Origin of the sequence: Neorhizobium sp. T25_13 (assembly GCF_002968675.1) — a bacterium.
In the GTDB taxonomy this organism is placed as follows: Bacteria; Pseudomonadota; Alphaproteobacteria; order Rhizobiales; family Rhizobiaceae; genus Neorhizobium; species Neorhizobium tomejilense.
In genome coordinates this window covers 1-57,671 of record NZ_PVBI01000016.1, presented here as the reverse complement: position 1 = coordinate 57,671, position 57,671 = coordinate 1, and the positions used below count along the sequence as shown (strand labels likewise).

Sequence of the window (57,671 nt, the reverse complement as noted above, 5' to 3'; positions counted from 1 at the left end):
GTGTAGAGGACGTCCACCTCGAAGTCGCTCCCATACCGATCCATCAAACCGGAGCAGATCGTATCCACGACCCTCTCGATACCGGCGAAAGCGCTCGTCCCCGGTTGGACGTAGAGGATCTTCAAAGGTGTATGGGGACTAAGTCTTTCGAAGTATGGTATTGTTGCCATTTGCATATACCTTAACCTCTTTGAATTTTCCCGAAGACCTAGTATAGTAAGTGGAATCTTCCGTAGAAGATCTAAAGCATCATTGCAATAATTTTAAGTCAAAAATGGCGGAATACAAGAATTATTTGATATATATATCAATAACATTGCTACAATGTCGACGAAACTGCAACTGCAAAGGTTTTCTGGGCGCCCGTCATCGAGCTAACGGTGGCCTTTGGAGGAACTGTACTTCCGTTGCCATCCTGCGACATCTGCATTGTCGGGTCGGGACCAGCCGGCACCACGCTTGTGCGGGAATTGTCGAATACAAACTTGCGCGTCACTCTTCTGGAGAGCGGCGGCAGGCACTTTCGTCCACTCCCGTAAACCGAAACGGTGCTCGCATAACAGAAGGCGGCAATACTCTCACGCTCGCAGGCTGGCGCAAGTTATCGGGTGGCCTCGACATTGACCCGTCTGGTTCAAGATCTGTGCCATCGATCGGCCTTGAGCGTCTCATTCTCCGGAGTATTTCGAATTCGCGCCCAGCGAGGATTGTTCCCGCCCGTTTACCCGCCTCCGGACATAGAGCAGATAGAAGATTCCATTCATGGCGACACAACCCGCCTCAAGCGCCACCGCCACCAGGAACGCCCAGGTCAGCGCATCGGATATCGAATTATCGAGAACAATTGCGGTTGTCGCCCAAACGATGATGACTGCCAGAACGAAAAGCGTGAAGATCAAAATTGGCAACCGGGCTGCGCAAAGCAAGCCGATGATGAATGCAATGACCAAGACCCAAGTCATCAGCGTCCTTTGACCAGTTTCGTCTCCGGTATTTGAGAATTTTATTCTAACATGTGCTGAATGTTCCTAGCAAGCGGGAATCGGCGGGCTTCCGGCTCCCAGCCGGATGGCTATTTTGTGCTGTCGGATCCGGCTGCGGTTTAGAAATTCTTCGGCCGAATATCTCTTGCTCGTCTTTCCACCCGCACGACGTCGCCCGGACCCACCTCATCATTGTCACTGACGACCAGGGTCCGCATCGCTCCATTGATTGTCCGATTGACCTTGATGACAAACGCTGGCTCGCCGTCGGCTTCCAGAGCGGCAAGGGCGGCGGGAGCGCGCAGTTCGATGTTTGCCAGAAGCGCACGCGCCGTTTTCGCCTTTTCGGAATTGGCCGCCAGCCGATCCCGCAGGTCCACAGCCTCGGTAAGCGCGTCACCTCTGTATTTCTGGCGAAAATCGCCCATTTCCTGATCGAGTTTGGCGAGATCCTGCTGCGTCTTGAGAATTGCAAGCGAGACATCCAGGCTGCGGCTTTCGAGATCCGCGAGGCTTTGGTTTGCGCCCAGTTGCCGAGACGATACCGTCAGCCCCTGGGACACCATCTTGTTGACGGCGTTCAGATCCTTTGCCGCCATTTCGGTCTGCCTGGCGAGCGAGCTTTCCTTGAGCCGCAGGGTTTCGAGCTGGTTCGTGGCCAGAATCTTGGCCTGACCAAGCCTGTCGAGTTCCGTGTTCATCAGGTGCAGCCGGGTCTCGAACAATGCCTGCTCATCCTGCATCACGCGTGCCAGCGCCGGTCGGGAGGCTTGCGATGTCAGATCCTGCGGGAACGAGATCGAAGTCGCGCCGGCCAGAAGCGCCTCGACACGAGCTTGACGCGCCAGAAGGCCATAATGTTCGAACTCCAGTTGGCCGAGGTCCCCGTGACTAACCAGCGCATCGCGCTGGAGAGCGAGCATTTCAGGATCTCCCTGCCCGAGCCCGCCAGCCATGCTGATTGCCTGGATCACCGTCAGGCCAGGCACATAGCCATATTTCCCCGGCTTGGACACCAAGCCGGTGACGAAGAATGGCCGGTAGACCGAGACCTCCACGGAAGCATTGGGCCGCTTCTGCAGACCGACCTGTTTCTGAAGCTGCTCCCCGATCAAGCCTGATACGTCATCCAGCGTCTTGCCGGCGACCGAAACGGTGCCGATGATCGGAAGCGATAACGTACCTGCCGCGGAAACGGCGAATTCACCTGTCAACGGCACCCATTCGAACGCCACTCCGGCATTCGGCCGCCATTCGAAAACGCGAATTTTAAGGACGTCCTGCGGCCCGAGCGTATAGTCGGCCGCGCCTGCCGGATTTCCCGGAGAAAAAACCGCAAACCAGGCCATCAGCGCCAGGAGAAACTTGGCCAGGTAACGCAGCCGGGAGGCTGGCGCGGCCGATGCTCTGACATGCATCGCAAACGGGCGCTGCAAGAAACTCAGTCGCTGCATCCGGTCACTCCTGTTTCTCCAATTGGCTTAAGCTATTCGCACGTCATCCCAGATCGGCCCCTGCCCTGTGAGATGATTGGCGTAGGACCTGAATTTGTCGATGAAAACCGACGTCCTGAAATCCTGCGCCCGCGCCACGGCATCGGCGGGGTTGAGATCCATTTTATCGAGACGCTCCACGGCATCGATGACGGCCTCGATCGATTGGATGGGGAAAAATACACCGGTCTTGCCGGCGACGACGGTTTCCGTCGCTCCGCCCCGTCCGTAAGCGATGACAGGGCGACCGCTTGCCATCGCTTCAACGGGCACGATGCCGAAATCTTCCTCGCCCGGAAATACCAGTGCCCTGCAGCGTGCATAGTGGTGCTGAAGGACGTCGAATGGCTGGGCACCCATGATCGTCACGGTCGGCCCGGCGATCTTGCGCAGGCGCGCCAGCATTTCGCCGCCGCCGATGACCACCAGCTTCGCCTTCATCCGGTTGAAAGCTTCCACGGCGAGATCCGGGCGTTTGTAGCTCACCAGTTCCCCAGCCATCAGATAATAATCCTCGAGGTCGCCGGTGGCGACCGGTCGAAAAGCCTGGGTATCGACGGGCGGATGGATGATGTGCGCATCCCTGCGGTAATAGCTCTTCACCCGCTGTGCCACCGTCGTGGAATTGGCGATGAATTCATCGACACGGCTGGCCGCCGCGACATCCCAGGTCCGCAAATAATGCGCCAGCGGCGGCATCATCATCCGCGTCAACCTGCCGGAGGTCTCATAGTACTTATTGTACATGTTCCAAATGTATCGCATGGGCGAATGACAGTAACAAATATGGATGGCCGGCGAGGTAGGTATTACTCCTTTTGAAGGACCCGACTCGCTACTAATGACGAGGTCATACCCGCTGAGGTCCAGCTGCTCCAAAGCCATGGGCATCAGCGGCAGATATCTTTTGTACATCCGCTTCGCGTAGGGCAAGGAATCGATGAAGGTCGTTTGGATGCGATGCTTCCGGATTTCCGCTGAAATTACAGTGGGATCATACACATGGGTATAGATATCGGCGCCCGGATAAATCCGGCAGAGCGCCTCCAGGACCTTTTCCCCGCCCCGCATTCCGACCAGCCAGTAATGGACGATTGCCACCCGCATGAAGTCTCCCCATGACCGAGCAACAGCCAAATTCATCAGCCATTGCAGCAATTTGACCCACGTTCTAGATCGAAAGAAGTAGATATGACTATCTACCCCGGAATGTGCAGTTTAACTCGCACATATATCGGTAAATAGTACCGATACATTCCATGATGCCTAAATAGTGCGCCGCAATAAAAGTATTGTCAAATGAAATACCAGGCGCTAACGTGGGTATGGATGCCGCTATAGATTGTCTGCCCATACCCTTTCGTCTTTTATCTAGAGTACGGAGCCAGCAGATGAATGACATGAATGTCAGTGGTAATTTGAATGCGATGAACGGCACGCATCTTCAGGCACCCGAACAATTTTCTTTCCCGAGGATCGGAAACGAAGCCTCCCATCGCTTCTCGGTCTATCTGAAACGGGCTCTCGACACGGTCATTTCTCTCATTGCCCTTATCGTTCTCATGCCGATGATGGTGATGCTGATCGCCCTGCTCTATGCCGTTCAAGGCCGCCCGATCTTCGTTGGGCATCGCCGGATTGGCAAGAATGGGGTGATGTTCCCGTGTCTCAAGTTCAGGACAATGGTCCCCGATGCCGATGAAGCTCTGCTTCGGCATCTCTCCGCCAATCCGTCGGAGAGGGCGGAATGGGCGGCCACGCGCAAACTGAAGAACGACCCCAGGATTACGCCGCTCGGTGCCTTGCTGCGCAAGAGCAGCGCCGATGAGATACCCCAACTCCTGAACGTCATACTGGGACAAATGAGCATCGTCGGCCCGCGCCCGATCGTATCGAGCGAGGCGGAGTTCTATGGTCGCCACTTTGTGGATTACATCCGGGTTCGGCCTGGCCTGACTGGGCTCTGGCAGATCAGCGGCCGCAACGACATCAGCTACAACGCACGTGTCGAACTCGACATGCGCTATGTCCGGGAACAAAGCATCTGGGGGGATATCGTCATCATGGCCAAGACCGTTCCGGCGGTCCTGCGCGCGCACGGCAGCTATTGATTATTGAACCCGCCCCCGTGGGGGCGGTTAAGAAACGGCGGACGTTCCGCGGGAGCGGGCGCAATACGGCAGACGCAATGCAATAGCTTTAAGGATCAGTACATCTTGCAAGCCAGCTTTGAGATCGTCAGCAGAAACTTTCAGCAAAAAAAGACCGCCATCTGCTTGTCGCCGCGGTCTTGTTTTTCGCAAGCCGGAAAATTCGCAGATGAGCGGGGCTCCCCCGTCCACCGCCCTTGGTATCCGTACATTGCCTCCCCTTTCCGCGCGAACGATGATGGAGGGCAGTCGTGAGCTCAATGGAGCACTGCGCCATCAACGGGCGGTTCCTGACGCAAGGTGCGACCGGCGTCCAACGCTATGCGATGAATGTCGTCAGGGCTCTCGACCGCACCTTCGGTCATGAAGAGCGACTACCGATAATCGCGCCCGTCGGCACGCCGGACCCGGGTTTTGCCCGACTTCCGCTGGTCACCTCCGGTGATTTCGGCGGGCACGCGTGGGAGCAGACCGTGCTTGCCCGGACTTGCCAGGGGCCGCTGCTCAATCTTTGCAATTCGGCACCCGTTCTTAAGAAGGATCAGATCGTCTGCATCCATGACGCCAACATTTTTGCCGCCCCCGAAAGTTATAGCCGCGCCTTCCGTATGGCCTACTCCCGGCTGCATCCGCTCCTGGTTCGACGTTCCGCCCGCATCGCCACCGTCTCTCACGCATCGGCCCGGCAACTCGCACGCTACCTGCCTGTCCGGCAGGAGGACATTGCCGTCCTTCCCAATGGCCATGAACATGCTCTCGAGTGGGACGCCGGGCTGGCGGAGGTCGCGCCGCAAATGGTCACTGCCGTAGGCGCAAGAGGCCGCCAATTCGTTCTGGCGCTTGCCTCTCGTGCCCAGCACAAGAACGTTGGCTTGCTGGTGAAGGCTGCAGCGGCTCTTGACGACCTGGATATCGACATCGTCGTCGCCGGCGGAAGTGCCGGTATTTTTGCCTCCGACCTTCTCGAAAAACGGCCCAACCTCCTTCTCGCGGGGCGGGTGTCGGACGACGATCTTGCCTATTTTCTGAAACACGCACTTTGTCTGGCGTTCCCCTCCATCACCGAGGGCTTTGGGCTGCCCATTGTCGAAGCCATGGCCCTGGGTTGCCCCGTCGTGGCGTCCGATTGCGCCAGCATGCCTGAAGTATGCGGTGCGGCGGCGCTGATGGCCTCTCCCTTCCAGCCGGAGGAGTGGATCAGGCATATCGCAGCCCTGAAGGGGTCCGATCTGCTCAAAGGCGAGCTGCGCGGTCGGGGCTTGGAGCAGGTGCGCAACTTCTCCTGGACGAACACCGCAGCGGGTTATCGGGAACTGCTTCAGAACCCCGCGAAAGGCCTTGTTCCGCATAAATCGCCAAGGTCGACGGAACTTAGCCTGGCGGTGGTCATCGCCACCCGCGGTCGCCCGGCCGTCATCAGTGCGACGGTACGCCATCTTCTCGCAACCCAGACGGTTCGGCCGGATACGTTGGTGGTGTCCTGCGTGGATGCGTCCGACGTCGGCGATCTGGTTTCCGATCCCAAGGTGACGATCGTCACAGGAAAGGCCGGCCTTGCAGCCCAACGCAACAGAGCGCTCGCCAACCTGCCTGCCGGAACGGACGTGGTCGTCTTTTTCGACGATGATTTCGTCGCCCACGCAAATTGGCTGGCATCCGCCGTCTGCGCGTTTCGCGATGAAATCCGCCTCGTTGGGTTGACGGGGCACGTCATCGCCGACGGAATCAAAGGCCCCGGTATCCCCTTCGATGAGGCCCTTCGCCTTCTGGATCGTGCGCCATCCCCTCGCTCGAGGTGGCATGAACCCTACAGTCCCTATGGCTGCAACATGGCTTTCCGCATGTCCGCCATCGGCGACGCAAGGTTCGACGAACGGCTGGTCCTGTACGGCTGGCTGGAGGATCGTGATTTCGCGGCTGCGCTTGCCAAGCAGGGTGGACGCTTCGTCAAATCGGACGAGGCCTGCGGGATACATATGGGCGTCAAGAGCGGCCGCGTGAGCGGTGAACGGCTGGGATATTCTCAGATCGTCAACCCGCTCTACATGATGCGCAAAGGCACCATGACGCTTGCGCAGGTTGCCGACCAGGTTCTGCGCAACATCGCCAGCAATTTCGGCCGGCTGTTATGGGCGGAACCGTTTATCGATCGTCGCGGGAGGGTCAAAGGCAATCTCATAGGTTTTGCGGATGTTCTGCGGGGACGCCTGGAGCCTGAGCGTGCTGCTCGGTTGCCGGTCTTCAGCGCTCGTCCGCTGCGAGCAGGAGGGAAGGCCAAATGACTTTCAACAGGCCTGGTCCTCTGGAGGAAGCTTCCCGTATGTGGCGCACGGATCGCGCGCCGCCAGGCGATCCCGGGGAAGGTCCTCTCGCGCTGCTGCGCCTGATGGTCGCGCTTGCGTGGCGTAACAAGATACGGCTTGTCGCGTGCACGGCGGCTGGGTTTCTGCTCGCCTTTCTTTATGCGAACTCTCTTCCCAAGGTGTACAATGCCACGGCAACGCTTCTGCTGGAGCCGCGGCAATTTGCTTCCGCCGACCGCGACATCAGCGGGCAACAGAACCTGGACCTGAACAGCGCCGAAAGCGAGTTGCAGATCATCCGTTCGGAGCGGCTTCTATCCGCCGTCTTCGACAGCCTTGTCCTTCAAGGTGACGCCGAACTCGGTCCCCGGCCGCCGAAGGAATTCAGCGGGCTGGCGGTTCAGGTGCAGGACACGATGTCGACGCTCGTGGACAACGGGTTGACGACGCTTGGCAAGACATCAAGGCGGGCCGAGGATGCTCTGGATCCGACCGCAGATCCCCGCGAAAACGCCCGCCGCATTGCCTTCGCGAATTTCATCAAACGGCTGAGCGCACGGCGAGTGGGGCAATCCTACGTCGTCGAAATCGAATTCTGGTCATATAATCAGAACCTTCCTGCCCGTGTCGCAAACGCCATGGCGTCGGGATACATCCTCCAATCGATTGCCTCAAAAGAGCAGATGGCACGAGCTGGCACGGACACGCTGCAGGGACGACTGGACTCGCTGGCTACCCAGGTCAACGCTGCCCGGGAGGCAATGAGGAACGGCACGTTACCCGTGCTGGCCACACCGGATGCCGATGCTCGGATCATCGGCGCCGCACTTCCGCCACTCGATCCCTCCGGCCCGCGCAAGGCACTGATCGCCGCATTAGGTGGGCTGCTGGGGTTTCTGATTGGTATGTCGACCATAGCCATCAACGTGGCCTTTGATCGACGGGTGCGCGATACGAAGGAACTCTCGCAGGAAACCGGCATTCCGTGCCTGGCAACGGTTCCGGACACCGGCAAGACGGCAGGCATCGGGTGGCATTTCGACAGCCCGGCGCTCCAACGATACGCCAGCGTCATTCGCGACTTGAAAACCTCCGTCGATGTCGCCTGCGCATCGCAACGGCGAGAAAGAAACATCGTGATAGCATTCATCGGGGCAACGGCTGCGACCGGCGTTTCGACCCTGTCTCTCAGCATGGCACAGCTTCTGAGCCGAAGCGGCCACAATGTGACGTTCTTCTATTCGGGACTGCCGTCCATGGTCGAAGAAACATCCAGTTCCTCAGCCTCCCTGGCCGACGTGGCAATCTCAGGTCTGAAGGCGGATCAGCTGTCCTTTGGCAATCTCGATGGCATCGCCACGCTGCCGATCCACTCGACAGACCCGCATATCGATATTTTTGCGGATTTCCGCCATCCCAGCGTCTTGCGGATTCTGGAATCGGCTCGATTGAAGGGAGATGTCATCTTCGATCTTCCGGCCCTTGATACCTCCCTCGATGCGCTGGCGTTGGCATTTCATGCCGATGCCGTCTTGATCGTCGCAAAGAGCGGACGCACGACAATTGACGAGGTGAAGGACGTTCACAACCAGCTGCGGCGCGCCGGCGCGCCGGTGATCGGCACCGTAGTCAACAGGGTCAGGTCATGACCGCAGACCCCGTGCCTTCCCCTCAAACACCTCCACAGGTGCAGGATTCCTCCGGATCTGAACAATCCACGGATGATCCGGAGGGCAGTATCTGCAAGCTCGCCATCATCATCACCTGCTTCAACTATTCGCAATTCATCAGGCGCGCGGTTGAAAGCGTCCTTTCGCAAAAGTGCCGGCAGTGCCAGATCCTCGTGATCGACGACGGCTCAACCGATGGTTCATGGGAGGTGATCCGCGAGCTGGGAGTGCGTGCGTTTCGGCTTACAAATGGCGGTCAGCGCAGGGCCTGTCTTTTTGGCCTTGAGCAGACACAGGCACCCTTTGTCCTATTTCTGGATGCCGATGATGAGCTTCTTCCGCAGGCATTGGAGATGATCCTCACCAACCTGGACGACGGCGTTGCGAAACTTCAGTTTCCGTTGAAGCGGATCGATGGCGACGGCAATGTCATCAGCGGCCCGATACCCGAACTCCAGGCGTTCAGAGGCCGTGAACTGGCGGGCCGGGTCTTGCGTACCGGTGTCTACGCGACACCTCCGACGTCGGGCAACGTTTTCAGACGCGACGTGTGCGAGCTCCTGAAGGACGCAGACTATGACAGGGCTGTCGATGGCATTATTCTGTTCGCGGCTCCGTTCATCGGCGACGTGGTGAGCCTTGCGCAGCCGCTCGGTCTTTACCGGGTCCATGACCGCAACGATTCCGGCTTCGGTGACGAATTGAATACACAAGCTTTGCATCGGGATCTTCAGAGATTCGTCGCCAGGACGGAGCATCTACGCCGGATCCTGCCAGCCTATGGCCATCGGTTCGGTCTCGTGTCCACCGAGCATGCCTATTTCTACCGTGAGCGGCGCTTTTATCTTGCGGTGGCGGAGGACGAACGGATTTCCTTCGCCAGCCTGTCTGGGCTTGTGGGGCGGTTGTGGCGGGACAAAAACCCGCTGCGGATGAAGGTTTCCATGACACTGTTTTTCACGGCCATCAGTCTGCTTCCCAGAGATCGCGCCCGAAAGGCGCTTGCCTATCGTCTGGGCGCCGGGACCCGCTCGACGCGCGGGCTCATTCGGGCGCTGATCTGAGCGGATTATCGATCGACCAGATCAGGTCTTCCGGCTGTAAGGGCAATCCGCATGCCCAGCCCGAACAGTGTGGCGAGGTAGGTGGCGGTACCCGCGCTCGCTACCGCGATAAGCTGTATCGCGACGGGCAGACCGGACGCCGGCATTCCCGTTCGCAGCCAGATGACGACAACTGCCATGACAGCCGCGGAAATCAGAACTTTCCAGAGGTTCCGGAGCTGCTGCCAAGGCCCCAGCCCGAACAGCCGCCGTGCCTCGACAACGTAGAAAACAGCCATGACGGAAGCGACCAGGATTCGGCCAATGCTCGCTCCATGGGCTGCAAGAAGATAAAAGCCGACGGAGATCAGAACGACCCGGAAGCACAGGTCGATCGCGTTGAGCCTGAAAATGACGGAGGGACGATCGAGAGCGAGGCTCGCCGAATAGAGCGTCTGGAAATAGGGTATCGGAATGACCGAAAGGGCGAGCAGGCTGAGATAAGGAGCCGCGTCGCTCCATTGCGCTCCGAGCAGGATAGCGGTCACGAGATCTGCCGTCAGGGAGAGGCCGACGCAAACTGGAAGCGAAATCAGCATCGCGAAACGGCTTGCCTTGAGGAAAGCCGTCCTCATTCGGTCCGCATTCGAACTGATCTGCGAAAACGCTGCCATGACCGGCTGCAGCGCCGGGCCGATGATGCTCTGGGTCGGGATGACGGCGATGTCGCTTGCAACGGCGTAGCGGCCGAGCATGGCGCTGTTTCCGGCAGAGCCGATCAGGAAACGATCAAACTGCCAATTCAAGGCGGACACCAGTTGCGCCGAACTGAACCAGCCGATAAAGCCCGCAAAATCCGAGAGCCGGTTCAGCGAGAACGCAGGTCTGTAAGGGGCCACGGCATAAGAAGCGACGGTGGCGACAAATGCGGTGGTCACGAAATTGACGACGATCGCCCAATAGCCGCCTCCGGCAGCCACGGTGGCGACAGCGACCGCAAAAGCGCAGAGCTTGCTGATCGTTTCGATCGCGAATGTCGGGCGGAATTCGAGCGCGCGGGCAAAATGCACCATGGCAGGACTCATGAATCCCTTCGCGATAGGGCTGAGCGCCATGGCGGCGATCACCGGAACGAGCAAGGGATTTCCATTCAGCAGCGAATACGGCCAGGTCGCGACAAGGAAGATCACGGCGATCGCCGAACTTCTCAACACACCAAGTGTGAAGCCGGTATCAAGGTGGCTTTTATCGAGCTTCGGCAGTCGCACCAGCGCCTGGGTGACCGGGACTTCCAGAACGGTATCTATGATCACGACCAGCGCCATTGCGAGCGCCGCCAACCCGAACTCCGCCGGGGACAACAGGCGAGCTAGGATGAGTACGTTGAAAAAGTCGATAAACCGCCCGACGAAGCGAGAAAAGACGAGCCAACTGGCTCCTTTGAGAGCTGCGAACGCCAGCATTCTTCACCATGCCTCTGTCTCACTGCCGGCTCCATGAACAAGGAAGCCTGCGTCGTTCGTCGTTGGTATTTTCCTCGAATGCTCTTCAACGGTTCAGTTTGGCCGAGAAGCCTCGAAGCACATGCGCCATTCCAACGGCGCGGAGCAAGGCCGGCTTCAACCGCGGAAACTCCTGCGCAATCGCTCCCTCGCGCCACAGCTGAGATTTCACGGCCATCAACTTGCGTGCCATCCCGGCTCCTGTCGCCGGTGTAACCGTCGCGATGAACTCACCTCGCCCGAAATCAACCGATCGGGGAGCGACGCCCAAGGCGGCCATATCCGCCTTGGACGGGTTTATGATCGCTTGTTTAAGTCTCAGCCAGGCCCGATCCGCATCGCGCAGGACCTGCGCGCCGCTGGAGAGACCATCGATGTAGCGTAGCGCGCCGGTGAGAAGCGGATTGCCAGCGGCTGGATCGAGCCTGCCGAAGCGAATCTCTCCTGAATTGCCGATCACCATGCCGTCATGTCCCATGCTGAGGATTTTGACGGAAGGTATGGCCGGCTCAAAAAGACTCTCGATGATGTGCCAGTACCGCAGGACCACTGTCCTCGTCTTGAACGGATCGTAGAAGCGATCCTCCACCACGAGACCCGCCACATTGGTAAAATGGTCTTCGTTGAGCCCCTTATAATTGCATCGCGCAAACTGCACCGTCTCGAAACGATGCTCCGGTAGCCCGGCGGACAGAAGCCTCTGGGTGCTGCCGTAAAGTCCGGTGTCACAGAGGAGAATACGTTTGGCATCACCTGCGATTTGCCCGACATGGATCTTGAAGCAGTCATTCTGACTGTCGATGTCTTGCGCGACAGCGCTGCCGGCAGTCGTATCGAGCATGTCGAAAAAGCGGCTCGCATCGAAAACCTGCTGCCACTCGTCAGGTAGATCATAGGAACCGTTGCCGAGCGCATGTGCAACGGCGGCGAAACTTGCGCATTCGAATTCGCGCGCAAGCTCATCGAGGACAGCCGGGCTTCTGGCCGCCACCGCTGAGCGGGCAGCAATCAGGCGCGAAATCAGGATGTTCTCGCGTTTCAACGAAAGAGGCAGGTCGAGCACGGATTGGAGACGTTCGAAAGCCTCCCGTATGCCAAGTCCCCCGCGCGCGCAAAAAAGCATCGTCGCATCACGGTCCGAACTCACCTGCTGCCCATACAGCCACAAAAAGAGACAAAATTCAGCGACGATCGGGCCGAATATATGTTCGCCGAAGTGAACCTGATCGCCGATCGGCGGTATGGCCCGGCGGGAGGCCGATCCACTTCTGACTTGCCGCAGCCCTTCTGCCAAGGCGCCATTGCCTTTCGAAACGAGCCGCTTGAGGCGGTTCTTCGGCATATGGATGGTCTGTATCCCCATACCCTTTGGTACCAGGCAATCGGCAAGGAGGTCATCGCCGATGTGCAGGGTGCGCGAAGCATCCACCCTTTCAGCCTTTAGAACCAGGGAAAACAGATCGCCCTGTCGCTTGCTGGCCTTCAGGTCCGCGCTTGAATAGATCTCGTCCACAAGGCCCGGGCCGTGAAAATGGTCGATGAGTTCGCCGACTTTTTCACCGGACAGCCCCGTATCGGTGATCGCCACGACCCTCACACCGGCTTGACGATGGCGCCTCAATAGCATGGCAAATTCGCCATTCGCAAAAAGCGCCCGCTTTTCGATTTCGATCTCAATAGCGATCCGCTTCTCTATTACGGAGCGCGACAGGCCGAGAATGGCGAATTGGCGGCAGATGATATCGGAAAGGCACACCTCTCCCCGGCCGCCTCCCATGTTCAGGGCACGGTATGCCATCTTTTCGGCAAGCAGTCTGGCCCGGATTAGTTCGTCGGGGGCCATGGGCGAACCCTGGCGTTGCAGAAAGCGGGCAAACGTCTTTTCACCCGCAATGATGCGCGACCGCTGGGACAGGCCATTGCGCAACAAGAGGGTATCGAACACGTCTGTCGTAATCAGCTCTATGGAATGAAGGGGTCGATTGAGATCATCGAGGCTCCAGCGCGGCATCTAGCATTCCCCTCGCAAGTTACCGGAACCAGCGCGCCTTCACGGGTCAGCGCCAATCCAAAATCCCTGACAGAAGTTTCCCCCGAACGCATCCGCAGAAGAAGGAGGCATCCGTGCCGATGGCTGAGTATAACAGACGTAGACAAATGCCTTCAAGTTAAATTACTATATGCCAATTAATATATCTGCCAAAAAAATGGACACTCAGGTATTTGTTTGAGCAATAATGGGAGCTCGCACATATATATTGAATTTCTCATGCCTTAATAACTCCGAAGTACTAGATCAAACGATGGAGATATGCATGCAGGAGACGAATCTGACTACCCCGCAAGAAGCAGCGGACCTTGAGTATGATGCCATTGTTTTGGGCGCGGGGGTCAGCGGTCTCGTTTCAGCTGCCGTGCTGGCCAACCAGGGATGTCAGCAAATCCTGATTGTCGATGAATACGGCCACATCGGCGGGAACCACATGGACTGGTCGACGAATGGATATACGTTCGACATAGGAAGCCTGATTTTCCAGGACGATTCCCCGTTGCTGACGCATTTTCCCGAACTCCTCCCTCTCTATGTGCCGATTGAGCCTCGCTGGGGTCGGTTGAACCCCCAGAAAATGGTCACGGACTATCCGATTTCGCTACGGGACGATATTTTGCGCGCCGGCGCCAAAGGGATGATGCGCATCTTCGGGTCGGTATTCTACGCACGCCTGTTCCAACGCAAAATGCGCAACGCAAGAGACTTTTCACGCTACTGGATCGGCGCCGAGCTTCTCCGGCGGTCCGGCCTGGAATCCTACATGAGAAGGTTCTACGGGATCGCGCTCGATCAGATCGACATCGACCTGGCGAAAAAAAGGATGCTGTGGATCAGCGAACATGCCTCGCTGGGCAACCTTGCCCGTCGCCTTTTTCGTCGGGGGCGGCAGGGTCCAACCAACAAACAGCTCGCCCGCCCCAAATCCGGATTTGCGCCGCTTTACCTGCTCGCTCAACAAAACCTGGAGAAACGAGGCGTGCAATTCGCGTTGGGCGTCAAACCGGTCGCTATCGATCGGTTGGAGAACGGCTTTCAATTGAGGCTGGAGGACCGCGTGATTACCGCAGGTCGGCTGTTTTCGACGATCCCGATCGAGCGGGTGCAGGCCCTGTGCGCCATCGAGCGGCAGCACGTTCTCAATACCACTACCCTGATCAGCCTCTATTTCAGCTTCAGCGGAGAGCGTGGCTTTCAGCAGCCGATCGTCTACAATTTCTCGCATGATGGCGCATGGAAGCGCTTGACTGTCTATTCCGACTTCTACGGCTTGGCTCACGGGCGGGAATATTTCGCCGTCGAAGTCGTTGCCGATCGACCGGACAGCCCGGTCGAGATGGCCGAATTGGACTTTCGCGCGCACGTTTCGGCGAACGGACTGTTTCGGGGGGATCTGAAACTCGAAGGCGCCCAGGTCCTGACCAATGCCTATCCCGTCTACAGCCGGGACGCCGCCCGCCAGGCGGAAGAGGCCATCGCTGCGCTGCGCGCCTTCGGAATACAGTCCTACGGACGCCACGGCGGGTTCAACTACCAGCCGACAGCACGTGTCTCCACCCTCGATGCGGAAGCCGCTCTCGGTTTCGAACGGAAGGTCTCTCAGCCGCCGGGAGCGATCGAGGCTTCTCCTCAGATGGAGGTGGCACCGTTGCCTCTCCTGATATCCTCTCCCACAACTCCGTGAGCCCACTATGCGGATCATGCATGTTCTGAACCACACCAGGCGATTGAACGGCAATGTGCATGCGGCTGTCGACCTCGCCTGCGCTCAGGCAAAGCTCGGCAACACTGTCTGCATGGTAAGTGGCGGAGGCGATTTCGACGGATTGCTTGCCCGCAACAGGGTAGAAACGGTCTTCGTCGATCAGCAGAGAAAGCCTCTCACCGTACTCAAGTCACTTTGGGCGCTGCGACGCGTCATCCGCGACTGGAAGCCGGATATCGTCCATGCCCATATGATGACCAGCGCTGTTCTCTCGGTCCCCGCCTGTCGTTTATCATCGACGCCACTTATTACTACGGTTCACAATGCATTCGAAAAAAGCGCCGTGCTGATGGGGCTTGGCACATGCGTGATTGCCGTTAGCGAAGCCGTCGGGAAATCGATGCAGGAGCGCGGCATAGCGGCATCCAAACTGCACGTCGTCCTCAATGGTACAATCGGATCGGCTCGGTTCGAAGGGCGTGTCAGGACGCCTGCGGCCCTTCGCAGTCCCAGTATCCTTTTCGTTGGAGGGCTGCATCCCAGAAAAGGATTGCCTGATCTGCTGGAAGCCTTCCGCCTGGCGCACAAGGAATATCCCGAAAGCCACCTTTATATCGTCGGCGGCGGCCCCTTCGAAGCCGCCTACCGGCAATTGGCTGGCGAAACGGGTTGCGCAAGCGCCATCACGTTTGTCGGCGCCATCGACGAACCCTTTCCCTACATGTTGGGCGCCGACATCTTTGTGCTTCCTTCCCATGCCGATCCTGCTCCGCTCGTCCTTTCGGAAGCGCGTGAGGCGGCCTGTGCGGTGATCGGCACGGACGTGGATGGTATCCCGCAGCTGCTCGGTTTCGGCGAGGCCGGGATCCTTGTCCCACCGCACGATCCGCAGGCCCTGGCAGCCGTTCTCTGCGACCTGCTGGCGGATCCCGAGCGGCTGGACATGTGGAAGGCGAAGAGCCAGCTGCATATCAACAATCTGACGATCGAGCGCGTCGCCCGCGAGACGCTCGGCGTCTACAAGTCCGCCCTGTCGCCTGGAGCCGAGGTCGTCCCGGCCTAGTCGGCGACGAGAGGTATCGGATTAACCGCGCCCGAGCTGCCGCTTCAGGTAACTGTCGGCGTGCGGATCGGCATAATGGAACAGCGCCGTCGCCCGCACGGCGCCTTCGTCGACAGGCTCGTTCGTGTGAATGCTGCGATAGCCCCAGAAGAGATAGAGATTGCCCGGAACCAACGACACATGCTTCATGCCCTTTCCACCTGATGCGCGACTGCGCAGGATGCGTTGAGTGAGCGCATTGTCGAGGATCGCTTTGTCGGCGAGATTAAAGAGGTAATTCGATCGGATTCCGCGGGTATTGGGGATGATCAGGAAGTCGCCGCGCCTACCGAATTTTGGGATTTCGATCGGTAGCAGCGCCGTAATGGCGTAGGAATCATAGTGAAATATCAAAGAGTGTTCCGTCACGCTTTTACCCGTAAGGCAGCGAAGAACCTGATGGAATTTAACATCAGGCGCAGGCCGGCCTAGACCGATGGAATAGAGGCGGGAAAAAAGAGCCTTGAATTCCGGGGAATTGCCGAGGTCGTCAAGGCCCGATCCCGCGAGCTCGTCGCTTTTCAGCGATATCGTCTGGCGGCCTTTGCCCGTGATCGCGGAGGCGACAAAATTTTGTATCTGGCTGAGATTTTCGGCTGCCAGGAAGTTGGGAGAGCAAAAAATTCCGTCTTTGTCGATCTGCTGAGCAATACCACGAACGTCCCCATTCGATAGCGCAGACAGCCAGTATTTGGCGTTGCTGAAATAAGACATGGCAGGCTCCGTGTCAGCGCGTGGTTCTGTTCCTGGAACGCATCAGGAAACGCTAAGGTCAGGCGGTCAACAGGATCATCCGGAAAACCGTGCCGACTTGGCGCGGCGGCTGAAACTGCCCTGCTCCCTGCTGTCGATGCCGTCCGGCAACAACGGGCCGGGCCGGTGGTCGAGGCTCAATCGACCCTTCCTACGCGCAGCCGTCGCCTGGGCAAAGCCGGCACGTGATCGTCCTGGTTTCCTTCCAACAGCAGCGGCGAGGTCATCCGCTCCGGATCAAGCAACCGCCATTCTCGTTCAAGCCGCAGCCTGATGGATATCCAGATGTCGTTTGTCATAACCCACCCTTCGATCAGGATAAAAATCCATCATCCCCAAGGAATCGAACTACGATGATTTCCGCTTAGACCCGGACCAGACCGTGTAAAAGATACCTGCGAAATAGCCGGCTTGCATCAAAAGAAAGCAAACAGATGTATAACCAAAAGAAACAACAAGTTTACCTTGGTAGTTATATGTAATTATACCGAAGACAATCGAAGCGATGGTCATCTGCGCCAACGCTGCTGGCGCCAGCAATTTCACCGACTTTCTCAAGAGCAAGCTCATGCGCGCCACTCGCTTCGCTGGTCTTCCTGATGCACCAACACACTATTCAGGCCATTGACGGTTCACGGCTTCACCGTTTCCGCCCTTCGACCAGAAAAGACGAGAATGCGGCTCCGCTTCGGAATTCGAAGCGAACAGCAAATCGCACCGGGAAGGAAGAAACTCTTTGTGATGATGCACTACGCCCAATGACGTAAATCCACGCCGAGGCCTGGACCGTGCCGGGGCAAGCGAGACGCTGACAGGAATTAGTCGGAATGGCCCAATTTAACGGGGCAAGGCCACAAGGGCGAAAAACACAAAAAACCTTGTGCGTGGAGGCACAAGGGCATCGGTGAGAATGGGTTTGGTGCGGGGGCCTTGAGCGCAAGGAGACTTGTAAATTCGTCGCTCTTGAAACGATACGAAACAACGACACCTCGGCCCTACGACGAAAGCCTCTAGAAAGCAGGGTGCCGTGAGACCGACTGAATAACACAATCGCGCCCGCTTCGATGGGACACGATTATCGAAGTGCGTTCACAAACAGCCGACGGAATTCCTCCGCAATAACGAACCTGACAACCGTGCAATTCGTTGTCCGTCCGGCTAGATGCCGCTCGCTGACTGCTGCAACCACCTGTCCGGCGGCCGGCCCGCTATCAATGCAGATGGTGACATGCGCCTGCACGGTCTCAAACATTTCCGGCTTCAGCATCCAGGCGATAGCTGCCGGATCATGCAGGCAGGGGTCCTTTGAGCCGTAGTTGATCAGCAGATGCGCCGCTTCCCTGGCGACGGTGGTATCGATCGCCTGAACCTGGCGTATCATATCATCCGTCACGGTCGCCTGGCGGGTAACATCGAGGCCGATCATGGTGATCGGGATACCGCTGTCGAAGACGATAGCGGCTGCGTGCGGGTCGACGGCAAAATTGAATTCGGCGAGCGGCGTCGTATTTCCGGGGCAGAAGGCGGCGCCCCCCATGATGGTGAGGGCGCTGATGGATTGAGGCAGATCTGGATCGAGCAGCAGCGCCAGCGCCAGATTGGTCAGCGGACCGGTGGCGCAGATATGCAATCCCCCCTCCTCCCGGGCGATGCGGGAAATCTCGTTTGCCGCATGCCCATCCGCCAGCGGCATTGTCGGGAAAGGCAGCGTGCTGCCGGCAAGCCCATCTGCGCCATGCATGATGGAGGCGCGGCCACGCGAGGCCATGATGGGTCGTGCCGCACCCGAATAAACCGGGATATCTCGCCGGCCGCACAGTTCGAGGATTCGCCTTGCATTGTTGACGACGGGCTCCAGGCCAACATTGCCGGCAACGCAGGTGAGCGCGATCATGTCCAGCGCGTCGGGTCGGCCGAGCACCAGAAGCATCGCCAGCGCATCGTCAGCGCCGGGGTCGCAGTCATAGAGGAAACGCAAGGCGCTCATGTCTCGGTTCCTTGACGCTCAGCCCTTGTCGGCGAGGAAGCGGGCGGTGTCCGGCGCCCAGCCGAAGCGCACCATTGAGCCGACCGCCACGTCGCCGGCCTGAGCGGGAGCCCGGGCGATGATTTCCTGTTTGCCGGCATCGATGATCACACGCAGTTCCGAACCGCCATAGACGGTTTCGCGCACCCGGCCCTCGCAGAAGCCTTCACCGAGCGTGATGACTTCCGGTCGAACGACGATCGCACCCTTCGTACCGTCGGCTTGATCCTCGCCGGCGATCGGCAGCGTCCCGACGGCAGTTTCGAGTGCGCCGGCCCTCACGGTGCCACGGATGATCGACGAGATGCCGATGAAATCCGCAACGAACAGGTTCTGCGGCTCGTCATACATCTGGCGCGGCGTGCCGAGCTGGGCGATCTTGCCGTCGTTCATCAGGCAGATGCGGTCTGACAGTGCCAGCGCTTCCTGCTGGTCGTGGGTGACGAAGATGATCGTCGCCCCAGTCTCGCGGTGGATGCGCTTGATCTCGATCTGCATGGCTTCGCGCAGCTTGGCATCGAGCGCGCCGAGCGGCTCGTCCATCAGGATGATCGCCGGATCGTAGACGAGGCAACGGGCCAAGGCGACGCGCTGCTGCTGGCCGCCGGAAAGCTGCGAGGGAGAGCGCGATGCTGCATGCGCGAGGCCGACCGTTTCCAGCGCGTTAGCCACCTTGGCGTCGATCTCGGCCTTCGGCAGACGGCGCATTTTCAGCGCGAAGCCGACATTTTCGGCCACTGTCATATGCGGGAAGAGCGCGTAGTTCTGGAATACGACGCCAATGTCGCGCTTGTTGACCGGTGCGTGGGTCTGATCCTTGCCGTCGATGATGACGGTGCCCGACGTCGGCTCCTGCAGGCCGCAGATGAGCTGCAGAAGCGTCGTTTTGCCGGAGCCGGACGGTCCGAGAAGCGTGAGAAGCTCGCCCTTGCGGACTTCGAGGTCGACGTGATCGAGTGCGGTGGTCTGGCCGTAGAGTTTGGCAAGGCCATTCACCTGAAGCTTGATTTCCGGCGTGTTCGCAGAGGCGGCTGACATGTCGAATGTGGTTCCTTTGGTCGTGATGGGATCGGCGGCGTTTCGCATGTCAGCGCGGCCTTGCCTTTTCGGCGATGACGAAGAGCACTGTCACCACCGCCACGATGAAGACCGAGGCGGCAGCCAGGGTCGGAGAAATGCTGAGAATGATATCGTCCCACATCTGCTTTGGGAGCGTCTGCTTGACGCCCGCACCTACGAACAGCGCTATGGTGAGTTCTTCGAAGGAGTGCAGCAGGCCGAACAGGAAGGCCGCGATGGCACCGCCCTTGATCAGTGGAAGAAGGACGAGACGGATCTGCTGCCAGCCGTTTGCGCCGAGTGTTCCGGCCGCCTGCAGAAGACGCCAGTCAAAACTCCGGAACGTAGTCAGCAGGATGACGAAGACGATCGGCATGGCCGACAGCGTGTGGCCAAGGATGATGCCGGTATTGGTCGCGATCAGACCGATTTTGGCAAGCACATAGAACAACGATACGCCGATGACGATATTGGGTACAATCATCGGCAGCATGAACGACAGGAAGATCAGGCCGCCGGCCTTGCGTTGTGTGCGTGCCAGTCCATAGGCCGCCATGCCCGAGATGATGGTGGCGACAACACCTGTCACGATCGCGACCACGGCTGAACGCGCGGTTGCACCCATCCACTGATCGGAGCTGAGATAGGTCTGGAACCAGCGCAACGAAAAGCTTTTCGGTGGGAACTCAAGAAAACTCGAGCCGGAAAAAGCCATCGGCGGGAATGCCAGAACCGGCACGATCAAGATTGCAATCACAATCCAAACGAACGTGGTGAAGACGCGACGTCCAAGACGCGTCGGGAACAGGCTGGCAATGAAGTCGCTGACAAACGCACCGATCTCGATCAATGCGCTGCCGATGGCACCGATAACGCCGCCACGCCTGGCTGCAGCACTATTGCCCGAGACGGCCGACATGCCGAAGAAACGATCGTAAACGGCGATGGTAATCAGCGTCACGGCGAGAAGGAGGGTCGCAAGAGCGCCGCCAAGCCGCAGGTTGAACAGCTGCTGAACCTGGGTAATCATCATCTGGCCGATCACCGTTTCGCGTGGCGAGCCCAGAAGAGCCGGCGTGATGAAGAAACCGAGGCCCATCACGAAGATGAGCAGGCCGGCAGCGGCAACGCCCGGCATGGAAAGCGGCACGAAGATGCGCCAGAAGGACTGGCTACGGCTCGCGCCCATGGTCATGGCGGCGGGGATGAGGCGACCGTCGATCGACAGCATGGTCGGCAGCATTGTGAGGATTGCGAGAGGCAGCATGGCATGCGCCATGCCGAAGATAACCGCGCCGCGGCCGTAGAGCAGGTCGAGTTGGGTATCGAAACCCATGCCGGTCAACATCTGCGCGACGATGCCCTTGCGGGCGAGCAGCACGATCCAGGCGAAGTTTTTCAGAAGCGGGCTGACCCAGAACGGTAGCAGGACCAGCCACATAGCCATGCGCCGGCGACGTTCCGGCATGCCGGCCAGCCAGACAGCGATGGGATAACCGACCAGAAGGCAGACGATAGTGACTTGGGCAGAGATGGCGAACGTGTTGGCGAGCACCTTCACGTAGACGCCGGCCGAGAACATCTGCCGATAGACGGTCAGATCGAAAGCGCCGGACTTCGGCTCGATGAAGGACTGCCAGATCAGTGCGCCAGCCGGCAGGATCAGCAACAGAGCCATGTAGACAAGCCCCGGCATGGTAAGCCAGAGGCTATCCGCTCGCAGGCGCTTCCGTGAGAAGGTGTCTTTGGCGGAAAGTTCAGCCATGGATGTCCCGTTTGTTGAAATGGCCCGTTCAGCTTAGCGCAGAACCGGCCATCCATTGTCAGATAGGCGGTCTCGCCGAACGGCGAGACCTGAAGCTCAGGTGGTCGTTCCCGCTGAAAATCAGCTCAGAATCCACTGTTCGAAGCGCTGGGTTAGTTCGTCCTGATGCTCTGCCCAATAGGCAGCATTAAGAACAGCCAGGCCCTTGATGTTGGCGGGTGCCGTCGGCAGAAGCTGAGCCTTTTCCGCGCTCAGATGCTCGTAGGCCTTCATGTTGGTCGGGCCGCAAGCCAGGATGCCCGTATAAGCTGCCTGACGTTTTGCATCCAGGCACCATTCGATGAACTTGCGGGCAAGATCGGCCTTTTTCGTGTTGCCAGCAATGGTCCACCCATCGATGTTGAACAGGCCGCCATTCCAGACGATGCCAGCCGGTGCGCCGGCATTGATGGCTGCTTGTGCGCGTGTCGACCAGGTCGACATCATGTCCAGTTCGCCATTCTGAAGAAGCTGGGTTGCATGAGCGCCCGAAGTCCACCAGATGTCGATGCTGGACTTGACCTTGTCGAGGCTCTTGAAGGCGCGATCGACGTCGAGCGGATAAAGCTTGTCGAGCGGAACGCCATCAGCGAGCAATGCCATTTCCAGCGTCGTGACCGGGCTGCGCCACATCCCACGGCGGCCTTTGAAAGCTTTGGCGTTCCAGAAATCGGCCCAGCTGGTCGGAACCGTCTTCATGGTGTCCTTGCGGTAAGCCATGGCGAGCGCGAAGATCGCGACGCCGGCGAAATCGGGTTCGAACGTGTGCGGGGCGAAGTCGGCCTTGTTGGGAATTTCGATGTTAAGGGGCAACATATAATTGTTGCCGAGCTTGCGGATGCGCAGCACGTGTTCCGGCGTCATCAGGGCGACGTCGAACAGTTTGGTGTCGGTATCGATCGCCATCTTGTACTGCGGGATCGGATCTGGCTCGTTGGTGTTGGTCTGTATGGTAACACCCGTCTCGGCGGCAAAGGTGTCATAGAAGGCAACCTTGAAACCTTCGTAGAAGGCGCCGCCCATGTCGCGTACGACCAGCGTTTCGCCGGCAAATACGCGGTTGCCCTTCAGAATGACCGGAGCTGCAAGCGCCATCGCGGCAAGCCCGGTCGTCGTCTTCATGAAACCACGGCGTGATACATTGTTATTCATTTTTACCCTCCGGCGTTTTTATTTGGCCTTCATCGACCCTACTCTTCCCGTCGCGACGGCTTCGGTAAATTACATTTTTCCGTGCATCTGCTTTGGGACATGCGAAGCAAGCGGCCGACGGCTTGTGCAAAACCGAATACAGGCCTCCGCAAGCACTGCATCACACAAGGCAAGCTGGGTTTCCTCGATGAATTCGTCCGGGCGGTGCCCCTGATCCATGCTGCCGGGGCCGCAGATCACCACGGGAACGTCCAGCGCCTGCGCAAACAGACCCGCCTCCGTGCCGAAGCTGACACGGCACTCCCTGGCTCCCTTGGGCAGGCACGTGGCAAATGCCTGCACCATCGGGTGGTTGCGATCGACAGAATGGCCCGGATAATTGCCGATGATCTCGATGTCGATCGATGCCTCCTTGAAGCGATCCTTGTGCGGGGCCACGGCTGCCGCGCCGGCCTTGCGGACCTGCTCGGCAAGAGCAAGCGGATCGTCGGCCGCCATCATGCGGCATTCCATCAGCAGTTCCGCTTGATCCGGCACCAGATTGACCGCGGTTCCACCCGACAGCTTGCCGACATGCACCGTTGCGTAAGGCACCGAGTAACCGGGTTCACGCGAACCGCGGGCTTCGATCTCGTCCTGCAATTTCCGCAGGCCGGATACGAAGTCGGTGGCGATATGCAGCGCATTGAGTGCAAGCGGCGCTTCGGCGGAATGGCGCGGAACGCCCCGGATCTTGACGTGAAAAGCCATCTTGCCCTTGTGGCCGAGACCAAGCTGCATCGATGTCGGCTCACCGACGACGATCAGGTCGGGCAGGATGTCCCGCCCTACGATTTCTTCAAGCATTGGCCTGACGCCGACGCAGCCGATCTCCTCGTCATAGGAGATGGCAAGCCATAGCGGAGCGGCCAGGCTTCTGACATCGATTGCCTCGGCCAGCGCCACGGCGGAAGCGACAAAGCCTTTCATGTCGGTCGTGCCGCGCCCGTAAAGCCTGCCATCTTTCCGGGTCAGGCTGAAAGGAGGAACGGTCCAGTCCTGCCCAGCGACGGGCACCACGTCGACATGTCCCGAGAGCATCAGCCCTCCTGGCACATCAGGCCCCAGGCGCACCAGAAGTGCCGCCTTTTGCCCGCTCGTATCGTAGAAGCGCTCGCAGACGGCACCCGCATTCGCCAGCGTCGCCTCAATCTCCTCTATCAGCGGCAGGTTCGTCTCGGAACTGACCGTGGGATGAGCGACCAGGCGCTCCAGCCAATCCTCAGTCGAGGTCACAGTTTTGACTCCGCTCCGTCCATCGCCGCGTTGATTTCGGAGATCAGTCCGGCAACCTCGGCCTCCGGAATGGAGACACGAAGACGGCGTTCGAGCGAGGTGAAGATGCCGAAGAACGAATTCGAGCAGTGATTGAGCATGCGCATCGCATCCTCTTTCGAAATATTGCAACGGTTTGTCAGATAGGCGCAGATGTGCTCGCAGGCGATGGCATTCGGCAGGACGTAGGCTGGCTGGGTATCGTAGGCGATGCGACGGAACGGCAGGACCGAAGGCTTGATCGTCAGATCGGCGACAAGCTTTGGATCGCGCGAAGAGGCGCCGACGACCAACCGGGCATCAACGCCTTCCAGCACCCAGCGCCCAAGCGCCGGATCCCAGATTGCCAGATCCGAACCCTTGATGATGATTTCGACCCGCTTGCTTTCGCCCGGCGCCAGCACCGGCTTGGCAAAACCCTTGAGCTCCTGCGGCGAACGCTTCAGCCGCTTGCCCGGCGCCTGCAGATAAAGCTGCGCGACCTCGGCACCGGTCCGGTCACCCGTATTGGTGACGGTGAAGGCGACGGTGATCGCGTCGTAAAGCCCGATCTGCGGCGATGAAACCGTCAGGTCGGAATAGGCAAAGCTGGTATAGCTCAGGCCGTAGCCGAAGGGGAACAGCGGCTCGATTTCGCGCAGATCATAGGCGCGATAGCCGACATGAATGCCCTCGCCATAGATGTGCCGGCCGTTTTCACCCGAATAATGCAGGAAGCCGGGCACGTCTGCCAGACGCTTCGGGAAGGTGACGGACAACTTGCCGGATGGATTGACCCTGCCGGTCAGCACGTCGGCGACGGCCCCGCCCATGGCCTGGCCGGAATAGAAGGTTACGAGCACTGCGCCGACCTGATCGACCCACGGCATTTCCACCGCATCCGGGCAGGCGATCACCACCGCCACTTTTTCCGAGGCCGCCCCGAGGGCTGCGATCATCGCATCCTGACCGGGGCCGAGCGCCAGCGTGGTCCGGTCGGAACCTTCACCGTCATATGCGCCCTCGGTCGAGGTGTAGACCAGAACCAGATCCGCCTTGGCCGCAAGCGCCAGTGTTTCGGCATCGGCTTCCTGGCGGAACGTCAGGACGTGGTTCCTTCCCAGAGCCTGTTCCAGTTGCTCCAGCGGCTGGTCGACCATGGTCGGGATCGTCGTGGCGCAACCCGAACCCTGGATGACCGGAGTGCCGGCATCGCGACCGACAACCAGAATATTTTTCATGTCGGGCCGGATCGGCAGCAGACCTTCGTTGCACACGAGAACCATCGAGGCTGCGGCCATCGCGCGCGCTTCGGCATGGTGTTCCTCGGCAGTATAGACCGGTAGCGGCTGGCTTGCGCCTTCGTTGCAGCGCTCGATCATCTCCAGCATGCGCCGGCACGACAGGTTCGCCACCTCGACCGGAACAGCGCCGCTGTCTAGCGCCGCAAGAAGATCCGCCTTGCGACGCGGGCTTTCCGGCATATCGAGATCACCACCAGCCATTAGCGAGGCCGGACGGTCCTTGATGCCGTGCCAGTCCGAAACGACCACGCCGTCAAAGCCCCATTCATCGCGCAACACCCCATTGAGGAGCCAGGGGTCCTGCGAGGCCTGCACGCCATTCAGGCGGTTATAGGAGGACATGATCGTCCAGGGTTTGGACTGCTTGATGGCGATCTCGAAACCCTTAAGGTAAATTTCCCGTAACGCCCGCTCTTCAACGACGCTGTCCATCGTGGTGCGTTCGACTTCGGAATTGTTGCAGGCGAAATGCTTGAGCGAGGTGCCGACGCCCTGGGACTGGATGCCCTCGATGACTGCGGCCGAGAGCTTGCCGGTGACCAGTGGATCTTCCGAGTAATATTCATAGGAACGGCCGGCAAGCGGCGTACGGCGCAGGTTGATGCCGGGGCCGAGCAGCAGATGGACGCCCATGGCGCGGCATTCCTGGCCGAGCAACACGCCAAGCCGCTGCATCAGATCCTCATCCCAGCTGTTGCCCATGGCTGAACCGTTGGGGAAGCAGGTCGCCGGCTTCATTTCGCCCCAGGCGATGGCGACGTCGCTGGCGCGCTGGTTGACCACCGACAGGAAGGCATCGAGGTCCATGCCCCCGCGTTCATCGCTGTCGATCTGCGGGATCGAATAACGTACGCCGTAGGTGCCATCGGTCATGACGATCGGCTTGATGCCGTAAGCGGGAACCGCCGCAGTTTTCCACATTCCGAAGCCGGAAAGCAGATCGACCTTTTCCTGGTTGGTCATCGCATCGACGATGGAAGCGATCGTCTGGTCCGCGGACTGGTTCTTCGCTAGCATACTGGACTCCGTGATGCGGCACTCACCGCACTGGCCGGGCGGCGTTTGGCATGCACCCTGTCAGCCGACGATCAAAAAGAAAAATAGGATATTCGGAACTGGTGCTTTGAAAAAAGCGAGCCTAGCTCTGCCCCGTCCGACGCAGGTTGAGGATCGGAGCTTCCATGCCGGGCACGTAACTGTCGGAAATCAGCTGGCTGCAGTGCTCTTCGAAAGTCCGCACCAGCCGGGTGGAAACTTGCTGGCCTACGCGGATCAGGCCAATGCGCATCGGCTTGTGATCACCCGACAGACGGAGACCGACAAGCCCCCGGCCATCCAGCGCCGCCTTGTTCTTGGGCCGGACGTTGGCAAGCGTATAACCATACCGGCTGGCGACCATCGTGCGGATGACCTCCTGATGCTGCATCTGAGCAACAATATTCGGGTTGGCACCGGCAGCCGCAAAAAGCCCTAAGAAATAATCCCGGGACAGCGGTAGATCGAGCAAGATGAACTCGTGCGCTTCCAATTCGGCAAGCGAGATCGCCGAACGCTCCGCCAGTGGATCGGTCTCGGCTACCTGGACGTAAGGCGACAGTTCGGCAAGCGGAGTAAACTCGAAGCCTTCGGGAACTGACAGATCGTAAGAAAGTGCAATATCAAGTTCAGCACGCTCCAGCCGCGTCAGCAGCGTACGATGATCCGCGACAGTCGGCCGGACCGTTACGCCGGGATAGGCAGCCTTGAAGCTCTGGCTGACTTCCGGCAGCAACATGGGCGCAAAGGTCAAAAGGCAGCCGAGCGACAGAGTTCCGCGAATCTGGTCTGTCGCTTCGGACGCCGCCGTATAGAGGTTCTGGGCCTGCTCGATCACTGCCTTGGCTTGGAGCAGCAGTTTCTGGCCGGCCGGTGTCAGTGACAGGCCCTGTGCGTGGCGCCGCAGGAAAAGCTGGGTGTTAAGCTCGATTTCCAGCTGCGAGATCGCGGTGGAGATGGAGGGTTGCGAAACACGGATGCGATCCGATGCAAGCGTGATGGAACCGGCCTCGGCGGTGGCAATGAAATATTCGAGCTGACGCAGTGTGAAACGCATTTCAGGCCCCGATGCCAAATGTCACGCCCGAAGGCCGACGGGTAAGCCCATGCCAATGCGAAGGGATGGAGGCCAGCTTATTATTTGCGCTTTTCCAAAATGTAAATGTTCTCCTGCAGCCTGACCTGGCGACAGCGCTTCGCCGCGCCGCCTTGCCCTGCTTTCGCCAATCCTAACCAGTGCTGCAACAAATCGTAATTTTCCGAATGCCAACCGTTCGATAGAGCGGAACCATAGCTGACGCCGTTCGGCGGGTCTTGGCGAAACAGAAAAGGGCGAGTGCATGTCAGTCGAGAAGATCCATACGTTGGTTGTCGGCGCCGGCCAGGCAGGTGTGGCCATGAGCGAACACTTGAGCCGCAACGGCGTCGACTACATCGTGCTGGAGCGCGGCCGCATTGCCGAACGCTGGCGTTCGATGCGCTGGGATTCGCTCGTTGCCAACGGTCCCGCCTGGCACGACCGCTTTCCCAGAATGGATTTTCCCGGCCACCCGGATGCGTTCGTGCCCAAGGATGGCATCGCCGATTATTTCGAAGCCTATGCCGACATGCACAAGGCGCCGATCCGCTGCGGTGTCGAAGTCACCAAGGTCGAACGGCTTGAAGACCGCCCCGGCTTCAGCGTCGAAACATCCGACGGCGCGATCGAAGCCCTCAACGTCGTCGTAGCCACCGGACCGTTCCAGAGCCCGAGCATTCCGCCGATCGTGCCCGCGGATACCGGCGCCAGGCAGATGCATTCGAGCGAGTACCGCAATCCCTCCCAGCTTGCAGACGGCGCCGTGCTGGTCGTCGGCGCCGGTTCGTCTGGCGTCCAGATTGCCGAGGAGCTGATACTTTCCGGCCGCAAGGTCTACTTATCCATCGGCCCGCATGACCGCCCTCCCCGCGCTTATCGCGGCCGCGATTTCGTCTGGTGGCTCGGTGTTCTCGGCAAATGGGACGCGCAGGCGCAGGCTCCCGGCTCGGAGCATGTGACCATCGCCGTCAGCGGTGCGCACGGCGGCAAGACAATCGACTTCCGCCGCCTGGCATCGCAGGGCATGGTGCTTGCCGGCATGACCGCCGCATACCGTGAGGGATCGGTTTCCTTTGCCGACGATCTTGCACGCAACCTCGATCGCGGCGACCAGAATTACCTGTCGCTGCTCGACGAGGCAGACGCTTTTGTCGCCCGCAACGGTCTCGATCTTCCGCAGGAGCCGGATGCGCGTATCCTCGGGCCTGAAGTCGACTGCGTCACCAACCCGCTGCGCGAGCTGAACCTGCGCGACGCCGGTGTCACCACCATCATCTGGGCGACGGGCTTTGTCTCGGACTATAGCTGGCTGAAGGTCGATGCCTTCGACGCGGCCGGCCGCCCCAAACACCAGCGCGGCGTCTCGGCAGAAAAAGGCATCTATTTCCTCGGCCTCCCGTGGCTCTCCGGGCGCGGCTCCAGCTTCATCTGGGGTGTCTGGCACGACGCCAAATACGTCGCCGACCACATCCTCATCCAGGACAATTACCTCGCCTACGCGCCGAAATCCTGATGGACCGGCAGAGACCTGCCGGCATCCCGCATGAACCATCCGATGGAGAGAGAATGACACATACGCGCATTCGCAAGTTCAACACCAAGGAAACCTATCCCGAGCAGAAGCTCGACAACGACCTCTGCCAGGCGGTTGTCGCTCGCGGCACCATGATCTTCCTGCGTGGCCAGTGCCCGCAGGACCTCGACACCGCCAAGACTATCGACAGCCATGATCCGGTCGAGCAGACGCACAAGGTGATGCAGAACATTCGCCAACTGGTGCAGGAATCCGGCGGCCAAATGGAACATGTGACAAAGCTAGTTGTCTATCTGACCGACGTTCGCCACCGCGAGGCCGTCTACCGGACCATGGGCGAATATATCAAAGGCGTCTTCCCGGTCTGCACCGGGCTCGTCGTCGTGGCGCTGGCACGGCCGGAATGGCTTGTGGAGATTGATGCGACTGCCGTCGTTCCGGACTGATAGTTTTTCAAAGCGTTCGGCAGGCATTTCCGGCCGACGCACGCTGCAGACCGGAAACGTTATCCCGCGGTCCGGACACAGGAGTCCCCATGACCTTTTCCATCGTCGCTCGCTGTGAACAGACCGGCCAGTTCGGTGTGGCGATTTCGTCTTCGTCGCCTGCGGTCGCCTCTCGCTGCGCCTGGGCTCGTGCCGGCATCGGCGCGGTTGCGACCCAGAACGTCACCAATCCCGCACTCGGACCAAGGATGCTGGACGAACTTGCAAAGGGTGCAAGCGCGGCGGACGCCGTGACCTCGGCGCAACAGAGCGATGATTTTCCAGACTATCGCCAGTTGCTGGCGGTGGATGCGCACGGCGGGACCGCTATTCATTCAGGCCGCAACGCTCTCGGAACCTGGACTTCCGCCGTCGGTCACCAATGTGTTGCCGCCGGCAACCTTCTGGCCAATGACGGCGTGCCGAAGGTGATGATCGACGCGTTCGAGGCCACTTCAGGTACTTTGGGTGACCGCCTCATCGCCGCGCTCAGAGCGGCCGTCGATGCGGGCGGCGAAGCCGGCCCGGTTCAGTCGGCGGGCCTGCTGATTGTCGACAAGGAAACCTGGCCCTATGCCGAACTCCGGATCGACTGGCTGGACGATGGCTGCCCGATCGCAGCAGTGGCGCGGGCGTGGGACGTCTACAAGCCGCAGGCGGGGGATTACGTAACGCGGGCACTTAACCCGCTGGCCGCTCCATCTTACGGTGTGCCTGGCGACGAATGACGACGATCCTGTCGGGTATTCCCTTCTGGGCGAGGCATATGAACCTCCGGTCTATTCCTTTGCTCTTGATGGGATCGAGCCGCTGGCCCGCTAAACGTCATGTTTTATTGCCGAGGCTCCGGACGTGCTGGCGGATATCGGACGGCTGCGTTTCGGTCCGAAAATCGTGCTCTTTGCCGACATTTCGCAAATAGCCAGGAAATTTGCCTACAAGAATTCGGTTTTGGACAAGCTCATGGTCGCAACTGACCCGAGTGCAAGCGAGTGATCTGTTAATCACCAAGGAAAGCGGCCGTAGATCCGCACAAACACAAAGGCGCGTCCGGCGTCGCCACCTCAAGAGCATTTATCAGTCCACGACTTGGCCTCTCTCGAGAAGTCGGCCCTGTCGCGTATCCGGAATTCAAAGGGAACGTCACCACATAAATCTGGGAGGATAAAGCATGTCGACTACAGACAGATTGCGAAGCATAGATCCGGCGGTATTCTGGCCGGCCCTAGCAATAACGGCCGGGTTCATCTCATGGGGAGCATTGGCCCCGGATAGCCTTGCCTCAGTCACACAATCCACGCTTTCGGCGATCATCAATGGTTTCGGATGGGGCTTTGTTGTCTCGACCGCGTTGTTCCTGGTCTTTGCCGGCTTCCTGGCGATCAGCCGTTTTGGCAAGATCAGGCTTGGGGCTGATGACGAGCTTCCGGAATTCCGGACGGTTTCGTGGGTATGCATGATGTTCAGTGTCGGCATGGGCATCGGCCTGATGTTCTGGGGTGTTGCCGAGCCGGTTTTCCATTTTGGCGCCCCGCCTCACGGGCTGGCGGTCGCGCAATCCAAGGAAGCCGCTCTGCTCGCGATGAAATATTCCTACTTTCACTGGGCCCTGCACCCTTGGGCCATCTATGCGATTGTCGGTCTGGCGATCGCCTACTTTACCTACCGCAAGGGCTTGCCCATCCTGATTTCAAGCGCGTTTACCCCCCTGCTGGGCAAGGCGGTGAATGGACCGATCGGTAAGACGATTGATATTCTCGCCGTCATCGCCACACTGTTCGGCACGGCGACGTCGCTTGGACTTGGTGCACAGCAGATCAACAGCGGTCTGAATTTCCTCTGGGGAACTGGTGAAGGGACAGGCATTGCCCTTGCGATCATCGCGGTGCTGTCGATGCTGTTTATCCTGTCGGCAGTGTCCGGGGTGGGCAGGGGCGTACAATTCCTGAGCAACATGAACATGGTGGTCGCCGCCGCGTTGCTGGTGTTCCTGGCTATCGTTGGACCGACCATCTTCATCCTCAACACCTTCACCGAAGCGCTCGGCGACTACCTGGCCGATCTCGTCACAATGTCGTTCCGCACCGCCGCCTTCAGCGACGGCAAGTGGCTGGGGAGTTGGACGATCTTCTACTGGGCCTGGTGGGTGTCTTGGGCGCCTTTCGTCGGCGTCTTTATCGCGCGCATCTCAAAAGGGCGCACCATCCGCGAATTTGTCATTGGCGTTCTGCTCATTCCGAGCGGCGTGACCTTCCTTTGGTTCACCATCATGGGCGGTACGGCGCTGCATTCGGAACTGATGGGGGCTGGTGGGCTTGTCGAGGCGGTCAACAATCAGGGTGCCGCCATCTCACTGTTTGCGCTACTCGAACAATATCCGGGAACCGCGGTCACTTCGTTCCTCGCGATATTCCTTGTTGCGATCTTCTTCATCTCGGGAGCGGATGCCGCCTCGATTGTGATGGGCATGCTGTCGTCTCACGGCGCACTTGAGCCTGCGCGTGGCGTCGTCGTCCTCTGGGGCGTCCTTGCCGGCGCGTCGGCATGCGTGTTGCTGGTGATGGGAGGTTTGCAAGGCCTGCAGACCGCGTCGATCATCGCGGCAGCACCCTTCCTCGTCGTTATGGTCGGGTTGTGCATCTCCCTGTGGATCGCGCTGCTGGACGACCTCGAAGGGCGCAGCAAACTGGCCCCACCCCTGCCCGAAGGCCCGCCTTTAGGCGAAGCACTCGCGGCTCAGTAGGTCACCGCGTTGTCACCCAAGCAACCAACCAATCGCACCCTAAACTGAGTTTCAGGTGCGATTGGCAGGAAGCGTACGCCGGTTAAATTCACCCCCTGCCACGTTTTTATCCTGACCCCACGCGGGTCATTGCTTACAATGACCACGATGCTCAAGCCGTCGAAGACCACATCCGCGAAACCGAACGCACCCGGCTGCGTGCACTGGTGGCCGCCTGTGCCTGCTTGAACAATAGCAATTATTTAACCTGGCGATCGGCGCCGGGACTCCACATGCAATCTTCAATGATGAGCGCTCGGGCATCCCGCCAACCAGGATGTTAGGGAGAATGGATCGCGCTTAAAAGGAACATCGAGCGAGAAGATATGGTACTCGATCACTTGCCGTGAACAGAGACCTCTATCAAGTGACGGTGCGCTTCGATCACCGGCTCGAGTAGGCTCCGTGAAACCTCCGTCGGAAGATCAAGCCTGGTATGGCAGCTCCAGTTGACCCCTAGGCAGGCGAAAGCCTTCTTGTAACCTTTCTGTACGATCGTGGATAATTCACCCGCTTCCGATAATACGCGCTGCGGATCGTCCAATCCTGGCAAACCGGCAAAAGCTGCCCCTGCCGCTTCGTGCAAGGCGGGCGTCACCATGCAAATGCGGTTGAAATCCGCAACGTCAAGCATTCGACCACCACGAATTTCTGTTCGAGCGCGAGACGCTAGTCCCGCGCCAAAATGCGCCCAAACATCTGTCTTATCGGGTGCGGGCGCCAGGTCCAACACCGCGTGAGTCCCTGCAAACCTCAGCTCATGGGCTCCGCTGTTCATCAAGAACAAGGAATGCGCGGGAAACGCTCTTGGCAGCCACCTGGCGATCTCAAGAAAACCTGCCGTACCAGTGCCGCGTTCGACCGAGCATGTGAAGAAACCAGATCGAGGAGTGGACAACACAATCCATCGATCGCCACGAGCCATCCGCGCGACCAACGTTGGACTATCGCCTGTTTCCACGTCTCCGGTTAGGTAGAGCCTTACAGGTTGTCCGGCAGAAGCCATCGCCGCGTAGCAAGGCAAATCAAGCGGACGGCCAACGGCCACGGGCAACGGAACGAACGGCCGGTCCGCATAAGAGTTCAGGCCGACAATCTCGCCGGTCGGGCCGAACGGCAGAATGATTGCAGCCAGAGCGTCGGCTTTTGTAACCGCTTCCAAGAGTGGTCCAACGACTGACGTCCAGATCGCGGCATGACGACCATAGGGCAGCAGAATGACGGCAATGCGGCCTGCCGCTCGTTGTGCGTCAGAAAGGCTATGAACCATCGCCAATCGCCCCTCCACGCCATGATCCGGTGTTGGGAAAACAACGGGCTGAGGGTAGACCTCAACCGAGGAACCCTGGCCTACCAGCTCACATCGACGCGACCGAAATGTCGGCACAGGAACGGGTATCGTCTCTAGCTGATATCCAGCCTTGGAAAGCTCGCCGGCGATCCAGCTTGCCGTGGCGTGATCCCCAGCACTGCCGGCCGCCTTGTCCCCAAAGCCGGCGTGGGTGAGAAGATCATCCCACAAGCGATTGCCATCCAACATCACTCGCGCTGCCTCACTTGTACATTACTGTCGCACGCTTGAGCATTTCGGCTCGAACCGTTGCGTCCTCCTGCGTGCCGAGCAACGGAGCTTGCAAAAAATCTTTGACGTTAGGAGGATACCGATCCTCAAGACCGGCAACCGTCGGGCGCCGTGCGGAACCTGCATAAATGAGTTGGGCTTTGTCAGAGAGGAAGAAATTCAAGAGCACCCGGGCAGCATTGGGATGTGGCGCGTTCTTGACAACGGCTCCATCGAAGTTGCCGTAAACAAGACCCTCGGACGGAATAATGACTTCAAGAGGCAAACCCTTGTTCAGCAGCGTATCGGGCAGAATGAAGGGAATGTAGATCGGGTACTCACCGCGCGCGACACGACGAGGGCTGTCTCGAATTTCACGAGTGAAGGCGGGCTTGTTTTCAGCAAGGCGCTTTTGATAATCCTCGCCGAGTTTGTCGTAGGTTACCGCAAAAAACAGGCCGCCGCCTCCAACGGAGCGAAAATCGTCGGATAGGATCTTGCCCTTCCAAGCAGGATCCGCGAGATCCGCCCAGCTTTTCGGGCGTTTCTCCTTCGGCATTGAAGCATTGACCACGATACCCATGCTTTGCGAAAAGATCGGCAGCCTCAGCTCGCTTCCTGCAAAGTCGGGCGCTAGCCGAGTTGCATTGGGTATGGCGCCGTGTTTATCGAGCACGCCCATCGCCTCGAGCGACACGGAACCTCCGCTGAAGGACATGTCCGCGACACCTCGGTTGGTCGCCAGTTCGAGACGCAGCTTCTCAAATAACTCACTCCCTCGAAGTTCGAGCTTCAGCGCCTTGATCCCGTACTCGTCGGTGAATGCAGACAAGATCTCGTCAAGCTGAGGAACGCCGACCTGCGACGTGTAGAGCGTGACAGTTCCTTCCTTCTTCGCCGCCTGGACAACGTCCTCCCAGGGTTGTTGAGCATGGGCAACAGTCGCCAAACCCATGGCCAGGCTGGCCAGGGCAAAGCTTCTCAACATTTTCGAAATCATCACGTCCTCCTCAAGATGATGCGTCTGCACGATTGAACAACAGGACAGCCAGGTTGTTTATCTGGATGGTGCTTTCGGCTGATTTCTTCCGGCGCGGCTTCTGGATTGTCGGCACAACTATCGGTCTTCTGCAGAGATCCGTTTTGCGAACGAAGTGTCGCTCGCAGCTCTTTAAGTTCTTGGTGTCTCCTTCACCGACAGGTTCCGTTCGTTCTTGGCATCCTCCCGAGTCTGCCGTCGTCTACGACACCTCAACCTTACGAACGCCAGATAGCTTCGAGAAGGCAGCAATATGCCAAGAGTGCTTTCGCGAAGACAGAAAGATCCAGATTCGAGTCCCGCTATGTCGCCGGTGAGGCAGCTCTCAGCTTTGCCGATTTGAGAAAGATGTTTCACTCACTAAGGCTGTTTACTCCAAACCGGGAGCCGGTAACCTGACCGCGAGACTGGGAGGCAAGGCGTGGAGAACAATGAACTCGTTGCGGTGCGGCTTCTGGACCGGCCTATCATCGTGCCCGCCATGTCGCCGCGGATCGGGACTAACATCAATGGACCGAGCCTGATCAGGGTCCCTCCTTGGGTAGAGCGCCCCCTGGGACGTTACTATCTCTATTTTGCCCATCATCGAGGAGATCATATCCGCCTTGCATATGCAGATCATCTGACAGGCCCGTGGATCATCTACGAGGACGGAACGCTTCCTCTTTCGAAATCCGGTTTCACCCACCATTTGGCGTCCCCGGAGATCGTCATCGATCATCAAAAGAAGCAATTCCGCATGTTTTTTCACGGCGGCGACGAGATCAAGAACCAGTTTACACGCTTGGCGGTATCGCCTGATGGCATCCACTTCACAGCCCAACCTGACAATCTGATGAACCCGTACGCCCGGTTATTCACTCACGGTCCTTGGGTATACGCGATTACGATGCCAGGGCAGATTTATCGGTCATCTGACGGAATCTCTGGATTTAGCGCTGGGCCTATGCTGTTCACGCGTCACATGCGCCATTCCGCAGTGTGGATAGAAGACAATGTCCTTCACGTGGTCTATAGCAATCGAGGCGATGCTCCTGAGTGCCTGCTGTACGCACAAGTGCGGCTCGACGGTGAATGGTTGACATGGCGGGAAGAACCCTCAAGGATCTTACTTAGGCCAGAGCGGGATTGGGAAGGCGGACAATTTCCCATCGAACCATCCGTGATTGGTCCTGCGGATGAACCTGTAAGGCAACTTCGTGATCCAGCGGTCTACGAAGAAGATGGAAGGCGTTACCTGATCTATTCTGTCGCCGGCGAAGCTGGGCTTGCTCTGGCGGAAATCCATAGCCGTAAGCTCGAACCAGAATGAAAACCTTAGCCTTGTTCTCCCGCAAGACCGGTACATGCAGTTGGCATTTCGGGGCTCCGCAGCATGTGGCTAACAGTCCAACGCGTTCTTAGCTGGCAGCAACCGGTATCGCTCCCACGCCATCCGCGTTACGATGCGTAGCTAAGAACGGACGTGGTCGCTGCGTCGTACCACCTACGTCAGGAGGGCAGTATGAAATCTCCAACAGTGAGAGTTATGGCCGCGGCCGAGGAAGATCTGGCGGTCGAAACGGTCATGCTGGCGTTTGCAGCGGATCCTATGGCGCGATGGACCTGGCCGCATACACACCAGTACCTTGCGGCCATGCCGCGAATGATCCGGGCGTTCGGGAGCAGCGCGTTCTCTAACGGAACTGCCTTTTGCACCGACGGCTACGTCGGGACGGCGCTGTGGCTATCGCCCGGGGTCCATTCCGACGAGGAAGGGCTTGGTGCGGTGCTCGAGAGCACGGTTGCGCGCTCTCTTACCCCCGAAACCACGGCCATATTCGAACAGATGGCCGCCTACCACCCGACCGACCCACATTGGTACCTGCCCCTGATCGGCGTCGACCCGGCGCATCAAGGCGAAGGTCACGGCGACGCCTTGATGGCGTACGCGCTCGCACGGTGCGATCAAGACCACGCGCCAGCCTATTTGGAATCCTCGAACCCGCGTAACATTCCATTCTACCGACGCTACGGCTTCGAACCGCTCGGCGCGATCCAGGTCGGTTCGTCGCCGACGCTCGTCCCTATGCTGAGGCGGCCGCGTTGAGCTTCAGTTCGATCAAATAGTTTGTAAGGGCGCCGAGCGCGCGGCACAGCCGCGAAACGGCGATGGGACGAACCGGCGAGAACATTCGCCGGCGGCGCCTAGTCGGGTTAATTGGCAATGTCCACTTTTAGAGGCTTGCGTTTCTATAATCACTGTCCTGCTCTACCAGGCGCTAGCCTTCGGCGAGGTCAGCTTGCTTGTTTTCCGTTTGAGATCTCACGCGTAAGTCTCGGCGAGGCGGCGTCACGAGCGATTCCCAGCCGCAACGGTGTACGGGCGAATGCTTCCAAAAATGCTGCCAGCCCCCTAACCGTCGCTTCGAGGATCAAGGCCCCATTTTCCATGGTAGCCTTTGCCGGATCGCCGAAATAGCCGCAGTCGTCGGCCTGGAAGATCGGTGGCCAGCCGGCCCCGAACGCGGTGATCGGATCGTCCGCGTGGCCCGGCGCGATCCAGGGTTGTACCAGGCGCGCCGGAAGCCCTTCGATCGCCGATCGGACCCGTTCGCGCGCTTCCAGAGAGGTCAATGCCATCGTCAGCGCCGCCTCCTGTTCGCAGGCATGGCCGGTGCGCGGCAGTGCGCCCTTCAGAAGGGGCAGCCAGTCCTTCTCGCCTGGTGCGAAATAATCGACCATGCCAACCGCATGCCCGTCGGTCACCATCTGGGCGCAGAGCGAGCGCAACGGCGCCGAGTTGCCCCCATGGCCGTTGACGAAGACGACGCGCGGAAATCCGGAATCCAGGATTGACCGTGCGGTATCGGAAAGAACCGCCAGATAGGTTTCCAGCCGTAGGCTGATCGTGCCCGGATGGCTGAGGTGATGCGGCGAGAAGCCAACGGGAATAGCGGGCGCCACGACAATTTCCACCCCGGTTACGCGGCTTACCGCGAGTTCGGAAACGGCGGCCGAAAGCAGCGTATCGGTCTCCACGGGAAGGAAGTCGCCGTGCTGCTCGATCGCACCCGTCGGCACCACGACCAAAGCACCGGCATCCCGCTTCGCCGCCAGCTCCGCACGCGTCAATTCGGCCCATATGAATGAAGACGGCGCAAAATGCCTGGGTGCAATGCCTGTCATGTCCGGAACCCTCGCGGCTGGAGTAGCGGGCGGCAGCTTATCCCCGCCCGCACGGAAATTACATGTCACCCGCTTCTTTCGAAGGATTGGCGCAGACGGCGATCACGAGGCCGGCCTCGCCGATGATGTGGCGGTAGCGGTAATTCACGGGCAGGTACATCGCATCGCCAGGCTTGAAGATGTGCTCCTCGCCGGTCTCCTCAACGATCTGCTTCGACCAGCCATGCAGGCAATAGAGGATCACCTCATGCACGCCATCGCCCTCCACCATGGTGTCGAAGTGCGGCATGTAAGTTGTGATGTGGAAGGAAATCGACGAGCCGTGCAGCTTCCTTGTGATCAGCCGATGGCTGAACTCCTGGTCCGGATGCACCCAGGTCAGCGCGACCTCTTCCTGGCGAGACCACTTGATCTTGCCGCCAACCCTTTCTTCGCTCATGTCATGACTCCTTCATTGCAAAATTGGATTTCTAGACGCGTGGCGGCCCTATCGGAACCGCGCTTCGAAAGCGTCCCGGACCTCCCAGACCGGCAGGATGAGATGCGGTCCAAGGCCGGATATGCGGCTGAAGGGAATCGGCCGAGGAGCGGTCAGCGGCAAGGTCAGGTCCGCGTCCGCCATCCGGCCGGCAAGCCAGGGACCAATTTCTCGTCCGAGAGCCGTCGTCAGCGCTACGCCGCGGCCGTTGCAGCCGATCACCGCATCAATGCCTGGCTTGATGCGCATCATCCGCGGCAGGAAATCCAGCGTACCGGCAATGATCCCGGTCCATGAATATTCCACTCTGACTTCCGGAAGATCCGGAACCATGCGGCGAAGACGATTTGCAAAAAGCCTGCGGGCCAACGCCATTCGTCCGGGCAGCGGTGGCACCATACCCCCGGTCACCAGCCGTCCGTCAGGAGACCAGCGCAATGCGAAGGTATGACGGCGCGTATCGGCAACCGGGGCCATGTCCGGCAACACGGTCGCACGAAGAGCCGGGGGCAACGGCTGGGTCGCGATCTGGAAAACGCGGGCGGGAATGATCGACGCACGCAGCTCCGGCAACAGGTTGCCGATCAGCGCATTGGTGGCCATGAGCACGCGGCGAGCGCGAACCTCGCCACCCGCAGTCCGCACGCGCCAACCCTGCCCATTGGGTTCGATGCTCTTTACGGAACTGTCGCCGAACAGTCGCACGCCCGCCGATATCGCAGCGCGCGCGAGCCCGTACGCATAGGCCAGCGGCGTGATCTGCCCGCCGGAAGCCACTCGTATTCCACCATGCAGCGACGGCAGCCCGGTGCGCTTGAGCATGGCATCGCGATCGAGCCATTCGGCATCGACGCCCGCCGAGAGCAGCCGCGGCATGCGACCGTGAAGCACTCCTTCCGCCGCGCGCGAATGTGCCGGCTGCAACCAGCCGTTCTGCACAGCGTCGCAGTCGATCTCGTGGCGCTCGATCAGGTCGAACACCGCCTTGCCGGATTCGGCGACGAGCTTCAGCAAGCGTCCCGCATGATCGGCGCCGAGCGCCGCCACGACCTCGGCAGGCCCAAGCGATGTCTTGAGGCTTGGAACCACGAAGCCGGTATTGCGCCCGGATGCCCCGAAGCCGGGCTGATGACTCTCGAGCAGCACCACGTCGAGCCCCGCTTCGGCGGCGTGCAGGGCGGATGAAAGGCCAAGGAATCCCGCACCCACCACCACGACATCGGCGGTAATCGCGTCCGTCAGCATCGCGCATTTGGGTTGGGATGGCGTGATCGCTTCCCACAATGACCCGACTTCCATCACCATTCCTGTTCATGCGGGACCTCAGTGCCCGCGCTTCCTGAGTTTTGCACCGGATGTTCCGACGCTAGAGGTTGATCAGGTCGTACCCTCGCCCCGTTGCAAGCGCCTGGAACAGGCCCTGGCGGGTCTGCTCGTTGTGACGGATCATGATTTCCCGCGCCGCTGCCTGGTCACGGCGGGCCAGGGTTTCCACGATCTGGTGGTGGGAGACGTTGGTCTCGTTGTTCACATCCCGCAACTGGGCGCCGAGATAGAAGAAGCGTTCCAGCGCATCGATCTGATGGGTGAGCAGCTGGACGAGTCTTCCATTACCGGTCGCTTCCGCAATCGCCAGATGGAATTCGCGGTTGGACCTTATGAACGTAGCCAGACTGAGCTCCTCGCCCTGATTGTAGGTCGCATCGGCCAGGGAATTCAGGCGATCTATCTGCTCCGGCGTCAGCTTCGTACAGGCGAGTTCAGCCGCTCCCGCTTCCAGGATGGTTCGCACATCAAACAGTTCGTCCATGTCCGCAAAGGTGATCGGCGTGACCTGGTAGCCACGGCGCGGAAAGGACCTGACCAGTCCTTCCTGCCGCAAGGCGGCCAAAGCTTCGCGGGCCGGCGTCTTGGATATGTCGAAGCGCTCCGCGACTTCGGCCTCGTTCAATTCCTGACCCGGCCGGATGACGCATGTCAGAATCTGGGTTCGCAGCGCATCATAGACCTGCTCGGTCAGCGAGGCCGGCTTTGCCGGCTGCACCACGCGCCGCCTCTTCCTGATTGCGGTTACCTCACCCATGCATTCTCCTATATGTAACTCGGCGTTTCGGCCTGCAATCCAGCCATTGTTCAAGCAGATACGCACGTCCAAAGCGCAACGGATAGACAGCGTTCCTTGCCAGCAAGCAATTCCACATGGCTTATCCCTGACTATTCGCGAGACAGAAAGGCACGAAAGTAATCGGGCGCTTCGTCGTTGAAAGCCTGCTTGCGCGGCAGATCCATCAGAAGTCGTCCACGCTCCATGTAGACGATCCGGTCGGCGATTCGTCGAGCAAAGCCGATCTCGTGGGTGACGATCACCATCGTCAAACCCTGCCTGGCCAAATCCGCCATCACGCCCAGCACGCCCCCGGTCGATTCCGGGTCCAGCGCGGAAGTAGGTTCGTCGAAAAGCAGGGCATCCGGCTTCATGGACAATGCCCGGGCAATGGCGACGCGCTGGCGCTGCCCGCCGGACAGTTCCACGGGATAGGATTGCACCTTGTCACCAAGACCGACCTTGTCGAGCAGCCCGTCCGCAGCCGCCAGTGCTTCCGCCTTCGCAATGCCGAGAAGCCTGCGCATGCCGAGAGCAACGTTCTGCCGCGCCGTCATCGTCGGAAACAGAGCGAAACTCTGGAACACCATGCCGAGGCGACGGCGACGCTTGTCCAGCATGTACTCCGGGCGGGCGATACGACGGGCCGCGTCGGCCCATGGCAGGCTTTCGCCATTCAGCAGTATGTCGCCGCTGTCCGCCGGCTCGATCCAGTTCAGCGCGCGCAGCAACGTGCTCTTGCCCGACCCCGACGGTCCGAGGACCACCACGACTTCGCCTCTGCCGACAGAAAGCGAGACATCGTCCAGTCCCTTGATCGGCCCGAAGCTGCGGGTGAGGTTGCGCGCCTCGAGCACCGGGTCGCGACGAGAAGGCGCATCTGGTCCCGGATCGCCTCGCACTACGGTGCGCTCGACGATCGGCGGCGGTGCGGATACGTGACTGGACGTCTTCAGCGCAACCGCCTTTTCGATCCGGCGCTGGATCAGCATCCAGATCGTCAGGATGACGAGATACCAGAGCGCAACGGCCAGATAGACTTCCAGCGCGCGGGTGGTCGATTGGGCGAGTTGCTGGGAGACACGCAGGAGCTCGGCGAAGGAGATGGCAGCGAGCAGCGACGTGGCCTTGATCATGTAACTGAAATTGTTTCCGAGCGGCGGTATGATTGCCCGTATCGCCTGCGGGAACACCACCTTGAGGAAGATCTGCCAGTGATGAAGTCCCAGCGCCAGGCCTGCCTCGCGTTGATCGCGCGAGACGGACATCAGGCCGCCGCGCACGATATCGGCCATGCGAGCCCCTTCGTTCAGGCCAAGTGACAGCAGGCCGGTCGCGACCAGGCTCAAGGGGACGCCCATCTGCGGCAGCGCAGAATAAAAGAACAGAATCTGCGCCAAGAGCGGCGTGCCCTTGAACACCCAGATGAAGCAGAGTGCCGGCCAGCGCAGCAGCTTGGGCGCCGCCAGCATGCCTGCCAGGACGAAGCCGAGGACCGTTCCAATCGTCTGAGCGACGACGGCAACCCAGATCGTCACCCAGGCCGCCTTCAGCAGCAGAGGCGACTGAACGATATCCAGGAATATGCCAGCGTCGAAACCCACGAAATCAGACCCTTCTCGTCACCGGCAGGTAACCGGGCTTCGCCTGGCGCGACGGATCCACCGCGTAGCGCGAAACGCCGCGCACGGTGCCGCCCGTAGGCAGATCCAGCGGCGACACGAGACCAGGCCCGGCCTCGGCCAGCGGCACGATCGTATTGGCCATGATATTGGCCGCGCCGAACAGCGACTGCATGGCAGGCTTGATTGACATTTTGACAGGCATGGCGCCATCGATCTCGATCCGGTCTTCTTCGACGAGATTGAATTTTTCCGGCTGGTAGTACATGGCAAGCGAGGTGCTGAGCACTTCCCCGCCTTGATGCAGCGCCCGGGCACGCTGGGTGATGCCGATCACGCGGCCGGGCGGCAGGATGCCGAGCGTCGGGTCGCCGCTGTCGACCTCGAAATCAGCCGTTTCCAGATCCCATGCCTCGGTAATCTCGTCGATCTCCAGATTGAGGGCATCTGCGATGCGGATCAGCGATTCCGGCGCACCCATGTGACCCTCGACGCGGCCATTTGCGATGCGACGGTTGAACTCCTCGGGCGTCAGGCCGTATCCGACATGCTCGATATCCCCTGGCCCCGTACCGGTGACATCGATGCAGCGATGGATGGTCAGGCGTTTTACGGCGCTGGTGCCCCGCGCCAGAACCAGCGGAAGCACATCGTACGAAAAACCGGGATTGATGCCGGTGCCGGTGATCGACACACCGTTAGCCCGCGCCGTGCTGTCCAGTGCTTCAGCAAACTCGCCATAGCGAAGGCCGGGATAGAACATGGATTCGGCGGCCGACACGACATTGAGGCCTGCATTCAGGGCATCAAGCAGTTGCTCCTTGATAAGGTGAGGTTTGGACTCCGTCATATGCGCCAGCACGTCCGGCTTCTCTGAAATTCCGGCGAGCGCCGAAGCGAGATCACCGACGATCTTTACGCTGCCGAAACGCTGGTAGCCCGTGACGTCGGCCAGCGTGCGGCCGATCTTGGCGGCATCGGCATCCACCGCCGCGACGATCTCGACGGAAGGGTAGTCGGCTTCGAGTACGCGCAGCAGTCGCCCGCCCATGGCGCCGACGCCGAACAGAACAGCGGTCTTCATTCAGTTTCTCCGGAATACGAGTGTCTCAACCTTTCGCCACCGGGGTCGCGGCGTTGGTCATGTTTCGTTTGACGCTGCCGGCTGCGGCGTAACGTTCGAGCTGGCTCTGCACGATGATCCAGGCGGAATACATCAGCAGGTACCAGAAAGCGGCGACCGCATAGAGTTCGACGACAGCGTAGGTTTCGTTGATGGCGGTTCGCGTGACGCGCAGAAGCTCGCTGAAGGAAATGACCGAAAGAAGCGATGTGGTGCGCATCATCGAGGAAAATTCGTTGCCGAACGGCGGCAGGATCAACCGCACCGATTGCGGCAGGATCACGTGCAGCATGGCGGTAAGCCAGCTCATGCCCATGGCCCGGGCGGCCTGCATCTGGTCGGGCGGCACGCTCTGCAATGCACCGCGAATGATCTCGGACATGTAGGCGCCCGAATAGCAGCCGAGGCCGATCAATCCCGCCTCCAGCACCCCGAGCCGGATGCCGAGCTGGGGCAAGCCGAAATAGAGAAGGAAAAGCTGGACCAGCGGCGGCGTGCCACGCCAAAGCCAGACCCAGGTCCCTGAGAATATCCGCAGGCCCCTGTGCCGCGACAGGGCACACAGCGCCAGGATCAACCCGATGACGGTTCCGATCGCCTGCGCCGCGATTGCGACCAGCAGGGTGACGCCAGCCACGGTGGCAAACCGTGGCTGGGCCAGATAATGCAGGAATGTCTCGACCGAGAACTGCATCGTCAACCTATATCAGATCACTGCGGGTTGAGGACGAATGCATCGACCGGAGCCACGCCCCATTTCTGGACGATCTTGTTGTAGGTGCCGTCCGCGCGCATCGCTTCGAGCGCCTTGACGATCATGTTCGCCAACTCGGCATTGTCCTTCAGCGTCGTAATCGCAAGGCGGTTGGCCGCGTTGCCGGTGAACGCCATGTCGAAGGGCGCCTTGCTGGTGGAGATGTAATAGGCTGCCTGCGGGTCATTCAGATAGGCCGCATCGACCTGCTTGGTCACGGCCGCCTGGATGGCTTCCGAGTTGGAATCGAAGGCGCGGATGTCGATCGCCTTCTTTCCGGCGGCGACCATGCGGTCGCTCTGCGCCTGCAGGTTCTTGTTGGTCGTACCGCCGGCTGCGACCGAGACGACCTTGCCGGCCAGGCCATCGAAGCAGGCATTGTAGCTCGCGGGCACACCGATCTTGCCTTCGCACGAAATGCCGCCCGGATTGCCCTTCGGCACCATCAGGCCCTCGCCCCACTGGACGTATGCGATCATGTTCATGATCTTCAGACGATCCGGATTGATGAAGATCGCGGTGCAGAGGCTGTCGAAGCGCTTTGCCTGGAGGCCGGGGACCAGGCCCGGAAACGCAAGGTTGGTCCATTCGACTTCCTGTCCGAGGCGTTTTCCGATCTCACCGCACATGTCCACGTTGAGGCCGTCCTTCTGGCCATCGGTGCGGATGAACTGGTTCGGAGCCGCGGCGAAATCTGCGGCAAACGAGATCTTTCCCTTGGTGAGGGTCGGCTCCGCCAGCGCGGAGGTCGTCATCATGGCAAGGAAAGCAAGGCACAGTGTTTTTTTCATCATGTCATTCCCCTTTTTTGGTTCGATTTTACTTACTGATTTATTTCCACGTATTACGCGCCGCACCAAAGCGGCGGCTTGCACCCGGAACCGGCGGCTTGCGTCCGGTAAATCCGTAATCCATCAGCCCAGCTCCGCGAGGCGTTTCTCCTGGCGGCGAAGCAGCCGCTCCACTTCGGTCTGCGCCAGCGCATCCAGTTGCGCGCCGGGCTGGCGTTGCGCGGCCGAGGCTATGGCGCCACGCTTGGCCAGCAGGTATTTGCGAACCGCAAGCCCGACGCCGGGCTGCTGCTCGTAACGGACGAGCGGCAGATAGGCATCGAAGAGGTCTTGGGCACGATCCATCTCGCCGCGACCCGCCAGATCAGTAACCTGCACCAGCATTTCCGGGAAACCGAAGCCGGTCATGGCGCCATCGGCGCCGCGTGCGACCTCTTCGGGGAGGAAAACGCCACCATTGCCGCAAAGCACGGAAATGCGCCGTCGACCCTTCTTTTCCGCATCTCGAAGCTTCGAGATTTTCGACAGGCCCGGCCAGTCCTCATGCTTGAGCATGACGATCTGCGGCAGGTCGTCGATCAGCCGCCCGAGCAGTTCGTCGCTGATCTGCACCGTCGTCGCCAGCGGAAAGTCCTGAAGGACGACCGGCACGTCCCCGCCCAGCAAGCCACAGGCCTGGCGGTAGTAGTTCAGGATCTGCGCGTCCGTGCGCAAGTTCATCGGCGGCGCGATCATCACGCCGGCAGCACCCTGTGCCATCGCCTCGTGGCTGACTTCAGCGAGAGCTGCAAGACCCGGCGACGAGACGCCGACCACGATCGGCCTACCCTGCGCCCGTGCGATGACGCGTTGGATGACTTGTCGGGACTCGGCGCCCGTCAGCTTGGGCGCTTCGCCCATCATGCCGAGAACGGTCAGACCATCGGCACCTGCCTCCAGGTAGAAGTCCGTCACGCGGTCGAGGCTATCCAGATCGAGCGATCCGTCATTCTGGAACGGCGTGACCGAGATCACGAAGACGCCGCGCGCCTTTTCGTCAAGAAGCGCCATCGTCAGTCCTTTTCGGTCGCATACCAGCCGGCGGTGGCGCGCGGTACGAATTCTCCGCTGCCGGGGCTGTTGAGAATGTCCTTGCCGTCCCAGACGAGCTGCCCGCGCAGCCAGCTTGCCGCCACGCGGACCGTGAAGGTCTCGCCGTGGAAGGGGCTCCAGTTCAGGCCGTCATGGGAGGCCGCCTCGTCCCAGACGAACGCCCCCTGTTCGAGCGCGACCAGGTCGGCATCGCGGCCGACGGCGATCGCACCCTTGCGGTCGTCGATGCCGAAGAAGCGGGCGGGACGCTCAGCCAGATATTCGGCACTGAGGCGCGCAGCGTCGAAGCCACGCGCTTCGGCAGCCGTGAAGAACGCCGGGAAGAGTGTCTCGAGGCCAGGAACGCCAGCACCTGCATCGAAGATCGAGTCGGTCAGCTTGTTGTCGATCGGCCAGCTCGAATGATCGGAGGAAACGAATGCCACGAGGTCGTCGGAAATCGACTGCCACAAGCCATCGATCGCAGCCGAACGGATGGGCGGGTTCACCTTCATCCGCGCTCCGAGCCGATCGCCGTCGCGCGCGGCATCCAGCCAGAGATAATGGACACAAAGCTCGCCTGTTGCCGCGGCACCAAGTCCGGCGACCGCTCCGGTCAGGCGAAAGCCCGCTTCCGTCGTCAGATGGACCGGATGGACATGCGCGCCGCTTGCGAGGCCGAGAGCCAGGAACTGGCCGGTCGCCGCGAGCTCGGCCGCCTCCGGCCGTGCTTGTGCATGCGCAACGATCCCGTTGCGGCCAGCCGCCTTCGCCTGCGCGATGCGAGCCATGACGATCTCCTGATCCTCGTTGTGCAGCCCGAGCGGAAGGCGCGTCGAAGCCAGCGACTCCATCAGGTCGAGCGCGAGGTCCTCGCCGATCCGCGGGAAGCGCACGGGATTGCTCTCGAACGACGAGATTTTGAAGGCGACAACGCCGCCTTCGATCAGCGCCACCAAGTTGGCCGTGCCCGTCTCACGGGTCGCCGTTCCATAAAGCGCCATGTCGGCATGAGAATACGCTGCGATCGCTGCGACCTTGGCATCCAGACGCTCCGGCCGATCAAGCGGTTCCGGATTGTCATATGGCATGTCGACCAACGTGGTGACCCCTCCTGCGATCGCCGAGCGCGTGGTGTCGGCGATGCCGGGGAGGCCCTTGTAGCTTGTCGCATGGGTTTGGCCATCCACCACACCGGGGAGGATAAGCGCATTCCCACGGTCGTCGATGCGCGCGGCTGCGGGCGCCTCGCCCGTTCCGACAGCGGCTATGCGACCGCCGGAGATCGCGACCCAGCCGTTTTCCAGGATGCCATCCGGCACCACAACGCGACCCTTGACGACAAGCTCCATCGGATCATCCCCTAGCGAAATATTGGAGATCGAGCGCGTTGATCGCGGCCGCAACGGCCGCCTGAACGGGATCGACGACCGGCACGCCCAACTCCTGCTGCAGCACGGGACGATGACCGCCCATGCCGGCACAGCCGAGGATCACGACACCGGCACCCTCCGTTTCCGCCATCAGCTTCGCGGTGCGCGCGACCGACGCGCCGGCCAGGTTCAGGTCGTTCGCTTCCGCCACGGACATGTTGACAGCCCTGTCCGCTGCGAGACGCGCAGTCAGGCCCAGCCGTTCGATATGGGCCGCATGGCGAGCAACCGAAGAAGCTCCAAGCGAGACGACGCCGAAGCGCGGCGCGAGTTGCAGTGCAGCATAATATGCAGCCTCCGCGATGCCGACCACCGGTCGGCTCGTCACCGCTCGCGACGCAGCAACACCCGGATCGGAAAAGCAGGCTACGACGAAGGCATCCGCATCACTTGAAGCGATCGCGTCGACGACCATAGGCGCGACAAGCGCCACATCCTCATCGGTCTCGATGCCGATCGGCGCATCGGGAAGGCGATCGCATACGATCGTGTGCCCCGTCACCGCCTGCAACGGCGCAATGCTCGATGCGATTGCCTCGGTCACCTTCGCCGAACTGTTCGGATTGAGAACAAGAATTTTCATCACAGCCCTATTTGATAATCACGGTGAGCCTCCAGTATCTTCTGTAATATGTCAACTGATATTTTTATAGCGCATTTTTTGAAGTTGCCCGTATTTTCAGATCATTAGCTGATCATTAATTCGGCATATGCCTCAAAATTCTGCCTATGTAGTCATCAAATGCCCGCCTCGGACAGCACCTTCGGGGTACGGGTGGCGTGAAGGCGTGCGCTTTGCCGTCAGGCATCCGAGGCTACGCCTCCCAGTTCACGATGGTGGCTGGGGCAACAGCAGCGTGCTGCAATTGCCCGCGCGCTCGCCCAGCGCCCGAAGGTTATGCTGTTTGACGAGCCGACGTCGGCGCTTGATCCGGAGCTGGTCGGAGAGGTCCTCAAGGTCATGCGATCGCTGGCCGAGGAGGGACGAACGATGCTGGTCGTCACCCATGAAATGGCGTTCGCCCGCGACGTCTCGAATAAAGTTGTTTTTCTTCACAAGGGAGCCGTGGAAGAGGAAGGCTCTCCCGCGGAGCTTTTTCAGTCTCCGAAGTCACCTAGGTTTCAGCAGTTCCTCGCAAGTGTCCGGCAATAAAAGCATTTTCTAAATCGTGCTGTATCCCGCGGTGGATTAGACGGATTCACGCTCGACGAGGGCGCATTCGACCTTCAGCTGGTCATGGCTGCTTTTCAGGCCGCCGGCGATGTCGTGGATCATTTCCACGGCCATGGCGCCCATCTCGAACAGCGGCAGGTGCAGGGTCGTCAGCGGCGGACGGATGAACTGGGCGATGTCGCGATTGTCGAACCCGATCACGGAGACGTCCTTCGGGACGGACTTTCCCCGCTCCTTGAGCGCCTCGACGCACCCCAGCGCCATCAGATCGTTGGCGCAGAAGATGGCGTCGGGGGGATTGGGCAGGTCCATCAGGAGATGGGTTTCGCTATAGCCTGATGACGGCTCCCAGTTTCCGTAGCGCACCAGTTGCGGGTCGAAGGTGAAGTCGTTGCTGGCCAGCGCCTGCTTGTAGCCGCGTAACCGGTCACGCGGATTGTCGAGACCCTCCTGGCCGTTGATCAAGGCGACCCGGCTGCGGCCGGCGCGGATCAGCCGCTCCGTGGCGGCGCGGCCACCGGCGACGTCTCCCGGCACGATGGAGGGCAGTCGCCTGTCCTGGTCGTAGCAATTGACCAGCACGGAAGGCACGGTGAACAGCGCCGCCGGCGGATCGATCTTGCGGGTCAGGATGGTGCCGAAGATATAGCCCATCAATGGCTGCTGCTGGCACAGCGAAAATACGTCCTCGTCGGGGTCCTCGCCCGTGCGAAAAATGCCGAGCGTCACGATAATACCGAATTCGAGCGCCTTTTCCCGCGCGCCCTCGAAAGCGAGCGCCATCCAGGGATCGGTTGTCAGCTCGTCCGTGATGAAGCAGATGACCCTGCTGTCGGACAGGTCGCCCGACGGCGACCTGTTGGGGAGCCTGTAGCCGAGCTCCTGAACCGCATCCATCACCTTCTTGCGCGTGGCTTCGCTGAAGCGGGCGCCGGCACTGCCGTTAAGGATCAGGGAAACGGTTGCCTGTGACACACTTGCTCGCGCCGCGACATCCATCATGGTTGGTTTCAAGGCGTTCTCCATGTCGCTCGCCACAACACCACAAGTTTTCCACCTATCTCCGCATATTCCGGAATCGGTCGAATGCCACAGCAACGATTATGAACGTACCTATGAACATTCCTTGCCAGAAAGTCGAGATGCCCAACAGGATCAGGGAGTTGCGAATCACCTCTATCAACAATGCGCCAACCACCGCGCCAAGCGCATTGCCCTCCCCGCCCGCCAGGTTGGCGCCGCCGATCACGGCGGCGGCAATCACGGTCAGTTCCATTCCCTGTCCGAGATTGGTCGTGACGCTTCCCAGCCAGCCGGCCATCAGGATGCCGGCGAGCCCGGCGGTCATGGCCGAAAACATGTAAATGCTGACTTTCAGCCGCCGCACCGGAATGCCGGCCAGCACAGCCGCATTCTCGTTGCCGCCGATCGCGAAAAGATGCTGGCCCCACCTCGTCCAGCGAAACACCAGCGACATGACCACCGCCAGCACGCACAGCACATATAATGGATGGGGAAGCCCGAGTGTCGAGCCGCCGCCGATCCACAGCAGCAGGTCGTGATCGGGACCGAACTCCCATATCATCTTGTTGTCCGAAAGCACCATCGCCAGTGACCGGGCGGCCGACAGGCTCCCGAGCGTCACGACAAAGGCCGGCATACCGGCATAGGCGATCAGGATCCCGTTGAACAGGCCGATCAGCAGGGCGGCACCCAACGCAAGACCGGCAGACAGCCAGAAGCCCATGCCGCTGGCCATGGCCACACTTATCACCATGGCGCTCAGCACCACGCTCGAGCCGACGGACAGGTCAATGCCGCCCGATGCGATCACGGCCGTCATTCCGATGGCAATGACCGCCACGAAGGCGAAATTTCGGGCGACATTGAAGAGATTGCGGTCGCTGGTGAACGCATCCGTCATCAGCGACAGGGCCAGGCATGCCAGCACGGCCGCTATGAAGACCCAGAAGACCTGCAGGTTCTTCAGTCGGGCAAACCAGCTGTCGTGCCGGGAATTGTTGATGATGTCGTCGAGTGTCGTCATGGCAATTTTTCTCCTAGGCGGCGTCGATGGCGCCGGTGATCAGTCCGGTCACTTCCTCGGGCGACGAGGCACCCGCCGGTTTTCGGCAGACCAAGCGCCCGCGGCGCAGGACGGCGATATTGTCGGACACGCTGAAGATGTCCGGCATCCGATGGCTGATCAGGATCACGCTGATGCCGCGGTCGCGCAGGCGGCGGATCAGGTCGAGCACTTCGGCCACCTGGCGTACCGAGATGGCCGCCGTCGGTTCGTCCATCATCACGATCTTCGGTTCCGACAGCAGCGTGCGGGCGATCGCGACCGCTTGGCGCTGCCCCCCGGACATGCGCCGCACGAGCTGCCGCGGGCGGGTTTCGGACTTGAGCTGCTTGAACAGGTCGGCAGAGACCGTGTTCATCCGCTTGTAATCGATGTATCGGATCGGTCCGAACCGGCGCAGCGGCTCCCTGCCCAAGAAGACGTTTGAGGCGGCCGAGAGATTGTCGGCGAGCGCGAGGTCCTGGTAGACCATCTCCACCCCCTCGCGCTGCGCATCGATCGGCTTGTGAAAGACGACCGAAATTCCATCGATGCTGATTTCGCCGGTAGACGGGCGGAAATTGCCGGCGATGATCTTGGCCAGCGTGGACTTACCCGCGCCGTTGTCACCCATCAGTCCCAGCACTTCTCCCGGTTCGATGGACAGCGACACGTCGCTGAGTGCCTGGATGGCTCCGAAGTTTTTCGAAATTCCTGAAAAGACAAGTCGCGACACGTGGTTCTCCTCCCCCGCGATGGTTTCCTGGCGCGCCGGCAGGCCGCTCTTTGCCCCGCCGGCGTTCCCGTTTTGCGCATTTAATAACTAATTACTTGACTTAATATTATTAGTAAACAAAATCCATCGCACAGGAATGTTGCAGGGGAGTGCGACATGAAACTGCTGGTTACAGGCGGCACGGGGAAGGTAGGGCAGGCTTTCCTGCCGGCGTTCCTGTCTGATCTCCGTTTCGCGGATTGGGAGGTGGCGGCGCTTTGCAACAACAGGACCGTCATGCCTGCAGACCGCCTGTCCGTGGTCGCCGGTTCCATGTCGGGTCCCGCCGTGGTCGCCGGGGCCATGCAGGGCGTGAGCCATGTGATCCACATGGCCGCCGTCAAGGAAACGCCGGAACAGATCTTCGATGTCGCGCTGAAGGGCCTTTTCCTGCTGCTCGACGCGTTCCGCAAATCCGATACCGCCCGGCAGTTCATCCTTCTCAGCGGCGATTGCACCGTGGGCCATATCTTCCAGCGCTACGATGAGCCGATCACGGAAACCTCGGCGCGCCGTGCCTACAAGGGCTGCTATGCCCTGACCAAGACCCTGGAGGAGGTGATGCTGGAGCAGTTCGGCATCCAGTATGGGGTGAATTGGACGACCCTGCGGGCGCCCTGGATCATGGAAAAGGATGACTTCCGCTTCGCGCTTGCCCTGGGCGACGACCAGTTCGGCGGTCCAAGCTGGGCGGAACTGATCGACACTGATGCGCTCGAAGAGTGCCGCAAGGGCGGCTATGCGCCCGTCATGCGCGATGCCGGTGGCGGCTACCTCAAGCGCAATTTCGTCCATGTCGACGATCTGGTCGGCGCGATCCTGGCTGCTATCGACAACCCGCGCACCACCGGCCAGCTCTTCAACATTTCAATGGACCAGCCAGTGGATTACGGCGATCTCGGCGCCCGTTTGGCGGCGCGGCATGGATTACGGCCGATCGAGATCGACACCCCGTTTCACAGCAACTGGCTCGATAATTCCAAAGCAAGAATGTTGCTTGGCTGGGCACCGCAGGTCGATCTCGAGCAGATGATCGATCGCGCATGGCGCTACGAGCGCGCGGACAACGACCCGCGCATTGTCTGGTATCCCGGCTGAGGCATGACGCCTCGATCGGTGTAAGAGGAGGAGGAAAGAAAATGAAAATCAATATATTGGCAATGGCGGCCATGGCAGTTGCGGCGCTTGCTGCGGCGCCGGCGGCAGCGCAAGGCAAAAAGACCTTGGCGATCGTCGTCAAGGGTCTCGACAATCCGTTCTTCGAGCAGATCAATCTCGGCTGCAAGAAGTGGAAGTCGGAGAATGCGAGTAGCGAATATGAATGCCTCTATACCGGCCCGGCCTCATCGGCGGACGAGGCCGGCGAGGTCCAGATCGTCGATGACCTGCTGACGAAAGGCGTTGCGGCCATCGCCATTTCGCCCTCGAACGCGCCGGCCATGGCGACCCGCATCAAGGCCATCGCCCCGTCCGTTCCGGTCATGACTGTCGATGCGGACTTTCTCAAGAAGGACCATGCTCTGCGCAAGACCTATCTGGGCACCGACAACTACCTGATGGGCGTGAAGATGGCCGAGCAGACCATGAAGCTGAAGCCGAAGGGCGGGTCGGTCTGCCTGCAACTCGGCAACGTGGCCGCCGCCAATATCAATGCCCGCGCCCAGGGCTTCCGCGACACCATCGGCGGCGCCAAGAACATCGATCGCCTGACCGGACAGGGCGGTTGGAAGGAAATCGGAGGGTGCCCGGTTTACACCAACGACCAGGCAGACCTTGCTAACCAGCAGATGTCGGATGTGTTCACTGCAAATCCCACACTGGACGCCTTCATCCTTGTCGGCGGCTGGGCGCAGTTTGCCCCGCAGGCCTATGCGCAGGTCACGGACCAGGTGATGCCCAAGCTCAAGAGCAAGGAGTTGATCATCATCGCCGGCGACACGCTGCCGCCGCAGACCAAGGCCTTCCGCGAAGGTCGCAGCCATTCGCAGGTCGGCCAGCGCCCCTTCGAGATGGGCTACAAGGCGCCTGACGTCATGATCAAGCTGATCAAGGGCGAGAAAGTGGCCGATCCGCTGTTTACCGGCCTTGACGTCTGCAACCTCGACGATCCGGGTTTCTGCGCCAAGAACTAGTGCGGATCCCTGCCAGGGAGGTGCCGGTTCGTCTCCCGGCCCCTTTGCAGGATGCGAGTTATTAGTAATAATATTACTAAGCCACCAGATGTGAAACCGTGTTTAGCGCGACCTTTGAGGAATGGGTCGCGGGGAGGAACAACATGAAACGTCTCAATTCACTGATGCTTGCCGCAAGCCTGGTGCTTGCCGCCAGTCCGTCACTTGCCGAGGACAAGCCGGCGCTCGCCTTTGTCGTCAACGCCGCGTCCGATTTCTGGAAACTGGCTGAGGCTGGCGTGAAGGCGGCCCAGGCTGAATTGCCTGGCTACGACCTGCAGTTCCGTTACCCGGCCCAGGGGACCGCCGCCCTGCAGAATGCCCTGATGGACGACCTGGTCGCCGCCGGGGCGGATGCGATCATGATCTCGTCGGCCGATCCGAAAAACTCGATCGGCGCCTTCAACAGGATCGCGGCCCAGGTGCCGCTGTTCACCACCGACAGCGATGCGCCCGCCAGCAAGCGCATCGCCTATCTCGGCTCGTCCAATACGGATGCTGGGGTCCAGGCCGGCGAGATCGCCCGGGCGGCCATGCCCAAGGGCGGAAAATGCATGGGCTTCGTCGGCTTCCTGGGGGCCGACAATGCCGTCGAACGGATCGCAGGCTTCCGCAAGGCGGTTAAAGGATCCGGCATAGAGCTGGTCGATGTGCGTGGCGACGATGTCGATTTCGCCCGCGCCCGGTCGAATGTCGATGACGTGCTGGCCGCCAACCCTGACATCACCTGCATGGTCGGCTTCTATTCCTATAATCCGCCCAAGATCTACGAAGCGCTGCAGGCGGCCGGCAAGCTGGGGAAAATCCAGGTCATCGCCTTCGACGAAGATCCCGTAACGCTCGGCGCGGTGAGGGAAGGCAAATTCGCCGGAACGGTGGTCCAGGATCCCTACCAATGGGGATACCAGGGCATGAAGCTGATGGCCGCCTACCTGAAGGGCGACAAGTCGCAGGTACCGGCAAACGGTCTGATCATCGTGCCGACCAAGAAGATCGACAAGGGCAATGTCGATGCCTTCGCCGCCGAATTGAAGGCGCGCGTGGGGAAATAGAAGCCGTCTCCAAAAAGGTCCCTGCTGCACGAACTCCCGTGGTTCGTGCAGCACCTATCCGTTTCTGCCATCCGGGAGTTTCGATGACGGCCTATCGGCAAAAAGACATATCGCTCGACCTTCTGGGGATTACCAAGGTCTATCCGGGAGCAATCGCCCTCAACAATGTCTCGCTGAGCATTCGCGGCGGCGAGGTGGTCGGCCTGGTTGGAGAAAACGGCGCGGGAAAATCCACGCTGATGAAAGTGCTAAGCGGCGCAATCGCACCTGACGAGGGCCACATCGTCATCGATGGCGAGGAAGTGACATCGCTGACATCAGCGCGCGTGCATGAGCGCGGCATCGCCCTTGTCCACCAGGAACTCAATCCGTTTTCCAATCTCGATGTGACGGCAAACGTGCTGCTGGGGCGGGAGATCCGACGCGGGATGTTCGGCTTTCTCGACCAGGCCGCCATGGAGCGCAAGGTCGCGCCGATCCTCGCCAGGCTGGATACTCGTTTCGGTCCGAATGACGCTGTCTCCGGCCTGTCCCTGGCCGACCAGCAATTGCTTGAAATCGCCCGTGCGCTTTCGATCGATCCGCGCCTGCTCGTCCTCGACGAACCCACGTCCAGCCTGACCCTGTCCGAGACCAAGCGTCTTCTTGACGTAATCAGGCAGTTGAGCGCCGACGGCGTGGCGGTGCTGTTCATCACCCACCGCCTGGCTGAAATCGAGGAGGTGGCGAGCCGCGTCGTGGTGCTGCGTGACGGCCGCAATGCCGGCGCCCTCGGTTGCGGCGAGATCACCAAGGACGCCATGATCCGGTTGATGATCGGCCGCGATGTCGGCCAGTTCTATGAAAAGGCAGAGCATGACCCCGGCAGGCCGGTGCTGGAATTGAAGGGACTGCGCACAAAGGCCTATCCGCAGCATCCGCTCGACCTTTGTCTGCGCGCGGGCGAGATCCTGTGCCTGACGGGCCTGGTCGGCGCGGGGCGTACGGAGCTTGCCCGCGCGCTTTTTGGCATAGACCGCATCGAAGGGGGCGTGCTGGAGATCGAGGGCCAGCGGCTCGTCGGCCATTCCGTTCCAGCCGCCATCGCCGCCGGCCTCTGCCTGGTGCCGGAGGATCGCAAGACGGAAGGCCTTTTTCTCGATTTCTCGATCACCGAGAACATCGCCATGCCGAGCCATGCCGCGCTGTCGCGACTAGGATTTGTCGATATAGGCGCCGAGACCGCCCTGGCTAAGGCATCGCGGCACGAGCTGAACATCAAGACGGCAGGCCTCGGTCGCGCGGCGGCTGAAATGTCCGGCGGCAACCAGCAGAAGGTGGTCCTGGCCAAATGGCTGGCAATGAAGCCCAGGATCATCATTCTGGACGAGCCCACACGCGGTATCGATGTCGGCGCCAAGGCGGAAGTCTACCGCCTGATGCAGGCGCTCGCCGCCGATGGCGTAGCGCTGCTGATGATCTCGTCGGACATGGAAGAGGTGATCGGGGTATCCGATCGGGTCGCCGTCATGTGCCGCGGTCGCATTGCCGGTACGCTCGCGCGCGATCAACTGACCGAGGAGACCATTCTCCAACTGGCCGTGGAATAGGGACTCCGTAGCATGCATAAAAAAGATATCGGATTAGCCACGCTTGTGATGACCGTCGGCGCAATCGTCGCCGTGATGAATCCACGGTTCCTGTCGCCGATCAACCTGGCCAACACGGCAAACCTGATCGGCCTGTTCGGGCTGTTCTCCATTGCCGAGGCCTTCGTCATCGTCACCGCGGGCATCGAACTGTCCATCGGCTCGGTGATCGCGTTGATAGGCGTCATTTTTGTCGATCTAATCGCCAGCTTCGGCGTTCCCTGGCCAGTCGCCCTTGCAATCGTGCTGGTGCTGTCAGCCACCATCGGCCTTCTGCACGGCTGGCTGATAACCCGCCTCAAGCTTCAGCCTTTCGTCGTCACGCTTTGCGGGCTTCTGATCTATCGCGGCATTGCGCGCTTCTACACCAGGGATGGCACGGCCGGCTTCACCTTCGGGTCCGACTTTCCGATGCTGGAATATCTGATCGCGGGCCGCACAGCCGGCGTGCCCCATTCCGTCGTCGCGTTCCTGCTGGTAGCTGTTGCAGCCTGGCTGCTCCTGCACCGGACCGTGCTCGGCCGGCATCTCTTTGCCGTCGGCAAAAATCCAGAGGCGGCGAGTTTTTCAGGTATCGACACCACCAGGGTCATCATCCAAGCCTATGTGCTTTGCGCTTTCCTGACAGGCATTTCGGCGGTATTTTTCGCCATGTATACCCGCTCTGTCCAGCCTTCATCCCATGGCAATTTTTACGAGCTGTACGGCATAGCCGCCGCGGTCCTGGGTGGCTTCTCCCTGCGGGGCGGCGAGGGGTCGATCATCGGCGTGGTGCTGGGCGTGATCCTGCTTCAGGTCCTGCAAAATCTCGTCAATCTCCTGGGCATCCCCTCTTCACTGAATTTCGCCGTCATGGGCAGCGTCATCCTTGCTGGCGTGATCGCCGACACGCAGTTTTCCCACTACCGGGACGCCCGCAGGCAGGCCATTGCCATGGCCGCCTTGGAAGACGGTGGCAAGCCTCAAGCGTAAGCTGAGAGCTTCCGACGGAGGCTATGATTGCAGGTGACCTGAGACGCAAGTTTCCTCCGGGAAGGCGTTTTGTGCTAGCCACGTGCTAGGGATAGAAACGACTTCGGCCTCCCGAAGGAGGCCGACAAGTCGTTGAAGTTTGTAATATTTGGTGGCGGGGGCCTGATGGCATGGAGACTTGTAAATTCTCAGCCTCAAGTCGGTCCGCTTACCCCAGAAGCGACGATTATGTACAATAGTCTCGCCGTCCGAAATGCGGCCGGTGAACGAACCCGCTGCGCGGGAGGGCGCCTGCGGTTGAGGTAGAGAGCGCAGGCCGGACGTCGCGCTCGCATTGAACGTCGTCCGGCAAGGGCAGAGCATGAGGAGCTTCTTCAACAAGGA

49 protein-coding genes and 1 pseudogene (1 of these 50 running past the window's edge) are annotated in these 57,671 nt (G+C 60.1%); 19 read left to right on the top strand and 31 right to left on the bottom strand.

All coding sequences use genetic code 11. The features are described 5' to 3' along the window. Positions 1–176, bottom strand: the 5' end (the start) of a protein-coding gene (locus C5J22_RS26920; RefSeq protein ID WP_105440744.1) for a glycosyltransferase. Its footprint begins 967 nt before the window's first position; the window shows 176 of its 1,143 coding nt (coding positions 1–176); it begins with the start codon at positions 174–176; its stop codon lies off the left edge, out of view. A gap of 204 nt (positions 177–380) precedes the next feature. On the opposite strand from C5J22_RS26920, the gene C5J22_RS32120 reads away from it, so the two are divergent. Beyond that, positions 381–539, top strand: coding sequence for an NAD(P)-binding protein (locus C5J22_RS32120; protein ID WP_371412674.1), 159 nt, complete (start codon positions 381–383; stop codon positions 537–539). 129 nt (positions 540–668) lie between these two features. On the opposite strand, the gene C5J22_RS26915 is transcribed toward C5J22_RS32120, so the two are convergent. The 3 genes from C5J22_RS26915 to C5J22_RS26905 form a co-directional block, all read right to left on the bottom strand. Further along, positions 669–962, bottom strand: coding sequence for a hypothetical protein (locus C5J22_RS26915; RefSeq protein ID WP_105440743.1), 294 nt, complete (start codon positions 960–962; stop codon positions 669–671). Positions 963–1,102: 140 nt separating this feature from the next. Further along, positions 1,103–2,437: a polysaccharide biosynthesis/export family protein gene (locus C5J22_RS26910; protein WP_371412673.1), complete on the bottom strand. Its 1,335-nt coding sequence runs from the start codon at positions 2,435–2,437 to the stop codon at positions 1,103–1,105. Positions 2,438–2,464: 27 nt separating this feature from the next. Further along, positions 2,465–3,547, bottom strand: a complete 1,083-nt coding sequence (locus C5J22_RS26905; RefSeq protein ID WP_105440806.1) for a glycosyltransferase — start codon at positions 3,545–3,547, stop codon at positions 2,465–2,467. A 320-nt stretch (positions 3,548–3,867) separates the two neighbouring features. On the opposite strand from C5J22_RS26905, the gene C5J22_RS26900 reads away from it, so the two are divergent. The 4 genes from C5J22_RS26900 to C5J22_RS26885 all read left to right on the top strand — a co-directional run bounded on the left by C5J22_RS26900 (position 3,868) and on the right by C5J22_RS26885 (position 9,663). After that, complete coding sequence (locus tag C5J22_RS26900; protein ID WP_105440742.1) at positions 3,868–4,587, top strand: sugar transferase; 720 nt, start codon at positions 3,868–3,870, stop codon at positions 4,585–4,587. 299 nt (positions 4,588–4,886) lie between these two features. Next, positions 4,887–6,908: a glycosyltransferase family 1 protein gene (locus tag C5J22_RS26895; protein ID WP_105440741.1), complete on the top strand. Its 2,022-nt coding sequence runs from the start codon at positions 4,887–4,889 to the stop codon at positions 6,906–6,908. Next, positions 6,905–8,578, top strand: coding sequence for a Wzz/FepE/Etk N-terminal domain-containing protein (locus C5J22_RS26890; protein ID WP_105440740.1), 1,674 nt, complete (start codon positions 6,905–6,907; stop codon positions 8,576–8,578). The genes C5J22_RS26895 and C5J22_RS26890 overlap by 4 nt, the downstream gene beginning before the upstream one ends. After that, on the top strand, positions 8,575–9,663 hold the full coding sequence (locus C5J22_RS26885) for a glycosyltransferase family 2 protein (RefSeq protein ID WP_105440739.1): 1,089 nt from the start codon (positions 8,575–8,577) through the stop codon (positions 9,661–9,663). Before C5J22_RS26890 ends, C5J22_RS26885 begins: the two co-directional genes overlap by 4 nt. A gap of 5 nt (positions 9,664–9,668) precedes the next feature. On the opposite strand, the gene C5J22_RS26880 is transcribed toward C5J22_RS26885, so the two are convergent. Together C5J22_RS26880 and C5J22_RS26875 are read right to left on the bottom strand one after the other, a co-directional pair. Beyond that, on the bottom strand, positions 9,669–11,105 hold the full coding sequence (locus C5J22_RS26880; protein WP_105440738.1) for an oligosaccharide flippase family protein: 1,437 nt from the start codon (positions 11,103–11,105) through the stop codon (positions 9,669–9,671). Positions 11,106–11,190: 85 nt separating this feature from the next. Then, positions 11,191–13,155, bottom strand: coding sequence for a hydrolase (locus C5J22_RS26875; RefSeq protein WP_105440737.1), 1,965 nt, complete (start codon positions 13,153–13,155; stop codon positions 11,191–11,193). Between the two features lie 304 nt (positions 13,156–13,459). Between C5J22_RS26875 and C5J22_RS26870 the strand changes: the two genes are divergently transcribed. Then, positions 13,460–14,878, top strand: a complete 1,419-nt coding sequence (locus tag C5J22_RS26870; RefSeq protein ID WP_105440736.1) for an NAD(P)-binding protein — start codon at positions 13,460–13,462, stop codon at positions 14,876–14,878. Positions 14,879–14,885: 7 nt separating this feature from the next. Then, entirely contained in the window at positions 14,886–15,962 is a 1,077-nt protein-coding gene (locus C5J22_RS26865; RefSeq protein ID WP_105440735.1) for a glycosyltransferase family 4 protein, read from the top strand. A 21-nt stretch (positions 15,963–15,983) separates the two neighbouring features. Here C5J22_RS26865 and C5J22_RS26860 read toward each other — a convergent pair whose 3' ends face one another. The 9 genes from C5J22_RS26860 to C5J22_RS26820 all read right to left on the bottom strand — a co-directional run bounded on the left by C5J22_RS26860 (position 15,984) and on the right by C5J22_RS26820 (position 27,484). After that, positions 15,984–16,715: a hypothetical protein gene (locus C5J22_RS26860; protein ID WP_105440734.1), complete on the bottom strand. Its 732-nt coding sequence runs from the start codon at positions 16,713–16,715 to the stop codon at positions 15,984–15,986. 176 nt (positions 16,716–16,891) lie between these two features. After that, positions 16,892–17,053, bottom strand: coding sequence for a hypothetical protein (locus C5J22_RS31380; RefSeq protein WP_172746792.1), 162 nt, complete (start codon positions 17,051–17,053; stop codon positions 16,892–16,894). Positions 17,054–17,829: 776 nt separating this feature from the next. Continuing rightward, positions 17,830–18,741 (bottom strand): nucleoside hydrolase, encoded by a 912-nt coding sequence (locus tag C5J22_RS26850; RefSeq protein ID WP_105440732.1) that lies wholly within the window; start codon positions 18,739–18,741, stop codon positions 17,830–17,832. 18 nt (positions 18,742–18,759) lie between these two features. Continuing rightward, on the bottom strand, positions 18,760–19,818 hold the full coding sequence (locus C5J22_RS26845) for an ABC transporter ATP-binding protein (protein WP_245440550.1): 1,059 nt from the start codon (positions 19,816–19,818) through the stop codon (positions 18,760–18,762). Positions 19,819–19,867: 49 nt separating this feature from the next. Further along, positions 19,868–21,604 carry an ABC transporter permease subunit gene (locus C5J22_RS26840; RefSeq protein WP_105440730.1) on the bottom strand — a complete coding sequence of 579 codons (1,737 nt, stop codon included), beginning with the start codon at positions 21,602–21,604 and terminating at the stop codon, positions 19,868–19,870. A 120-nt stretch (positions 21,605–21,724) separates the two neighbouring features. Next, a complete protein-coding gene (locus C5J22_RS26835) occupies positions 21,725–22,795 on the bottom strand; it encodes an ABC transporter substrate-binding protein (RefSeq protein WP_105440729.1) in 1,071 nt (356 codons plus the stop codon). Positions 22,796–22,864: 69 nt separating this feature from the next. Beyond that, complete coding sequence (gene argE, locus C5J22_RS26830; RefSeq protein ID WP_205837227.1) at positions 22,865–24,070, bottom strand: acetylornithine deacetylase; 1,206 nt, start codon at positions 24,068–24,070, stop codon at positions 22,865–22,867. Further along, on the bottom strand, positions 24,067–26,409 hold the full coding sequence (locus tag C5J22_RS26825) for a glycoside hydrolase family 3 C-terminal domain-containing protein (protein ID WP_205837226.1): 2,343 nt from the start codon (positions 26,407–26,409) through the stop codon (positions 24,067–24,069). The genes argE and C5J22_RS26825 overlap by 4 nt, the downstream gene beginning before the upstream one ends. A gap of 121 nt (positions 26,410–26,530) precedes the next feature. Then, a complete protein-coding gene (locus C5J22_RS26820; RefSeq protein ID WP_105440728.1) occupies positions 26,531–27,484 on the bottom strand; it encodes a LysR family transcriptional regulator in 954 nt (317 codons plus the stop codon). A 283-nt stretch (positions 27,485–27,767) separates the two neighbouring features. Here C5J22_RS26820 and C5J22_RS26815 point away from each other — a divergent pair, with 283 nt between their 5' ends. From C5J22_RS26815 to C5J22_RS26795, 4 genes are all read left to right on the top strand, one after another. Continuing rightward, a complete protein-coding gene (locus tag C5J22_RS26815) occupies positions 27,768–29,018 on the top strand; it encodes an NAD(P)/FAD-dependent oxidoreductase (protein ID WP_105440727.1) in 1,251 nt (416 codons plus the stop codon). Between the two features lie 53 nt (positions 29,019–29,071). Further along, on the top strand, positions 29,072–29,485 hold the full coding sequence (locus C5J22_RS26810) for a RidA family protein (protein WP_105440726.1): 414 nt from the start codon (positions 29,072–29,074) through the stop codon (positions 29,483–29,485). 89 nt (positions 29,486–29,574) lie between these two features. After that, on the top strand, positions 29,575–30,252 hold the full coding sequence (locus tag C5J22_RS26805) for a DUF1028 domain-containing protein (RefSeq protein ID WP_105440725.1): 678 nt from the start codon (positions 29,575–29,577) through the stop codon (positions 30,250–30,252). Positions 30,253–30,695: 443 nt separating this feature from the next. After that, on the top strand, positions 30,696–32,267 hold the full coding sequence (locus tag C5J22_RS26795) for a BCCT family transporter (RefSeq protein ID WP_105440724.1): 1,572 nt from the start codon (positions 30,696–30,698) through the stop codon (positions 32,265–32,267). Positions 32,268–32,643: 376 nt separating this feature from the next. Here C5J22_RS26795 and C5J22_RS26790 read toward each other — a convergent pair whose 3' ends face one another. Further along, a complete protein-coding gene (locus C5J22_RS26790) occupies positions 32,644–33,846 on the bottom strand; it encodes a hypothetical protein (protein WP_105440723.1) in 1,203 nt (400 codons plus the stop codon). Between the two features lie 13 nt (positions 33,847–33,859). After that, positions 33,860–34,867 (bottom strand): ABC transporter substrate-binding protein, encoded by a 1,008-nt coding sequence (locus tag C5J22_RS26785; RefSeq protein WP_105440722.1) that lies wholly within the window; start codon positions 34,865–34,867, stop codon positions 33,860–33,862. Between the two features lie 460 nt (positions 34,868–35,327). Between C5J22_RS26785 and C5J22_RS31375 the strand changes: the two genes are divergently transcribed. After that, positions 35,328–36,218, top strand: coding sequence for a hypothetical protein (locus tag C5J22_RS31375; RefSeq protein WP_172746791.1), 891 nt, complete (start codon positions 35,328–35,330; stop codon positions 36,216–36,218). Between the two features lie 192 nt (positions 36,219–36,410). After that, positions 36,411–36,995: an N-acetyltransferase gene (locus tag C5J22_RS26770; RefSeq protein WP_105440719.1), complete on the top strand. Its 585-nt coding sequence runs from the start codon at positions 36,411–36,413 to the stop codon at positions 36,993–36,995. A 188-nt stretch (positions 36,996–37,183) separates the two neighbouring features. On the opposite strand, the gene C5J22_RS26765 is transcribed toward C5J22_RS26770, so the two are convergent. From C5J22_RS26765 to C5J22_RS26715, 11 genes are all read right to left on the bottom strand, one after another. Further along, positions 37,184–38,074: a creatininase family protein gene (locus C5J22_RS26765; RefSeq protein WP_105440718.1), complete on the bottom strand. Its 891-nt coding sequence runs from the start codon at positions 38,072–38,074 to the stop codon at positions 37,184–37,186. A 58-nt stretch (positions 38,075–38,132) separates the two neighbouring features. Beyond that, positions 38,133–38,513 carry a hypothetical protein gene (locus tag C5J22_RS26760; protein ID WP_105422953.1) on the bottom strand — a complete coding sequence of 127 codons (381 nt, stop codon included), beginning with the start codon at positions 38,511–38,513 and terminating at the stop codon, positions 38,133–38,135. Positions 38,514–38,561: 48 nt separating this feature from the next. Continuing rightward, positions 38,562–39,851 (bottom strand): FAD-binding oxidoreductase, encoded by a 1,290-nt coding sequence (locus C5J22_RS26755; RefSeq protein ID WP_172746790.1) that lies wholly within the window; start codon positions 39,849–39,851, stop codon positions 38,562–38,564. 67 nt (positions 39,852–39,918) lie between these two features. Further along, entirely contained in the window at positions 39,919–40,635 is a 717-nt protein-coding gene (locus tag C5J22_RS26750; RefSeq protein WP_105440716.1) for a GntR family transcriptional regulator, read from the bottom strand. Between the two features lie 131 nt (positions 40,636–40,766). Beyond that, positions 40,767–42,260, bottom strand: coding sequence for an amino acid ABC transporter permease/ATP-binding protein (locus C5J22_RS26745; protein WP_105440715.1), 1,494 nt, complete (start codon positions 42,258–42,260; stop codon positions 40,767–40,769). 4 nt (positions 42,261–42,264) lie between these two features. Next, complete coding sequence (locus C5J22_RS26740; protein WP_105440714.1) at positions 42,265–43,362, bottom strand: hypothetical protein; 1,098 nt, start codon at positions 43,360–43,362, stop codon at positions 42,265–42,267. A gap of 25 nt (positions 43,363–43,387) precedes the next feature. Then, complete coding sequence (locus C5J22_RS26735; protein ID WP_105440713.1) at positions 43,388–44,095, bottom strand: amino acid ABC transporter permease; 708 nt, start codon at positions 44,093–44,095, stop codon at positions 43,388–43,390. 17 nt (positions 44,096–44,112) lie between these two features. Beyond that, positions 44,113–44,949, bottom strand: coding sequence for an ABC transporter substrate-binding protein (locus C5J22_RS26730; protein ID WP_105440712.1), 837 nt, complete (start codon positions 44,947–44,949; stop codon positions 44,113–44,115). 120 nt (positions 44,950–45,069) lie between these two features. Continuing rightward, on the bottom strand, positions 45,070–45,996 hold the full coding sequence (locus C5J22_RS26725; protein WP_105440711.1) for a dihydrodipicolinate synthase family protein: 927 nt from the start codon (positions 45,994–45,996) through the stop codon (positions 45,070–45,072). Positions 45,997–45,998: 2 nt separating this feature from the next. Next, complete coding sequence (locus tag C5J22_RS26720; protein WP_105440710.1) at positions 45,999–47,369, bottom strand: dihydroorotase family protein; 1,371 nt, start codon at positions 47,367–47,369, stop codon at positions 45,999–46,001. A gap of 4 nt (positions 47,370–47,373) precedes the next feature. Next, positions 47,374–48,033 (bottom strand): aspartate/glutamate racemase family protein, encoded by a 660-nt coding sequence (locus C5J22_RS26715; protein WP_105440709.1) that lies wholly within the window; start codon positions 48,031–48,033, stop codon positions 47,374–47,376. A gap of 261 nt (positions 48,034–48,294) precedes the next feature. Between C5J22_RS26715 and C5J22_RS26710 the strand changes: the two are divergent. Further along, positions 48,295–48,603, top strand: a pseudogene (locus C5J22_RS26710) (ATP-binding cassette domain-containing protein); the annotation flags it as partial. Positions 48,604–48,639: 36 nt separating this feature from the next. Here the strand turns inward: C5J22_RS26710 and C5J22_RS26705 are convergent. From C5J22_RS26705 to C5J22_RS26695, 3 genes are read right to left on the bottom strand one after another with little or no spacing between them, the layout of a single operon-like run. Next, positions 48,640–49,638, bottom strand: a complete 999-nt coding sequence (locus C5J22_RS26705; RefSeq protein WP_245437601.1) for a LacI family DNA-binding transcriptional regulator — start codon at positions 49,636–49,638, stop codon at positions 48,640–48,642. A 43-nt stretch (positions 49,639–49,681) separates the two neighbouring features. Continuing rightward, positions 49,682–50,671, bottom strand: coding sequence for an ABC transporter permease (locus C5J22_RS26700; protein WP_038547039.1), 990 nt, complete (start codon positions 50,669–50,671; stop codon positions 49,682–49,684). Between the two features lie 13 nt (positions 50,672–50,684). Next, positions 50,685–51,425, bottom strand: coding sequence for an ATP-binding cassette domain-containing protein (locus tag C5J22_RS26695; RefSeq protein WP_105440708.1), 741 nt, complete (start codon positions 51,423–51,425; stop codon positions 50,685–50,687). 156 nt (positions 51,426–51,581) lie between these two features. Here C5J22_RS26695 and C5J22_RS26690 point away from each other — a divergent pair, with 156 nt between their 5' ends. The 5 genes from C5J22_RS26690 (at position 51,582) to C5J22_RS26670 (ending at position 57,287) form a co-directional block, all read left to right on the top strand. After that, complete coding sequence (locus tag C5J22_RS26690) at positions 51,582–52,562, top strand: NAD(P)-dependent oxidoreductase (RefSeq protein WP_105440707.1); 981 nt, start codon at positions 51,582–51,584, stop codon at positions 52,560–52,562. Positions 52,563–52,603: 41 nt separating this feature from the next. Then, positions 52,604–53,596: a substrate-binding domain-containing protein gene (locus tag C5J22_RS26685; protein ID WP_105440706.1), complete on the top strand. Its 993-nt coding sequence runs from the start codon at positions 52,604–52,606 to the stop codon at positions 53,594–53,596. Between the two features lie 143 nt (positions 53,597–53,739). Beyond that, positions 53,740–54,687, top strand: a complete 948-nt coding sequence (locus C5J22_RS26680; RefSeq protein WP_105440705.1) for a sugar-binding protein — start codon at positions 53,740–53,742, stop codon at positions 54,685–54,687. 83 nt (positions 54,688–54,770) lie between these two features. Beyond that, positions 54,771–56,276: a sugar ABC transporter ATP-binding protein gene (locus C5J22_RS26675; protein ID WP_105440704.1), complete on the top strand. Its 1,506-nt coding sequence runs from the start codon at positions 54,771–54,773 to the stop codon at positions 56,274–56,276. 12 nt (positions 56,277–56,288) lie between these two features. Continuing rightward, entirely contained in the window at positions 56,289–57,287 is a 999-nt protein-coding gene (locus tag C5J22_RS26670; protein ID WP_105440703.1) for an ABC transporter permease, read from the top strand. Positions 57,288–57,671: the final 384 nt, after the last annotated feature.

What these genes read in the sequence shown, in the direction of transcription:
- C5J22_RS26915 (WP_105440743.1), bottom strand. Translation starts at nt 962, where the DNA reads ATGACTTGGGTCTTGGTCATTGCATTCATCATCGGCTTGCTTTGCGCA.
- C5J22_RS26910 (WP_371412673.1), bottom strand. Translation starts at nt 2,437, where the DNA reads ATGCAGCGACTGAGTTTCTTGCAGCGCCCGTTTGCGATGCATGTCAGA.
- C5J22_RS26905 (WP_105440806.1), bottom strand. Translation starts at nt 3,547, where the DNA reads ATGCGGGGCGGGGAAAAGGTCCTGGAGGCGCTCTGCCGGATTTATCCG.
- C5J22_RS26900 (WP_105440742.1), top strand. Translation starts at nt 3,868, where the DNA reads ATGAATGACATGAATGTCAGTGGTAATTTGAATGCGATGAACGGCACG.
- C5J22_RS26895 (WP_105440741.1), top strand. Translation starts at nt 4,887, where the DNA reads ATGGAGCACTGCGCCATCAACGGGCGGTTCCTGACGCAAGGTGCGACC.
- C5J22_RS26890 (WP_105440740.1), top strand. Translation starts at nt 6,905, where the DNA reads ATGACTTTCAACAGGCCTGGTCCTCTGGAGGAAGCTTCCCGTATGTGG.
- C5J22_RS26885 (WP_105440739.1), top strand. Translation starts at nt 8,575, where the DNA reads ATGACCGCAGACCCCGTGCCTTCCCCTCAAACACCTCCACAGGTGCAG.
- C5J22_RS26880 (WP_105440738.1), bottom strand. Translation starts at nt 11,105, where the DNA reads ATGCTGGCGTTCGCAGCTCTCAAAGGAGCCAGTTGGCTCGTCTTTTCT.
- C5J22_RS26875 (WP_105440737.1), bottom strand. Translation starts at nt 13,155, where the DNA reads ATGCCGCGCTGGAGCCTCGATGATCTCAATCGACCCCTTCATTCCATA.
- C5J22_RS26870 (WP_105440736.1), top strand. Translation starts at nt 13,460, where the DNA reads ATGCAGGAGACGAATCTGACTACCCCGCAAGAAGCAGCGGACCTTGAG.
- C5J22_RS26865 (WP_105440735.1), top strand. Translation starts at nt 14,886, where the DNA reads ATGCGGATCATGCATGTTCTGAACCACACCAGGCGATTGAACGGCAAT.
- C5J22_RS26860 (WP_105440734.1), bottom strand. Translation starts at nt 16,715, where the DNA reads ATGTCTTATTTCAGCAACGCCAAATACTGGCTGTCTGCGCTATCGAAT.
- C5J22_RS31380 (WP_172746792.1), bottom strand. Translation starts at nt 17,053, where the DNA reads ATGACAAACGACATCTGGATATCCATCAGGCTGCGGCTTGAACGAGAA.
- C5J22_RS26850 (WP_105440732.1), bottom strand. Translation starts at nt 18,741, where the DNA reads ATGAGCGCCTTGCGTTTCCTCTATGACTGCGACCCCGGCGCTGACGAT.
- C5J22_RS26845 (WP_245440550.1), bottom strand. Translation starts at nt 19,818, where the DNA reads ATGTCAGCCGCCTCTGCGAACACGCCGGAAATCAAGCTTCAGGTGAAT.
- C5J22_RS26840 (WP_105440730.1), bottom strand. Translation starts at nt 21,604, where the DNA reads ATGGCTGAACTTTCCGCCAAAGACACCTTCTCACGGAAGCGCCTGCGA.
- C5J22_RS26835 (WP_105440729.1), bottom strand. Translation starts at nt 22,795, where the DNA reads ATGAATAACAATGTATCACGCCGTGGTTTCATGAAGACGACGACCGGG.
- C5J22_RS26825 (WP_205837226.1), bottom strand. Translation starts at nt 26,409, where the DNA reads ATGCTAGCGAAGAACCAGTCCGCGGACCAGACGATCGCTTCCATCGTC.
- C5J22_RS26820 (WP_105440728.1), bottom strand. Translation starts at nt 27,484, where the DNA reads ATGCGTTTCACACTGCGTCAGCTCGAATATTTCATTGCCACCGCCGAG.
- C5J22_RS26815 (WP_105440727.1), top strand. Translation starts at nt 27,768, where the DNA reads ATGTCAGTCGAGAAGATCCATACGTTGGTTGTCGGCGCCGGCCAGGCA.
- C5J22_RS26810 (WP_105440726.1), top strand. Translation starts at nt 29,072, where the DNA reads ATGACACATACGCGCATTCGCAAGTTCAACACCAAGGAAACCTATCCC.
- C5J22_RS26805 (WP_105440725.1), top strand. Translation starts at nt 29,575, where the DNA reads ATGACCTTTTCCATCGTCGCTCGCTGTGAACAGACCGGCCAGTTCGGT.
- C5J22_RS26795 (WP_105440724.1), top strand. Translation starts at nt 30,696, where the DNA reads ATGTCGACTACAGACAGATTGCGAAGCATAGATCCGGCGGTATTCTGG.
- C5J22_RS26790 (WP_105440723.1), bottom strand. Translation starts at nt 33,846, where the DNA reads ATGTTGGATGGCAATCGCTTGTGGGATGATCTTCTCACCCACGCCGGC.
- C5J22_RS26785 (WP_105440722.1), bottom strand. Translation starts at nt 34,867, where the DNA reads ATGATTTCGAAAATGTTGAGAAGCTTTGCCCTGGCCAGCCTGGCCATG.
- C5J22_RS26770 (WP_105440719.1), top strand. Translation starts at nt 36,411, where the DNA reads ATGAAATCTCCAACAGTGAGAGTTATGGCCGCGGCCGAGGAAGATCTG.
- C5J22_RS26765 (WP_105440718.1), bottom strand. Translation starts at nt 38,074, where the DNA reads ATGACAGGCATTGCACCCAGGCATTTTGCGCCGTCTTCATTCATATGG.
- C5J22_RS26760 (WP_105422953.1), bottom strand. Translation starts at nt 38,513, where the DNA reads ATGAGCGAAGAAAGGGTTGGCGGCAAGATCAAGTGGTCTCGCCAGGAA.
- C5J22_RS26755 (WP_172746790.1), bottom strand. Translation starts at nt 39,851, where the DNA reads ATGGAAGTCGGGTCATTGTGGGAAGCGATCACGCCATCCCAACCCAAA.
- C5J22_RS26750 (WP_105440716.1), bottom strand. Translation starts at nt 40,635, where the DNA reads ATGGGTGAGGTAACCGCAATCAGGAAGAGGCGGCGCGTGGTGCAGCCG.
- C5J22_RS26740 (WP_105440714.1), bottom strand. Translation starts at nt 43,362, where the DNA reads ATGAAGACCGCTGTTCTGTTCGGCGTCGGCGCCATGGGCGGGCGACTG.
- C5J22_RS26735 (WP_105440713.1), bottom strand. Translation starts at nt 44,095, where the DNA reads ATGCAGTTCTCGGTCGAGACATTCCTGCATTATCTGGCCCAGCCACGG.
- C5J22_RS26730 (WP_105440712.1), bottom strand. Translation starts at nt 44,949, where the DNA reads ATGATGAAAAAAACACTGTGCCTTGCTTTCCTTGCCATGATGACGACC.
- C5J22_RS26725 (WP_105440711.1), bottom strand. Translation starts at nt 45,996, where the DNA reads ATGGCGCTTCTTGACGAAAAGGCGCGCGGCGTCTTCGTGATCTCGGTC.
- C5J22_RS26720 (WP_105440710.1), bottom strand. Translation starts at nt 47,369, where the DNA reads ATGGAGCTTGTCGTCAAGGGTCGCGTTGTGGTGCCGGATGGCATCCTG.
- C5J22_RS26715 (WP_105440709.1), bottom strand. Translation starts at nt 48,033, where the DNA reads ATGAAAATTCTTGTTCTCAATCCGAACAGTTCGGCGAAGGTGACCGAG.
- C5J22_RS26700 (WP_038547039.1), bottom strand. Translation starts at nt 50,671, where the DNA reads ATGACGACACTCGACGACATCATCAACAATTCCCGGCACGACAGCTGG.
- C5J22_RS26690 (WP_105440707.1), top strand. Translation starts at nt 51,582, where the DNA reads ATGAAACTGCTGGTTACAGGCGGCACGGGGAAGGTAGGGCAGGCTTTC.
- C5J22_RS26685 (WP_105440706.1), top strand. Translation starts at nt 52,604, where the DNA reads ATGAAAATCAATATATTGGCAATGGCGGCCATGGCAGTTGCGGCGCTT.
- C5J22_RS26680 (WP_105440705.1), top strand. Translation starts at nt 53,740, where the DNA reads ATGAAACGTCTCAATTCACTGATGCTTGCCGCAAGCCTGGTGCTTGCC.
- C5J22_RS26675 (WP_105440704.1), top strand. Translation starts at nt 54,771, where the DNA reads ATGACGGCCTATCGGCAAAAAGACATATCGCTCGACCTTCTGGGGATT.
- C5J22_RS26670 (WP_105440703.1), top strand. Translation starts at nt 56,289, where the DNA reads ATGCATAAAAAAGATATCGGATTAGCCACGCTTGTGATGACCGTCGGC.